Genomic DNA, 49,702 nt, shown 5'->3' on the forward strand with positions numbered 1-49,702 from the left:
GTTCCTTCCCGCACGACGAACTGATCGGCGCACCCGAGGGCAGCGTTGTCCGCACCACCGGGAACGTCGCCTATCTCGCGCTGCGCCCCCTGCTCCCCGACTACGTCCTGTCCATGCCCCGCGGGGCCGCCGTCGTCTACCCCAAGGACGCGGGGCAGATCCTCGCCTTCGCCGACATCTTCCCCGGCGCCCGCGTCGTGGAGGCCGGCGTCGGCTCCGGCTCGCTCAGCAGCTTCCTGCTGCGGGCCATCGGCGACCAGGGCATGCTGCACAGCTACGAGCGCCGTGCCGACTTCGCCGAGATCGCCCAGCAGAACGTGGAACGCTACTTCGGCGGCCCCCACCCCGCCTGGCAGCTCACCGTCGGCGACCTCCAGGACAATCTGAGCGACACCGACGTCGACCGCGTCATCCTCGACATGCTCGCCCCCTGGGAGTGCCTGGAGGCCGTCTCCAAGGCGCTCGTCCCCGGCGGCATCCTGTGCTGCTACGTGGCCACCACCACCCAGCTCGCCCGGACCGTCGAGTCCATCCGCGAGATCGGCTCCTTCAACGAGCCGACCGCCTGGGAGACGATGATCCGCAACTGGCACATCGAAGGCCTGGCCGTCCGCCCGGACCACCGGATGATCGGCCACACCGGCTTCCTCCTCACCGCCCGCCGCCTCGCCGACGGCGTCGAGCCGCCCATGCGGCGCCGCCGCCCCGCCAAGGGCGCCTACGGCGAGGACTACGCCGGCCCCAATGCGGACGGAGGCGCCGGCGGCTGAGCCGGACCCGCACCGCATCCAACGCACGAGCGCCGTTGCCGAGTTCCCGCACCCTTCGCGGAACTCCGCCACGGCGCTCGCCCGTTGAGGCCCCGCGCCCCCGGAACGCCGAACGCCACCGGAAGGGGCACCCGCCGTTTCCCCCGCCCTGTGACGTGTGGCACGATGCGGGGCACCCCCACCGGCACAGCCCTCACAGGAGACACTTCTCTCGTGCAGCACCCCGCCGTTCCGGAACTCGCGCACACCACCAGCCGGCCCATCCACTGGGTCGCCACGGCCGCCGCGCTCTCCGGTGTGATCGCCCTGACCTCCCTGCTGCAACCCGGCTCCGCGACCGCGGCCCAGCCCCAGCCCCAGCCCCGGAGCACAACGGCCCCGGTCACGGCCGCGCCCCCCGACCCCGCCGGGGTCGACTTCCCCCTGGACTGCGGCCCTGCCAAGCTCCTCGTCGTCAAGAAGGCCGTCGGCGACCTCGACGGCGACGGCCGCCCCGAGACCGTGGCCGTCGTCCACTGCGACGCGAGCATGGGCACCCCGCCCGACGGCGCGTACGTCCTCACCCAGGCCGTCGGCGCCACCGAACCCCGCATCGTCGCCACCCTCGTCGATCCCAAGGACCGGCTCACGGTCACCGGCCTCGCCGTCCACGACGCCGCCGTCACCGCGACCCTGCTCGGCTATTCCTCGGCCGCCGTGCCCAGTTGCTGCCCCGATGTGAAGAACGCCGTCGAATGGCGGTGGAGGGGCGGTGCGTTCATCCGCTCCACCCCCTCCGGCGCCCAGGCCGTGTGACGCCGCTCACCGCCCCCGGACCCCACGGCTCTTGCCCCCCGGGGGCGCTCAGGCGTCGGGCGGGCGAACCCGGTGTGAGAAAACAGACATGAATGACATTCCGTGGTCGTGCGATCACTCGGCGTCCGGGCCGTGGACCTCCACCTTGTCCGAAACCCGACGCACGTGGATGCACTCGCCGGGGCACTCCCGCGCGGAGTCGACCACATCCATGAGAAGCGGCAGCGGCACGGGGGTTGTGGCCCCCGTGGCCTGCAGAAGCTCGTCGTCCGGACCCTTCACGTAGGCGAGCCCGTCGATGTCCAGCTCGAAGACCTCGGGCGCGTACTGGGCGCAGATGCCGTCACCGGTACACAGATCCTGGTCGATCCAGACCTCCAGCGCCTCGCTGTCGACTCCGGCCTGCTGCACGGTCATCTCTCCTGCCGTTTTTTCTACGCGGAGCCGCCCCGGGGAATCCGGCCAGCTCTGAGGGGTGTTGAACACCTCGACCCTACCTTCGGCCGCTTTCCAATCATGTTCGCTGGGTATTCCCCTGGCGTGAGGGAGAGCGCAAGGGTGAAGATCGGACACACCTCGACAGTCTTTGTGATCTAGGGGTTTCAATCGACACCCACCCAGGTAGGGTCTGGAAGCGTCCAGCTCCCCTTGGAGGAGGTGAGGACCGTGGCAGCCCACGACGACGACATTAACCGCGGCATCCGCCCGGGACGAGGGTCCGAGGACCCGGCCGGGCAGATCGCCTACCTTGAGCAGGAGATCGCCGTCCTGCGACGCAAGCTCGCCGACTCTCCGCGACACACGAGGATTCTCGAAGAGCGGATCGTCGAGCTGCAGACCAACCTGGCCGGCGTGTCCGCGCAGAACGAGCGGCTCGCCAACACACTCCGTGAGGCCCGCGACCAGATCGTGGCCCTCAAGGAAGAGGTCGACCGGCTCGCCCAGCCGCCGGCCGGCTTCGGTGTCTTCCTGCAGGCGAACGAGGACGGCACGGCCGACATCTTCACCGGGGGCCGCAAGCTCCGGGTGAACGTCAGCCCCAGCGTGGAGCTCGAAGAACTCCGCCGCGGCCAGGAAGTAATGCTCAACGAAGCGCTCAACGTGGTCGAGGCCATGGAGTACGAGCGTGTCGGGGACATCGTCACCCTCAAGGAAGTCCTCGAGGACGGCGAGCGCGCCCTGGTGCTCGGGCACACCGACGAGGAACGGGTGGTGCGGCTCGCCGAGCCGCTGCTGGACGTCACCATCCGCCCCGGCGACGCCCTCCTGCTCGAACCCCGCTCCGGCTACGTCTACGAGGTCGTACCGAAGAGCGAGGTCGAGGAACTCGTCCTCGAAGAGGTCCCCGACATCGGCTACGAGCAGATCGGCGGCCTTGCGGGACAGATCGAAGCCATCCGCGACGCGGTCGAGCTGCCGTACCTCTACCCCGACCTCTTCAAGGAGCACGAACTGCGCCCGCCCAAGGGCGTCCTGCTCTACGGCCCCCCCGGATGCGGCAAGACCCTCATCGCCAAGGCCGTGGCCAACTCCCTGGCCAAGAAGGTCGCCGAGGTGACCGGCCAGGCCGCCGGGAAGAGCTTCTTCCTCAACATCAAGGGCCCCGAGCTGCTGAACAAGTACGTCGGTGAGACCGAGCGGCAGATCCGTCTCGTCTTCCAGCGCGCTCGGGAAAAGGCCAGCGAGGGCACCCCCGTCATCGTCTTCTTCGACGAGATGGAGTCCCTCTTCCGCACCCGCGGCTCCGGCGTCAGCTCTGACGTGGAGAACACCATCGTTCCTCAGCTGCTCGCCGAGATCGACGGTGTGGAGGGCCTGCAGAACGTGGTCGTCATCGGCGCCTCCAACCGTGAGGACATGATCGACCCCGCGATCCTGCGGCCCGGCCGCCTCGACGTCAAGATCAAGATCGAGCGTCCCGACGTCGAAGCGGCCAGGGACATCTTCGGCAAGTACCTCACCGAGAACCTCCCCCTGCACGCCGACGACGTCAGCGAGCACCGGGGCGACAAGGCGGCCACCGTCCAGGGCATGATCCAGACCGCCGTGGAACAGATGTACGCCGAGTCCGACGAGAACCGTTTCCTGGAGGTCACCTACGCCAACGGTGACAAGGAAGTCCTGTACTTCAAGGACTTCAATTCCGGCGCCATGATCGAAAACATTGTCGGACGTGCCAAGAAAATGGCGATCAAGGACTTCCTCGAACACAACCAGAAGGGCCTCCGGGTCTCCCACCTCCTCCAGGCGTGTGTGGACGAGTTCAAGGAGAACGAGGACCTGCCCAACACCACCAACCCCGACGACTGGGCCCGCATCTCCGGAAAGAAGGGCGAGCGGATCGTCTACATCCGTACCCTGATCACCGGAAAGCAGGGCGCGGACACCGGACGCTCCATCGACACGGTGGCGAACACCGGTCAGTACCTGTAGAAGGCAGGACGGCTGCGGGTCCCGTCACCGGGCACCCGCAGCCGACGCTTTTCCGGACACGTCCGGAGCAAGGCAATGCCGCAAATGATCTCCCCACCAGCGCAAAGGCGTTCTAGGCTCTTTCGTACCGCCGCGTCGCGCCGTGCGGGGACGGGCACCGCACGCGCATCGGAACACCAGCGGTACTTGAGCGCCGCCCCCGACCGAGGGCGCCGCCTGGCAAGGAGGGCCGCATGACCGTACGGCGAGTAATGGGCATCGAGACGGAGTACGGCATCTCCGTCCCCGGCCACCCCAATGCCAATGCCATGCTCACCTCATCCCAGATCGTCAACGCCTACGCGGCGGCGATGCACCGGGCCCGCCGGGCCCGCTGGGACTTCGAGGAGGAGAACCCGCTCCGGGACGCGCGAGGCTTCGACCTCGCCCGCGAGGCCGCCGACGCCAGCCAGCTCACCGACGAGGACATCGGCCTGGCCAATGTGATCCTCACCAATGGCGCGCGCCTGTACGTCGACCACGCCCACCCCGAATACAGCGCCCCCGAGGTGACCAACCCCCGCGACGCCGTCCTCTGGGACAAGGCCGGCGAGCGGATCATGGCCGAGGCCGCGGAACGAGCCGCCCAGCTCCCCGGAGCCCAGCCGATCCACCTCTACAAGAACAACACCGACAACAAGGGCGCCTCCTACGGCACGCACGAGAACTACCTGATGAAGCGGGAGACGCCCTTCTCGGACATCGTGCGCCACCTCACGCCCTTCTTCGTCTCCCGCCAGGTGATCGCCGGCGCCGGTCGCGTCGGCATCGGCCAGGACGGCCACGAACACGGCTTCCAGCTCAGCCAGCGCGCCGACTACTTCGAGGTCGAGGTCGGCCTCGAGACGACACTCAAGCGGCCCATCATCAACACACGCGACGAACCGCACGCGGACGCGGAGAAGTACCGCCGCCTCCACGTGATCATCGGCGACGCGAACCTGTCGGAGATCTCGACCTATCTGAAGCTGGGCACGACCGCCCTGGTCCTGTCGATGATCGAGGACGGCTTCATCGCCGTCGACCTCGCCGTCGACCAGCCCGTACGCACCCTCCACCAGGTCTCCCACGACCCCGGACTGAAACGCCTCGTCACGCTCCGCAGCGGCCGGACGCTCACCGCCGTCCAGCTCCAGATGGAGTACTACGAGCTGTCGCGCAAGTACGTCGAGGAGCGCTTCGGGGCCGACGCCGACGACCAGACCAAGGATGTCCTGGCCCGCTGGGAGGACACCCTGAACCGTCTGGAGCGGGACCCCATGAGCCTGGCCGGCGAACTGGACTGGGTCGCCAAGCGGGAGCTGATGGAGGGATACCGGCGCCGTGACGGCCTCGACTGGGACGCCGCCCGGCTCCACCTGGTGGACCTCCAGTACGCCGATGTGCGTGCCGAGAAGGGCCTCTACAACCGCCTGGTGGCCCGTGGCCGCATGAAGCGGCTCCTGGACGAGGCCGAGGTCGAGCGGGCCCGCACAAAGCCGCCGGAGGACACGCGTGCGTACTTCCGCGGCCGCTGCCTGGAGCAGTACGCGGACGACGTCGCGGCGGCCTCCTGGGACTCGGTGATCTTCGATCTCCCGGGCCGGGACTCCCTGCAGCGCGTCCCAACCCTCGAACCGCTTCGCGGAACGCGTAATCACGTCAAGGAGCTGCTGGACCGCTGCCGTACGGCGGAGGACCTGGTCAGGGTGCTCTCCGGCGGCTGAGCGGGCATACGGGCGGCTTCGCCGGGCAGGGTAGTAAATCCCGGCGCCCGGGAATCATCGAGGCGGTCCCCGTACGTTGGAGCAACCACGGGGCCGATGTCAGACCGGGCTTGTAGGGTCTGATCATCACCGATCGGCAGGAATGCCGACCATGTCGGGCGAACTGAGCGGGGTGAGGGTTATGGCGACCAAGGACACCGGCGGCGGACAGCAGAAGGCCACGCGCTCCACGGAGGAGGTCGAGGAGCAGGCGCAGGACGCGCAGGCTTCCGAAGACCTCAAGGAGCGGCACGAGAAGCTGAGTGACGACGTGGACTCGGTTCTGGACGAGATCGACGACGTACTCGAGGAAAATGCCGAGGATTTCGTGCGCTCATTCGTGCAGAAGGGTGGCCAGTAAAGGAATCTGGGCCACTTTTCCTTCGGATCAAAGGTGGGGAGGGGAGTGGTGGGGGAGGCGTCCGCGAAGCGGTGCACGGGCTGCCAGAGGGAATTGCCCCTCACTGCTTTCGCGCGAGACAAGAACCGGCGTGACGGCCTTCAGGTGCGATGCCGGGAGTGCGTGGCGGAGTACAGCGCTGCGCACTACCGGCGCCGCCGGGAGGCCATGGGCAGGCCCGTGCGGGAGAAGGCGGACGTTCCGCCGGGTCACAAGCTGTGTCGCACGTGTGGCGAGGTGAAGTCTCACAGCGAGTGGCATCGCAACACGACCGCATCGGACGGTCTGTCGACGCGCTGCAAGGCGTGCCGGGCCGTCCGGGGGCGGCAGGACCACCTGCTGCGTCAGTACGGCATCACGGAAGACGAGCGTGACGAGTTGATCGCCTCCCAAGGGGGCGTCTGCTGCATCTGTTTGTCGGCCCCTGCGATGCATGTGGATCACTGCCACGGGACGGGTAGGGTCCGTGGCGTACTGTGCTTCAGCTGCAATGCCGCACTGGGGCAGTTCAAGGATCAGCCCGACGTGAAAAGGCGGGCTGCGACATACCTGGAAGGAAACGCGTGGAAGCCAACCCTCGTAGCACCGGGCGTCTACCGGCTGCCTTCCTGACCCCTGGGTCGTCCTCCTTCATGGACTTCCTCTCCGAGCACCAGCCCGAGCTGCTGCCCGGCAAGCGGCAGCTCCCTCCCATCCAGGGCGTCATCGAGGCCCCGCACGGCACCACGATCGTGGCCACGACGTTCCCGGGGGGCGTCGTGCTCGCGGGTGACCGCCGGGCGACCATGGGCAATGTGATCGCCCAGCGGGACATCGAAAAGGTGTTCCCGGCGGACGAGTACTCGGCGGTCGGGATCGCCGGCACGGCGGGTCTCGCCGTGGAGATGGTGAAGCTGTTCCAGCTGGAGCTGGAGCATTTCGAGAAGGTCGAGGGCGTCCAGCTTTCTCTGGAGGGCAAGGCGAACCGCCTGTCGACCATGATCCGTTCCAACCTCGGCATGGCCATGCAGGGCCTGGCCGTGGTCCCGCTCTTCGCCGGGTACGACGTGGACCGGGAGAGGGGGCGCATCTTCTCCTACGACGTGACGGGCGGCCGCTCCGAGGAATACGGCTACGCGGCCACGGGCTCCGGCTCGATCTTCGCGCGTGGCGCCATGAAGAAGCTCTACCGTGATGATCTGACCGAGGAGCAGGCCACCACGCTGGTGGTCCAGGCCCTGTACGACGCGGCAGACGACGACTCCGCGACCGGTGGTCCCGATGTCGCCCGCCGGATCTATCCGATCGTCACCGTGATCACCGAGGACGGTTTCCGCCGGCTCACCGAGGACGAGGCGGGTGACATCGCCCGCACGGTCCTCGAGCACCGCCTGGACCAGCCGGACGGCCCGAGGGCCGCCTTGCTCTGACGCCGGGGCCTGGTTGTTGTGAAGGTGATCGTGTGACTTCGACAGAAAGGGACGGATAACCGGTGTCGACGCCGTTCTATGTCTCCCCCCAGCAGGCCATGGCCGACCGGGCGGAGTACGCCCGCAAGGGCATCGCGCGCGGCCGCAGCCTGGTCGTGATGCAGTATGCCGACGGCATCGTGTTCGTCGGTGAGAACCCGTCCCGTGCGCTGCACAAGTTCAGCGAGATCTATGACCGGATCGGTTTCGCGGCGGCCGGCAAGTACAACGAGTACGAGAACCTCCGCATCGGCGGGGTCCGCTACGCCGACCTGCGGGGCTACACCTATGACCGGGACGATGTGACCGCCCGCGGCCTGGCGAACGTGTACGCCCAGACGCTGGGCACGATCTTCTCGAGTGCGGCCGAGAAGCCGTACGAGGTGGAGCTGGTGGTCGCCGAGGTGGGGGAGACCCCGGAGGGCGACCAGATCTACCGTCTGCCGCACGACGGATCGATCGTGGACGAGCACGGCTCGGTGGCGGTCGGTGGCAACGCGGAGCAGATCGGCAGTTTCCTGGACCAGCGCCATCAGGATGGGATGAGCCTCGCGGAGGCGCTGAAGCTGGCGGTCCAGGCGCTGTCCCGGGACACCAACGGCAGCGAGCGGGAGATCCCCGCCGAGCGCCTGGAGGTCGCGGTGCTGGACCGTACGCGTCCGCAGCAGCGGAAGTTCAAGCGGATCGTGGGCCGTCAGCTCTCCCGGTTGCTCCAGGCGGACGGCGCGAAGACCGTCGCGGAAGCCGAAGCCGAAGCCGAAGCCGAAGCGGAGGCGGAGGCGGAGGCCGAGTCCTCCGAGAACGAGGAGTGATCCCGCGTCACGCTCCGCCAGGGGCGTGACGCCGTAGTGGTGCGGCGCCGCGCGCCCCGGCCCTTTCCGGCCGGGGCGCGCGGCGCTGTGCGTGGGGCGGGTGGCCGTGGTGTCTTCAGGGGCCTGGCAGCGCCGTGGAGCCCCGTACGACGAGTTCGACGGGGATGTCCCCCTGTTCCGGCGCCCGGCCGTCCAGGACGGCGAGGAGGGCCTGCATGCCCCGTTCGCCGAAGAGTTCCGCGTCGAGGCGGACGGTGGTCAGCTCCGGGTCGAGGGCCGTGGCGAGGGCGAGGTCGTCGAGGCCGGTGACGGAGAGCTCCTCGGGGATGCGCAGGCCGAGGCGCCGGGCTGCCTTGTAGGCGCCGGCGGCGAGTTTGTCGTCGTCGCAGACGAGGGCCGTGGGGCGGGGGCCGGGGGCGGCCAGGGCGGCTTCCGCGGCGGCGAGGGCGCCTTCGATGCAGATGGGCGCGCGAGTGGTGCGCAGGGTGGTGCCGGGCGCGCTGGTGAGGCGTGCGGCCAGTTCCCGTGCGCGTATGCGGAAGGTCCAGGACGGGATGTCGGCGGCGAGGTGCAGGAAGCGGCGGTGGCCGAGGGCGAGCAGATGGTCGGCGACCTGGCGTACGCCGTCGGCGATGTCGAGGTTGACGGTGGCGGCGCCGAGACTGCCGTGCGGGTCGCTGTCGAGCATCACGAGGGGGAGCTGGTCGCCGCGGATGACGGAGAGGGCGTCGGCGGCCATGGAGGAGGCGATCACGCCGTCGAGGGCCGCCTGTGCGGAGTGGAAGGGGTCCCTGGCGGGGCCGACGCCTTCGGGGGAGGGGTAGAGGACGACCCCGAAGCCGTGCTGGGCGGCGATGCGTGCGGCTCCGGTGTAGACCCCGGCGAAGAACTCGGTGGTCAGGGCGGGGACGACGAGGAGGACGGTACGGGTGCGGCCGAGGCGGAGGTTGCGCGCGGCGAGGTTGGGCCGGTAGCCGAGTTCCCGGGCGGCCTGGCGCACCCGTTCGGCGGTGGCCGCGGAGACGCGTCCGCGCCATTTGTCGCCGAGGACCAGGGAGACCGCGGCCTGGGAGACGCCGGCGGCCTGGGCGACATCGCGGCTGGTGGGTCGCGTGCTACCTGGTGCCACCGTGGGCCTGCTCTTTCGTCTGGACTCGTGGACAGCGCACATGGTACGTATGGCGAGCGAGGTTATACGTACAACGTCATCCGGGACCGACCCGGAAGCGGCCCCGGAAAGTACCCGAACGGGCTAGGGCAGAGCCCGGAATCGGCGCGGATGCGGCCCGGGGAGTGCCCGGACGGGGCGCGGAGACGGCTCGCGGGAGCGCGCGGAGGCCGTGCGCCGAGGACACGGAGAGAGGGCGGGATGGCCGCGGGTTATCTGGAGATCCTGAGGGCGAAGCACGCCGCGCGTCTGCTCGTCGGGACGCTCGTGGGCCGGCTGCCGAACGCCACCGCGGCGATCGCGGTGGTGCTGTTCGTGCGCGCCGAGGGCGGTACGTACAGCCTCGCGGGCGCTCTCGCGGCGGTGTACGGGGTGGCCAACGCCGCGGGGCAGCCGCTGCTCGGCCGGCTGGTCGACCTGCGCGGTCAGCCGCGCGTCCAGCTCCCCGCCGCGCTCGTCTCGGCCCTCGCCATGACCGCCTTCGCGCTGGCGGGCCTGGAGCCGCGCGTGGTGGCGTACACCGCGATGGCGGTCGCCGGGCTGTTCACGCCCCCTCTGGAGGGCGGTCTGCGGGCCCTGTGGCCGGGGGTGCTGCGCCGGGAGGAGCAGGTGCACACCGCGTACGCGATGGACGCGGTCGCCCAGGAGGTGATGTTCACCGTCGGGCCGCTGCTGGTGACGCTGTGCGCGTCCCTGTGGTCGGCCCGGGTCGCGCTCGTCGTGCTCAGTGCCGTGGGGGTGCTCGGCGCGCTGTCGGTGGTCGTCTCGCCGCCGTCGCGTGCGTGGCGGTCGGCGCCGCGCGCCGCGCACTGGCTGGGCGCCCTGCGCTCGCCGGGGCTGCTGGCGCTCCTCGGGGCGTTCCTGTTCGTCGGGATCGCGCTCGGTTCCATCACGGTGGCGGCGGTGTCGTACGCCGACGGTCACGGCGGGGACGCGGTGTACGGATGGCTGATGGCGGGGCTGGGGCTCGGCGCGCTCGCCGGGGGCACGCTGTACGGGGCGCGGCAGTGGCGCGGCACGCCGGAGCGGCGACTGCGCGTACTGGTGGGTCTCCTGGCGGTGTGTTATCTGCCGCTGGTGTCGGTGCCCGGTCCGGTGGCCATGGTCCTGCTGACGGTGCTGGCGGGGGTCTTCCTCGCACCGTGCCTCGCCTGCGCGTTCATCATCGTGGACCGGCATGCGCCGAGGGGGACGGTCACCGAGGCGTTCTCCTGGCTTGTGACGACTTTCACAGTGGGAGCGTCGGTCGGCACGGGCGTGACCGGGCCGGTGGTGCAGGCGGGCGGGGCCCTGTGGGGGTTCGCGGTGCCGGGTGTCGCGGGGGCGGTGTCGTTGCTGGTCCTGCTGCTCACCGGGCGGGTCCTGGCAGCTCCTGCGGAGGGTGTGGTGGGTGCGGCTTCATCGGAAAATGATCCAAACCGTGTGGTCGAACCCCGTTTCAGTTCGGGGGATCGGGCGTAATGTTCACTCATGGACCGCCGCATTTTCGGGCTGGAGAACGAGTACGGCGTCACGTGCACGTTCAGGGGACAGCGCCGCCTGTCGCCTGACGAGGTGGCGCGGTACCTCTTCCGCCGTGTCGTGTCATGGGGCCGCAGCAGCAATGTCTTTCTGCGCAACGGCGCCCGCCTCTATCTCGACGTGGGTTCACATCCGGAATACGCGACACCCGAATGTGACAACGTGATCGAACTCGTCACCCACGACAAGGCAGGCGAGCGCATTCTCGAGGGTCTGCTGGTCGACGCCGAGCGCCGCCTGCATGAGGAGGGAATCGCGGGTGACGTCTACCTCTTCAAGAACAACACGGACTCGGCGGGCAACTCCTACGGTTGCCACGAGAACTATCTGGTGGCGCGGCACGGGGAGTTCTCCCGGCTCGCGGACATCCTGATTCCGTTCCTGGTCACACGGCAGCTGCTGTGCGGCGCCGGCAAGGTGCTGCAGACCCCGCGGGGCGCGGTCTACTGCGTGAGCCAGCGCGCCGAGCACATCTGGGAGGGCGTCAGCTCGGCGACCACGCGTTCCCGGCCGATCATCAACACGCGGGACGAGCCGCACGCCGACGCCGAGCGCTACCGCCGGCTGCACGTCATCGTCGGCGATTCGAACATGTCCGAGACGACGATGCTGCTCAAGGTCGGCGCCACCGATCTCGTGCTGCGCATGATCGAGGCGGGCACGGTGATGCGCGACCTCACCCTGGAGAACCCGATCCGGGCCATCCGCGAGGTCAGCCATGACATCACGGGCCGCCGCAAGGTGCGCCTGGCGAGCGGCCGCGAGGCCTCCGCGCTGGAGGTCCAGCGCGAGTACTACGAGAAGGCCGTGGACTTCTGCGAGCGCCGCGGCATCCGTACGGGGACGGTCGAGCAGGTCCTGGAGCTGTGGGGCCGTACGCTGGACGCGATCGAGTCGGAGGACCTGGACCGGATCGGTACCGAGATCGACTGGGTGATGAAGTACCAGCTCATCGAGCGGTATCGCGCCAAGCACAACATGACGATGTCGCATCCGCGGGTCGCGCAGATAGACCTCGCCTATCACGACATCCACCGTCGTCGCGGCCTGTACTACCTGCTGGAAAAGAAAGGCCAAGCCGCCCGGATCTGCAATGACTTGAAGATCTTCGAGGGCAAGTCGGTCCCCCCGCAGACCACTCGGGCGCGGCTGCGCGGCGACTTCATCCGGCGTGCGCAGGAACAGCGCCGCGATTTCACGGTCGACTGGGTGCATCTCAAGCTGAACGACCAGGCGCAGCGGACCGTGTTGTGCAAGGACCCGTTCCGTTCGGTCGACGACCGGGTGGAGAAGCTGATCGCCGGAATGTGAGCGACGCGTTCCCGCTGACAGCCGGAACGCAACGCGGGCGCCGTACGTTTGCCGTGCGGCGCCCTTCGCACGCCGTAGAGTTGCGCGCACGCCAACCGTCAAGATCGACCGATACGAGGCCCCATCGTGCGCCGACGCTCGCTGCTTTTTGCCACTCTGCCCGCCGGACTGGTCACGCTCGCCGGATGCGGCGACAGCGGATCCGGAAAGAGCAAGACCGGCACCAGTCCGTCCCCCTCGGCCTCGGCTCCGTCCGCCGCGCCGCCGCCGAAGATCGTCGAAGGGCCGCTGCCGGCGATCACCGCCGGAGCCAAGTTCGACGAGAAGCCGACCGTGGCGAAGGGCTCCGGCTCCCCGTCCAAGGACCTGGCGGTCAAGACGGTGATCGCGGGCGGCGGCACGACGGTCGCGGAGAACGATTACATCCAGGCGAACTACCTGGGCCAGACCTGGGACACGGCGAAGGTCTTCGACAATTCCTACGACCGCAAGACGCCGCTGGTCATCCAGCTCGCCCAGGGCGGCATCATCGACGGCTGGCGGTACGCGCTCCAGGGCAAGAAGGTGGGCAGCCGGGTCCTGATGGCCGTGCCTCCGACCTGGGGCTACGGCGCGCAGGGCAACCCCCAGGCGGGCATCAAGGGCAGCGACACGCTGGTGTTCGTGGTGGACATCAAGAACTCGTTCAACGCGAAGAGCTCCGCCAAGGGCAAGGCCGTGGCGCAGAACGACGCGAACCTGCCGAAGGTCGGCACCAACACCGACGGCAAGGCCCCGTCCATCGACGTCCCCAAGGTGAAGGCTCCCACGGGCCTGGTCGCGAAGTACGTGATCGAGGGGGACGGCGACCAGGTCGCGGCGGACAGCACCGTCCTCGTGCAGTACAAGGGCGTGCTGTGGGACACCGGCAAGGAGTTCGACTCGACGTACGGCCGCGGGCAGCTGACGTCGTTCTCGTTGCAGCAGGTCGTCAAGGGCTGGGCCGAGGGCCTCACCGGCAAGAAGGTGGGCAGCCGGGTCCTGGTCGTCGTCCCGCCGAAGCTGGGATACGGCGACAACCCGCCCCAGGGCAGCGGCATCAAGAAGGACTCCACGCTGGTCTTCTCGGTGGACATCCTGGCGAAGATGTAGCCCGCGCGGTGATGTCAGAATGTCGGTCTTGCCGCAACGGCTTCAACCCCAACCAGCAGGAGTTTTTGACGTGAGCATCGAGAAGCCCGAGATCGACTTCCCGGGCGGCGAGCCGCCGGCCGACCTCGAGATCCAGGACATCTGGGAGGGCGACGGTCCGGAGGCGAAGGCGGGCGACACCGTCTCCGTCCACTACGTGGGCGTGGCCTTCTCCACCGGTGAGGAGTTCGACGCGTCCTGGAACCGCGGCGCCCCGCTGAACTTCCAGCTCGGTGTCGGCCAGGTCATCAAGGGCTGGGACCAGGGCGTGCAGGGCATGAAGGTCGGCGGCCGCCGCCAGCTGATCATCCCTCCGCACCTCGCCTACGGCGACCGGGGCGCCGGCGCCCGCATCAAGCCCGGCGAGACGCTGATCTTCGTCTGCGACCTGGTCGCGGTCTGAGCCGAGCCCTGACCGCGGGCGCCCGCTCGGGTCCGGGACCGGCCGAGCGGTGTTCCGGGCCCGGTCCGGGACGGGCGGCACCGTCACAGGGGGCATGACGTTCGCCGCTCCCGGTGCGCTCCCGCCCGTCAGGGGCGGGCGGGAGCCGGATCCTCGTCTCCGAGGCCCGGAGGGGGTCCCGGACCCACGGCCGGGGAACGGCACCGCGCCAACCCGGACCCGGACGGGTTCCGGGCCCGCCCGGAGCGGTCCGGCACGGGCGCGGCCGAGGCGCCGCGGGCGATCGGAACCGATCAACTTGCGCCCATGCCCGTGCGGGCATGGGCGCTCGGCTTTGCCCTGCCCCGTGCGAGCGGTACGGTCGTTGATCGTAAGCACCATAGGGGAGGCGAAGGGCGTCGATGGCCATTGCCAAGGCCGAGCGGCTGATGAACCTGGCGCTGTGTCTGCTCGGGACGCGGCGGGCGCTCAGCAAGCGTGAGCTGCGCGAGTCCATCGAGGCCTACCTCGAGGCGGGGTCGGACGACTCCTTCAACCGGATGTTCGAGCGCGACAAGGACGATCTGCGCGAGCTGGGCCTGGTCATCGAGACCGTGGAGAACCTGGACGCCGAGATCGGCTATCTCGCCCGCCATGACAGCAACCGGCTCCCGCCCATCACCCTCGACGCCGAGGAGGCCGCCGCTCTCGGGCTCGCCGCCAAGGTGTGGCAGCAGGCCCGGCTGGCCGGTGCGGCGAGTGGCGCGCTGCAGAAGCTGCGCGCCGCGGGCCTGCCCGAGGACGTCGACCCGTACGAGGTCCATGGCGCCCTGGAGCCCCGTATCCCCGTGCACGAGGCCGCCTTCGAGCCGCTGATGCTGGCCTGCCGCGACCGCCGCCCCGTCGTCTTCGAGTACCGCAAGGCCACCGCTGCCCGCCCCGAGCCGCGGCACGTCGAGCCCTGGGCGCTGGAGTGCTGGCGCGGCCACTGGTATCTGGCCGGCTGGGACCGTGACCGGGGCGCGGAGCGTGTCTTCCGGCTGTCCCGGATCACCGGCAAGGTGCGCAGCCGCGGCGGCGGCTTCACCGTACAGATGCCGGACGTGGTCACGGTCCGTGAGACCGTCGCGAGCTGGGCGGGGGAGACCGCGGACCGCTCGGCCCGGATCCGGCTGCGTACGGGCGCCGGGTACCCCCTTCGGGCGAAGGCCACCTCGGTACGGGAACTCGGAGACGGCTGGGACGAGTTGGAGATTCCGTACGGGCACGGCCTCGATGCCTGGCTGGTCGAGTTCGGGCCCGATGTGGTGGTCCTGGAGCCCGCCGAGCTGCGGGCCGACGTGGTGGACCGGCTGCGTGCCGTGGCCAAGGGCTGAGAAGGGACGGAGCACAGTGGCAGCCAAGCCGGCCAGATCCGCGAACGCCATCGACCAGACCCGGCGGATGCTCTCCCTGGTGACCTACCTGCGGGAGCGCCCCGGTGCGCGTATCGAGGACGTCGCCCGGGCCTTCGGGATCACCGAGGACGAGCTGGTCTCGGACCTCGATGTGCTGCCCATGTGCGGCACCAGCTTCCGCGGCGGCGATCTGCTCGACATCGACACCGACGGTGAGCGCATCTGGTGGCACAACCCGGCCGCCCTCGGGGCGGAGGCCGCCGAGCCCCTGCGGCTGGCCGCCGACGAGGCGACCGCGCTGCTCGTCGCCGCGCGGGCGGTGGCCACCCTGCCCGGACTGCGCGAGAGCGACCGGCAGGCACTGCTGCGCGCCACCGCCAAGGTGGAGACCGCCGCCGGTGAGGCCGCGGGCGCCAGTTCACGCCTGTCGGTGACGTTCGAGTCGGAGGGCGGTGTCTTCGCGGACGTCGACCGTGCGATCTCCGAGCGCCGCCGGCTGTGGATCCGCTACTACTCGCCGGCCCGTGACGAGGTCACCGAGCGCGAGATCGACCCGATCCGCCTGGTCAGCGTCGGCCACACCTATGTGGAGGCGTGGTGCCGCCGCTCCGAGGCGCGCCGTACCTTCCGGCTCGACCGGGTCGCCGAGATCAGGATCCTGGACGAGCCGTCGGCGCCGCCGGAGGTGGAGCTGCGGGATCTGTCGGAAGGGCTCGTCCAGCCCGCCGCCGAGGACCCCGAGGTGGTCGTCGAGGTCGGCCCGGGCGGGCGCTGGGTCGCCGAGTACTACCCGCACGACAGCGCGGAGGAGCTGCCGGACGGCGGGCTGCGCATCACCTTGCGGACCCCGGACCCGGCGTCGCTGCGACGGCTGGCGCTGCGGCTCGGGCGGGACGGCCGGATCGTGTCGCCGCCGGACCTCGCGGAGAGCGCCCGCCGGGCGGCCGGTGAGGCGCTCGGGGCGTACGACGGGCCGGACGGAGTTCAGGACGGGCTGTACGACAGGCAGGAGCAGGGGCTGTGACCACGTCGGCGATGTCTGGTGCGTCGGAGCAGTCGGGTGCCTCGGCCGGTGCGCCGCAGGCGCCCGGGGCGGCGGAGATGTCGGTGCGGACGGCGTTCGCCGGCATGCGACGGGTGGCCGACGTGGTGTTCAGAGCCGGGTGCCCGGACTGCCGGGCCCGTTTCGAACTGGGCGCGAGCGCGTTGCGGCTGGCGATCGGCGCCAGCAGCAGGACGACGTTCTACTCCTTCACCTGCCCCGAGTGCGGCGCGTCCGTGCGCAAGCCGGCGGGGGAGCGCATCGTCGAACTCCTCACCGGCGGCGGGGTGCGGACGCTCCGGCTGCACTCGACGGTCTAGGCTCGGGTCCATGTTCTGGCCGATGCTGGCGATCGCCCTGGGGTTCCTGGGGCTCGCGATTCTGGGTGTGCTCGCGGTCCGGGTCTTCCTGGAGGCAGAGCGCCTCGGGCGGCAGGTCGCCGACTCCGCGCGCCGTATCAACCGCGCCGCGGACGAGCTGGAACGGGCGGCGGTGGGCGCCGCGCAGGCCGCGGACCGGATATGAGGCGCCCCAAGGATTACGCAATCAGTCACTTCGCCCTGTCTCGTTGCCACCATGGACCGGTACCCTGCTGATCGCGGCCCGGAGAACGAGGCGCGGTCCGCAGACCGGGAGTACGCACAGGGATTGCCTCGCGTTCACCCCTGAGCGTTACGATCGCTGACACGGAGGTCGGACGCATGTCCGACTGATCGGACAGCACCCCCACCCAAGCCGCCTCGGTGAGAAGGTAAAGACTTATGTTCGGAAGGCTCGGCGCTCCCGAGATCATTCTCATCCTCGTCGTCATCGTCCTGCTGTTCGGCGCGAAGAAGCTTCCGGACATGGCGCGCTCCCTCGGCAAGTCGGCGCGCATCCTGAAGAGCGAGGCGAAGGCGATGAAGGAGGACGGCAAGCCGTCCGCCCCGGCCGGCCCGCCGAACGACGAGCAGCCCTCGGCCCAGCGCACGATCCAGGCCGCGCCCGGCGATGTGACCAGCTCCCGCCCGGTCAACGAGCCGACGGACACGACCCAGCGCTGAGGTGAGGACCGGAGACCTCCGGTCCACTGCATGAGATGAGGATGTGGGTTGCTCACGTCTGCCCGCAAACAGGAGAAGGACGCCGAGGGGCGGATGCCCCTCGCAGACCACTTGCGTGAGCTGCGCAACCGGCTCGCCAAGGCGGTCCTGGCCGTCATCCTGGTCACGATCGTCGCGGCCTTCTTCTACAACGACATCATCAACTTCCTCACCAAGCCGATCCTCGACTCGGTCGGCTGCGGGAAGACCTTCGAGGAACTGGCGAAGTCCTCCGACCACGGCCAGCAGTGCGCGCGGATCACGATCAACGGCCTGCTCGCGCCGTTCACCCTGGCGCTGCAGGTCTCGCTGATGGCCGGCGTGGTGTTCGCCTCGCCGGTCTGGCTGTACCAGCTCTGGGCGTTCGTCGCCCCGGGTCTGCACAAGCACGAGAAGAAGTACGCCTACGGGTTCGTCGGCACCGGCGTCCCGCTCTTCCTCGGCGGTGCCTACTTCGCGTACAAGGTGCTGCCCACCACCGCGAAGGTACTGATCGGCTTCACACCGTCCGGCGTGGACAACCTGCTGCCGCTCGACGAACTGCTCCAGCTCGTCACGCGCATGGTGCTCGTCTTCGGTCTCTCCTTCGAGCTGCCGCTCCTGCTGATCATGCTCAACCTCACAGGTGTGCTCTCCGGCAAGCGCATGCTCGGGTGGTGGCGCGGCATGATCCTCGGCATCACGGTCTTCGCGGCCTTCGCCACCCCCAGCACCGACCCGCCGACGATGCTGGCACTCGCCGTACCGATCTGGGTGCTGTACTTCGGAGCGGTCGTCTTCGCCCTGCTGAACGACCGGCGAAAGTCCCGTGCCGAGGCGGCGGGCCCCAGCCCTGACGAGGCGTCCGACCTGGACCTCACACCGGAGGACATCGACGGGGTCGAGAGCGTCACCGCGAGCCGGGCGCTGCCGGAGTCGTCGAGCACGGACCGGGTCAACGGATACGACGATGTGACGTGACCGCCCGGACGCGGTGCGTGGAGTGCTGACCGAGGCCGTGGGCCCGCCGACGAGACCGGCGGGCCCACGGCCGTCCGCACTCCCGCGGAGTCCGCGATCCGGATAATGATCGTCGTGTTGTCAGTGGTGCCCGGTACGCTCGAAAGCACGATGACACAGGACCTCTCACCGGCCGAGCGGTATGCGGCAGCACGCAGGCGCGCCGCCGAGCAGGCCACCGCGCTCGCCTCCTTCCGCGAGATGTACGACTTCGGCCTCGATCCCTTCCAGATCGAGGCCTGCCAGGCGCTCGAAGCGGGCAAGGGCGTTCTGGTGGCCGCGCCCACCGGCTCCGGCAAGACGATCGTCGGCGAGTTCGCCGTCCACCTGGCCCTGCGCCAGGGCAAGAAGTGCTTCTACACGACACCCATCAAGGCCCTGTCGAACCAGAAGTACTCCGACCTGTGCCGTCGCTACGGCACGGAGAAGGTCGGCCTCCTCACCGGCGACAACAGCGTCAACGCCGACGCCCCGGTGGTCGTGATGACGACAGAGGTCCTGCGGAACATGCTGTACGCGGGCTCCCAGACCCTCCTCGGCCTCGGCTATGTGGTCATGGACGAGGTGCACTACCTCTCCGACCGCTTCCGCGGCGCCGTCTGGGAGGAAGTGATCATCCACCTGCCCGAGTCGGTGACGCTGGTGTCGCTGTCGGCGACCGTCTCCAACGCCGAGGAGTTCGGCGACTGGCTCGACACCGTCCGCGGCGACACCGAGGTGATCGTCTCCGAGCACCGGCCCGTGCCGCTGTTCCAGCACGTGCTGGCCGGCCGCAGGATGTACGACTTGTTCGAGGAGGGCGAGGGCCACAAGAAGGCCGTCAACCCCGACCTCATGCGCCTGGCCAGGATGGAGGCCACCCGCCCGTCGTACCAGGACCGCAGACGCGGCCGGTCGCTGCGCGAGGCCGACCGCGAGCGGGAGCGCAGACAGCGTTCCAGGGTGTGGACGCCGAGCCGGCCCGAGGTGATCGAGCGGCTCGACGCCGAGGGCCTGCTGCCCGCGATCACGTTCATCTTCAGCCGGGCCGCCTGCGAGGCCGCCGTCGAGCAGTGCCTGTACGCGGGCCTCAGGCTCAACGACGAGGAGGCCCGGGAGAAGGTGCGGGCGCTCGTCGAGGAGCGCACCGCCTCCATCCCCGCCGAGGACCTGCACGTGCTCGGCTACTACGAGTGGCTGGAGGGCCTGGAGCGCGGTATCGCCGCCCACCACGCGGGCATGCTGCCGACGTTCAAGGAGGTCGTCGAGGAGCTGTTCGTCCGGGGCCTGGTGAAGGCGGTGTTCGCCACCGAGACCCTCGCGCTCGGCATCAACATGCCCGCCCGCTCCGTGGTGCTGGAGAAGCTCGTCAAGTGGAACGGCGAGCAGCACGCCGACATCACCCCCGGCGAGTACACCCAGCTCACCGGTCGGGCCGGCCGCCGCGGCATCGACATCGAGGGTCACGCGGTCGTGCTGTGGCAGCGCGCCATGAGCCCCGAGCACCTCGCCGGCCTGGCGGGCACGCGGACGTATCCACTGCGCTCCAGCTTCAAGCCGTCGTACAACATGGCCGTGAACCTGGTCGAGCAGTTCGGCCGGCACCGCTCCCGTGAACTGCTGGAGACGTCCTTCGCGCAGTTCCAGGCCGACAAGTCGGTCGTCGGCATCTCGCGCCAGGTGCAGCGCAACGAGGAGGGGCTGACCGGCTACAAGGAGTCCATGACCTGCCACCTCGGCGACTTCGACGAGTACGCGCGGCTGCGCCGCGAACTCAAGGACCGCGAGACGGAGCTGGTCCGGCAGGGCGCGGCCCAGCGGCGCGCCGAGGCCGCCGTCGCCCTGGAGAAACTCAAGCCCGGTGACGTCATCCATGTGCCGACCGGCAAGTACGCGGGCCTGGCTCTGGTGCTGGACCCCGGACTTCCCGCCGGCCGGGCGGGCGGCAACCGCGGCCTGGAGTACCACGACGGCCCGCGCCCGCTGGTCCTCACCGTCGAACGGCAGGTCAAGCGGCTGGCGTCGATGGACTTCCCGGTGCCCGTGGAGGCGCTGGAGCGGATGCGCATCCCGAAGTCGTTCAACCCCCGCTCGCCGCAGTCCCGACGCGACCTCGCCTCCGCCCTGCGCACCAAGGCCGGGCACATCCCGCCGGAGCGGCAGCGCAAGAAGCGCTCCGCGGCCGCCGACGACCGCGAGATCGCCCGGCTGCGCACCGCCCTGCGCTCCCACCCCTGCCACGGGTGCAACGAGCGTGAGGACCACGCCCGTTGGGCCGAGCGCTACCACCGCCTGATGCGCGACACCTCCCAGCTGGAGCGCCGTATCGAGGGCCGGACGAACACCATCGCCCGCACCTTCGACCGCATCGTCGCCCTGCTCACCGAGCTGGACTACCTGCGCGGCGACGAGGTGACCGAACACGGAAAGCGCCTCGCGCGGCTGTACGGCGAACTGGACCTGCTGGCCAGCGAATGCCTGCGCGAGGGCGTCTGGGAGGGGCTCGCCCCGGCCGAACTGGCCGCCTGCGTCTCGGCGTTGGTGTACGAGGCCCGGGTGGGGGACGACGCGATGGCGCCGAAGCTGCCGTCCGGCAGGGCCAAGGCCACACTCGGCGAGATGGTGCGCATCTGGGGCCGGCTCGACGGCCTGGAGGAGGAGTTCCGCATCAACCAGTCCGAGGGGGTGGGCCAGCGCGAGCCCGACCTGGGCTTCGCCTGGGCCGCCTACATGTGGGCGAGCGGCAAGGGCCTCGACGAGGTCCTGCGCGAGGCCGAGATGCCGGCCGGTGACTTCGTGCGCTGGTGCAAGCAGGTCATCGACGTCCTCGGCCAGATCGCGGCGGCTGCGCCCGTCGAGGGCTCCACGGTGGCGAAGAACGCGCGCAGGGCGGTCGACAGCCTCCTGCGCGGTGTCGTCGCCTACTCCTCGGTGGGCTGAGCGGCCACACCCGGCAGGGCAGGCCACCGGCCGGCCCACGCCCTCGGGCGGCGTCCGGACCACCTGAACGAGACGGTCCGGACGCCGCCCGTCGCCTGGGGGAGCCGTCCGGGGTGGTCCGCCGGGGGCCGTGCGGCGTCCGGAAGAGTCGCTCGGGGCGGTTCGGGGGCCGCGTGAGGTCCGGGAGGCCGGCCGGCGTCCGGAAGGGCTGTTCCACGTTCCGGGCAGCCGCTCGGGGTGGCGGTCTGTGGGGCCGCCCGATGCGCGGGGGAGCCGCCCCGGGGTGGTCCGGGAGGCCGGCCGGCGTCCTGAAAGGCTGCCCGTCGCTTCGGACAGCCGCCGGGCAGCCCTTCGGTCAGCGGTCGAGATAGGCCCGCCAGCCCCCGTACGCCGTGATGTCCTCGGCGTCCTTCAGGGCGGCGGGCTCGCACAGGAAGCCCGGGACCCGGCTGCCGTCGGCGAGTTCCACACTGCCCAGGGCCATCGGCCGGGGCAACTCGGCGAGCAGGCGGCCGAGGCCCTCCGCCGGCAGACGCCACACCTCCGTCTCGATCGCGGCACCTCCCGCACCGACCCGGACCAGGCCGGGCTTGGGCGGCGCGGTCGACAGGGCGTGCAGCCGGTAGACGGGTGCGGTCGTCGTCGTACGGTCCCGGCGGGCGCCCAGCGCGAGGAGCTGCGGGTTGAGGGGCTGCCCCGACAGATGGGCGCCGACCACCGCCAGCCGGGTCTCCGCTCGCAGCAGGCCGGCGACCCGGGCCAGCCGCTCGTCCGTGAACGCCGGACCGATCAGCATCACACCGAAGGGCAGCCCGCCCACCTCGCCCGCGGGAACGGCGACCGCGGCCAGGCCGAAGAGATTGGTGGAGTTGGTGAAGCGGCCGAGGCGGGCGTTCACGCCCAGCGGGTCGGCGGCGACCTCGGCGAGGGTCGGGTGGCCCGGGGCGGTGGGCAGCATCAGCGCGTCCGCGTCGCCCAGTTCGGCGAGGGCCCGGGCGCGCAGTGCGGCGAGCCGGTCCAGGTCGGCGAAGAGCCGGTGGGCCGGGATACCGCGGGCGCGGGCGATGATGCCGGCGACGGCCGGATCGAGCCCGCCCCCGCCATCGGCGATCACCTTGTCGACAAAGGCCCCCACGGCCGTGTACCGCTCGGCGACGAACGCGCCCTCGTACAGCAGGGCCGCGGCCTCGGTGAAGGGGGTGAGGTCGAGGACGCGCACCTCGGCGCCCGACGCGAGGAGCTGCCGTACCGCCGCCTCGTACGCCTCGCCCCAGCCGTCGTCCAGCTCGCCGAGCCGCTCGCGGTCCGCGACCGCGACACGCCACGGGCCGGGGGCGCGCCCGGGCGGGGCGGGCAGCTCGTGGGCGGGCGCCGCCGCCATGTGCGCCAGCGCCCGCTCGGCCTCCGGGAGGGTGCGGGCGAACACCGTGACGCAGTCGAGCGAGGCACAGGCCGGGACGACTCCGGTGGTCGGGACCAGGCCGCGGGTGGGCTTCAGCCCGACGATGCCGTTGAACGCGGCCGGAACCCGGCCCGAACCGGCGGTGTCCGTGCCCAGGGCGAAGTCGACGACGCCGAGGGCCACCGCGACGGCCGAGCCGGAGCTGGAACCGCCGCTGATCCGGGCCGGGTCATGGGCGTTGCGGACGGCGCCGTAGGGGGACCGGGTGCCGACCAGACCCGTGGCGAACTGGTCGAGGTTCGTGGTGCCCAGCACGATGGCGCCCGCCGCCCGCAGCCGGGCGACGACCGGGGCGTCGGCCTCGGGCCGGTACGCGTACGCCGGGCAGCCCGCCGTGGTGGGCAGGCCCGCGACGTCGATGTTGCCCTTCACGGCGAAGAGCAGCCCGGCCAGCGGGAGCCGCTCGCCGGCGGCCACCCGCTCGTCGACGGTCCGCGCCTGAGCCTCGACCTCCTCGCGCGGGCGCAGGCCGATCCAGATCTCGGGGCGGTCCACGGCCTCGATCCGGGCATAGGCGTCGCGGATCCGGGACTCGGTGGGGGACATCGGTGCTCCTTGTGTCGCGGCTCAGTGGGCGGCGGGGGCCAGGACGACCAGCGCCGTCCCCGCCTCCACCTGGTCGCCCGGACTCGCCAGGACCTGTGTCACCACGCCGTCCATCGGCGCGTGCACCCTGGACTCCATCTTCATCGCCTCCAGCGCCAGCAGCGGCTGTCCCGACGTCACCCGGTCCCCCGGTGCGACGAGCAGGTGCCACACGGACGCGGCGAACTCGGCCTCGACCAGCCGCCCGCCCGCCGGGAGCGCGACCTCGGTGGGGGCGGGCGCCGGCGCGGCCACCGCCTCGGCCCGGGCGAACTCGCCCGCCGCCTCCCAGGCGTCGCGTTCCGCGGCGAACGCGGCACGCTGGCGGGACCGGAACGCGGCGATCGCCTCGGCGTTCTCCGCGAGGAACGCCCGGTGCCGGGCCAGGGAGAACTCGCCCTCCTCGATCCGCGGGACGAAGCGGCCCGAGGTGATGTCCGCGCGCAGCTCCAGCAGTTCGTCCGCGTCCACCGGGTACCACCGGATGCGGTCGAAGAACCGCAGCAGCCAGGGTGAGCCGGGCTCGAACGCGCCCCGCTGCCGCCATCCCGACCACACCTGTGTCGTACGGCCCACGAACTGGTAGCCGCCGGGGCCCTCCATGCCGTAGACGCACAGGTAGGCCCCGCCGATGCCGACCGAGTTCTCGGCGGTCCAGGTGCGGGCCGGGTTGTACTTCGTCGTGACGAGGCGGTGGCGCGGGTCCAGGGGGGTGGCCACGGGCGCGCCGAGGTACACATCGCCCAGGCCCAGGACCAGGTACTCCGCGTCGAAGACGGTGCGGTACACGTCCTCGACCGAGTCCAGGCCGTTGACCCGGCGGATGAACTCGATGTTCCACGGGCACCAGGGCGCGTCGTCACGGACGCCCGCCATGTAGCGGGCGATGGCCTCGCGGGTGGCCGGGTCGTCCCAGGACAGGGGGAGATGGACCGTCCGGGACGGCACGACCAGGGCGTCGGTGGGCGGCAGGGCCGCGACCAGCTCCCGTACGGCGGCCAGCAGGTCCCGCTGCGGGAGTCGGGCCGGGTCGGTTCGGACCTGGAGGGAGCGGATGCCGGGCGTCAGGTCCGTGACGCCGTCCAGCGAGGCCCCGGACACCGCCTCCATCAGCGCGTGCACCCGCATCCGCAGCGCCAGGTCGAGCTGCATCGGCCCGAACTCGACCAGCAGGTTGTCGTCGCCGCTGCGGCGATAGGTCACATCGCCGTCCCGGGCCAGCACCCCGCCGTCCACGATCGTGGGCCGCGGCCCTCCGTCGTCGGCCAGCGGCGTGAAGCGGACCGTGTCGCCGGGGCGGAGCTGGCCGAGCTTCCAGCGCTCGCCCGTCGCCACCGTCGCCGGGCAGACGAACCCGCCGAGCGAGGGGCCGTCCGGGCCGAGCAGGACCGGCATGTCTCCCGTGTAGTCGACGGCGCCGACCGAGTACGGGGTGTCGTGGATGTTGGAGGGGTGCAGGCCCGCCTCCCCGCCGTCCGGACGGGCCCAGCGCGGCTTGGGACCCACCAGGCGGACGCCGGTGCGCGCCGAGTTGAAGTGGACCTTCCACGGCGCGGCGTAGAAGTCGTGGATGTCGTCCTCGGTGAAGAACTCCGGTGCCGCGTGCGGGCCTTCCAGGGCGCCGAGCAGCCAGGTCGAGCCGAAAACGGGGCGGTTGGCCGGCGGGACCGGGCTGCCCGCGGTCACCGCGCCGCCGTGCAGGACGTCACCCGTGCGCAGCGCCCGGCCGCCGTGGCCGCCGAACCGGCCCAGGGTGAAGGTGCCGGAGCTGCCCAGGAACGTCGGGACGTCCAGGCCGCCGCCCGCGAACAGCACATAGGTCCGCAGGCCGTGCTCGGCGGGTGCCCCGATCTCCAGTACGGCGCCGGCGGGCACGGTCACCGGCTCCCACTGGGGGACCGGTGCGCCGTCGACCGTCACGGATGCCGGGGCGCCCGTGACGCACACGGTCGTGGGGTGGGTGCAGCGCAGCGCCGGCCCCTGGAGCGTGCACTCCAGCCCGGGCGCGCCGGCCGGGTTGCCGAGCGCCTGGTTGCCGAGCCGGAAGGACAGGTCGTCCATCGGGCCACTCGGCGGTACGCCCACCTGCCAGTAGCCGGTGCGGCCCGGCCAGTCCTGGACGGTGGTGAGTGTCCCGGCCGACAGGACCTCGATGCGCGGGGTGGGGTCGGTGACGGCGGCGAGGGTCGCCGTGGAGTGGGCGGCCGTGCGGACGTCCCGGTCGGTGAGGGCCGCCCGCACCAGTCCCAGGTTGGTCTCGATGCCGTCGACCCGGGTCCGGGCCAGGGCCTCGTCCAGCCGTCGGAGCGCCTGCTCCCGGTCCGGTCCGCGGGCGACCACCTTGGCGAGCAGGGGGTCGTAGGCGGTGGTGACCTCGGTGCCCGTCTCCACCCAGCCGTCCACCCGGACGCCGCGGGGGAACTCGACGCGGGTCAGCAGGCCCGCGCTGGGCCGGTGGCCGCGCGAGGGGTCCTCCGCGTACAGACGGGCCTCGACGGCATGGCCGCGGGGCGGCCCCGGGTCCCGTACGACGTCCCGGTCGCCGCGCGCCAGCCGCAGCATCCAGGCGACGAGGTCCACCCCGTAGATCTCCTCGGTGACCGGGTGCTCCACCTGGAGGCGGGTGTTGACCTCCAGGAAGTACGCCTCCTCGCGGGCCGCGTCGTACACGAACTCCACGGTGCCGGCCGAGCGGTAGCCCACCGACGCGCACAGGTCGCGCGCCGCCGCGGCCAGTCGGGCGCGCACCCGCGCGGGCAGCCCGGGCGCCGGTGCCTCCTCCACCACCTTCTGGTTGCGGCGTTGCAGGGAGCAGTCGCGGTCGCCGAGGGTGACGACGCGGCCCCGGCCGTCGCCGAAGACCTGCACCTCGACATGGCGGGCGTGCTCGACGAGCCGTTCCAGGAAGACGCCCGGGGTGGTGAACGAGGCGGCGGCCACCCGCTGCACCCGCTCCCACGCCTCGGTCAGTTCGGCGGCGGAGCGGCAGGCCGACATGCCGATGCCGCCGCCCCCGCCGGTCGCCTTGAGCATCACGGGATAGCCGATCGCGGACGCCTGACGGAGCGCCTCGTCCAGACCGGGGAGCAGGCCCGTGCCCGGCGCCAGCGGGACGCCCGCCGCCTCGGCGGCCGCGCGCGCCGTGTGCTTCGCGCCGAACAGCTCCAACTGCTCGGGTGTGGGCCCGACGAACGCGATCCCCGCGTCCTCGCAGCGACGTGCGAACACCGCGTCCTCGGACAGGAATCCGTACCCGGGGTGGATCGCGCCGGCGCCCGTGTCCTTGGCGGCCTTCAGCACCAGGTCCGCATCGAGGTACGACTCCTTCGCGGGCGCGGGGCCCAGCCGCACGGCCTGGTCGGCGAGGCGGACGTGGGGCGCCGAGCGGTCCGCGTCGGAGTACACCGCGACCGTGCGCAGGCCGAGTTCGCGGGCGGTGCGGATGACGCGGACGGCTATCTCGCCCCGGTTGGCGACCAGCAGGGTCCCAAAGCTCATACGGCGGCCCCGATCGTCATCTCCACCGCGGTCGGCTCGAAGCCGTTGCAGGGGTTGTTGATCTGGGGGCAGTTGGAGACCAGGACCAGCACGTCGCGTTCGGCGCGCAGGGTCAGGGACAGCCCCGGGGCCGAGATGCCGTCGACGATGCCGAGGGTTCCGTCCTTCTCCACGGGCACGTTCATGTACCAGTTGACGTTGGAGACCAGATCGCGCTTGCCGAGGCCGTACCGGGCGCCCTCCGCGAGGAAGTTGTCCACGCAGGCGTGCTGCGACCAGGTGTGGTGCCCGTACCGCAGGGTGTTGGACTCCTTGGAGCAGGCACCGCCGACCGTGTCGTGCCGGCCCACTTCGTCGGCGACGACGGTCATCAGGGCGGTGTGCTCGTTGGAGAGCAGCACGCTGCCGGTGGTCAGGAAGATGTTCCCCTGCGCGTGGATCGTGTCGGGGGCGCTGTAGCGGACGGCGGTGTCATGGGCGTCGTACACGAGGAAGTCGACGGCCTGGTTGCCGTGCAGGTCGGTGATGGTCAGTGTCTCGCCGGTGCGGACGACGGCCGACCAGGCGGCGCGGGCAGGGACGACGGTCTTCATGCGAGCCCCCTCGCGGTGAGGAATTCGGCGGTGTTGAGGAAGGCGCGGCGGCCCTCCGGGGTGGCCTCCCACAGCGGGTCGCCGGGGCGTGTCGCCGCCGAGCGCCAGGCGAGGACCTCCAGGGGGGTGCAGACGTAGTCGGGGCGCGGGTCGGCCGGGTGCGGGACATTGGCGAGGAGCACCGTGACGTCCTGCTCGGCGCGCAGGGTGACGCTGCCGCCCGGTCCGCTGGAGCCCGTGAAGTCGAGGGCGCCGTCGGCCCGGACCGCCACGCCCTGGAAGAACGACAGCGAGGGCGGCAGATCACGGGGTTCCAGGCCGTTCTTGGCGGCGGCCAGCTTGAACAGCTCGCGTCCGGCGGGGGACGCGGACTGCGGGGCGCCGTCGCCGTAGCGCTGTGTGGTGCGTACGAGGGTGGAGGTGCCGCACAGCGCGTCGTGCCGGCCGGAGGTGTCGGTGACCACCGAGGCGAGCACCCGGCCCTGGTCGGACAGCAGCAGCTTTCCCTCGCCGAGGTAGGCGTTCCACTGCACCTTGACCGTGTCGGCGACGTTCAGCCGCTCCCAGGGGCGGTCGGCGGCGTACAGCAGGAGGTGGGCGCAGGCGTCACCGTGCGAGTCGGTCAGACGCAGCTCGGTGCCGCGGGCCAGGACCCGGTGGGTGTAGTTGCCGCCGGCGACGGTCTCCGCCCACACCAGGTGGCCCGCCGCGCAGGGCGGTGCCGGCCAGGCGCTCGCGGGTACGACGGGCATGGACTCGGCTCGGGTGCCCTCCTGCGCCCGCGCGTGATCGCGGGCTCCGTAGGTGGTCGCTGTCGCCATCGCGGGACCTCCGGGTGATCCGGTGACTGGGGGATCCGGTGACTGCTCCGGGTTATTTCTGTCGCGCGACAGAAATTAGGGGCGGGACGGGTCATGCCCGTGTCCCGGCTGTTGCCGGCCGGTTACCGACCCCTCACCGGCGGGGCCGTACGGCTGGGGCCCGCGCTCTGGCCCCTCGTCGGGATCGCCGGGTGTCTTCCTGTGCGAGGATCGAGCGCATGGGAACGGGTGGCGGGCGGCGGGTCGGCAGGCCGCGGGTGGCGCGGCGGCCCGACAGCGGGCTCTCGCCGCGCGATGAACTCCTCGCCGCAGCCGCCGAGTTGTTCACCACGCGCGGGTACGCGGCCACCACCACCCGGGCCGTCGCCGAACGGGCCGGGATGCGGCAGGCGTCCATGTACCACTACGTCTCCGGCAAGGAGGAGCTGCTCGCCGAGCTGCTGGAGTCGACGGTCACGCCCTCACTGGCCCGTGCGCGCGAGCTGCTCGCCGACGGCGCCGCTTCGGCCGAGGGCCGTCTGCGGGAGCTGTGCCGCACCGATGTGGAGCTGCTCTGCGGCGGCCCGCACAACCTCGGCGGCCTCTACCTGCTGCCCGAGGTCCGCACCGAACGGTTCGCCGGCTTCCACGCCGTCCGGGCCGAACTCAAGGACGCCTACCGGCAGTTGATCGCCGCTACCGCGGCGGGCGGCGCCCTCCCGAAAAGCGGGCTGGACCTGCGGACGGATCTGGTCTTCGGTCTGATCGAGGGGGTCATCCTCGTCCACCGCTCCGACCCCGAGCGCCCGGTCTCGGCGTTCGCGGAGGCCACCGCGGACGCCGCACTGCGCATCGTCGGGGTGTGAGGCGCCGGCCCTGAGGGGCCCTCACGTCATGCGTGACGGAGGACTGTCACCCATCAGGGTGAACCGCTCCCGAGGCCCGTTCATCGTGACGCACCGCGCGTGAACAGATGCCCAGCGGACGAAGGGGGGCGAGCGTACTCCCGCTCCGAAAGGCATGTCAGGTGCTTGCCGAATATGACATGGCGATGATCCGGTCGGACTAAGCTCGCCCGTAGCGCATCGAGTTGAGGCGTATGCGTGCGCTTGTTCTCCCGTATGCGGAAGATCCGCCGATGCCGGGTTCCGTTCCGGTGTCCACCCCCTTCCGCACGGCGAGCACCTTCGCCGAGCAAGCTCCCGATCCAGCCGATTCGTCTCACGAGGGGGACCGCAAGTGATCCAGCAGCGAGGCGGCGTCGACCGGTTGCTGAAGGAACTCGCCGACGGCGTACCGGGCATCCACCAGGTCGTGGTGCTCTCCGCCGACGGTCTGCGCATCGCCCGCTACGGCGGCGACCCGGACACGGCCGACCGAATCGCCGCGGCCTGCGCCGGACTGCGGAGCCTGGCGGCAGCGGTCGCGGCCGAGATGCCGCACAGCGGCGGCCGGACGCGCAGGGTCGTCATCGAGATCGACGGCGGCTGCTTCGCCATGATGGCGGCGGGCCCCCACGCCTACCTCGCGGTCCTCGCCGACGCGGACGCCGAGGCCGGCCTGATGAGCAACCGCGTGCGCGACCTCGTCCTGCGCATCGGCTCCCGTCTGACGAGCCCGCCGCGGCGCGACGGGCAGACCGTATGACTCCTCCGTGCCGCCGCCGGCGTCAGCCCGGGCGGCAGCCCCCTGACACCGTCCCCGGCCCACGGGCCGGGGACCCTCTCGTTACCGGGCCCAGGCCTCGTACGCCGACCAGGCCTCGAGCACCCGACCGCTGACGAATCGGTGGGCGTGCCCCGTGACCGGATCGGTGAACTCAAGGACCCGCGCCAGCAGTTGGAGCGGACGCCGGAAGTCACCGGCCGGCCGGGGGCCGGCCACCACCGGGTAGAGCGGATCGCCGAGGATCGGCAGCCCCGACGCGGCCATGTGCACCCGGAGCTGATGGGTCTGCCCGGTGGCGGGGAGCAGTCGGTAGCGTCCGCGGCCGGCCCGGTGTTCCAGCAGTTCGATCCGGCTGACCGCGTTGGGTTCACCGGGCACCTCGCGGGCCGCGAGGACCCCGCGCTCCTTCACGATCCGGCTGCGCACGGTGCGCGGCAGGGCCACCCCCGGGTCGTACGGGGCGACGGCCTCGTACTCCTTGATGATCCGTCGGTCGCGGAACAGCGACTGATAGGCGCCGCGGTCCTCGGGCCGCACGGTGAACAGCACCAGGCCCGCGGTGAGCAGGTCCAGCCGGTGCGCGGCGGTCAGCGTGGGGATGCCGAGGTCGCGCCGGAGCCGGGCGAGGGCGGTCTCGGCGACATGACTGCCGCGCGGGGTGGTGGCGAGGAAGTGCGGCTTGTCGGCGACGACGATGCGCTCGTCGCGGTACACCACCTCGACCGGGAACGGCACGCGCACCTCGTCGGGCAGGGCACGGTGGAACCACACGTACATGCCGGGCACATAGGCCGTGTCGCGCGCGACGGCCCGCCCGTCCGCGCCGACGATCAGCCCTGCCTCGAGCATCCCGTCGATCACCCCGTCCCCGGCCGCGAGCCGCGCGACGAGGTGGTCCCGCACCGTCGCCCACTCCTGCCCGAACGGCAGGCGCACCCGCACCGGATCGACCCCGTCGCGCTGGGGGAGGGGAGAGGGCGGGATCGGGGTCTTGCGTCGCATCACGGCCCAGCGTACGAGGTGCCCCGGCGGCCGAGGGCACGAGGCGGAGTACTCCCGGGGGCGTCGGTGCTCCCTCGGTTGACGGGATCCCTTCGCCTACGACGGTCGCCGCCGCCGTTCTCGACGGCCTCGGCCCGGCCGGTCGAGCCGCGCGGCGGCGCTGGACCGGCCGGGACGCACCGGCGGGAGGGGCGCGGGCCGGGAGGGCCGAAAACCACTGGGCCCCACCGCGCCCCGCTGGCAGGATGCCGGGCATGCCCTACCTCGTCGGCGACGTCCTGCCTCCCGGAACCCTCGCCCGCGCCCCTCAGCCCACCGTCGCCGGCGACGGTCTGGTTCTGCGTCCCTGGGCGGTCGCGGACGCGCCGGTCGTGTACCAGGCGTTCCAGGACCCGGCCATGCACCGGTGGCACCTGCACGCCGCCGACTCCGAGGACGAGGTCCGCGGCTGGATCGACGGGTGGGTGAGGTCCTGGGAGGGCGAGCGGAACGCCCAGTGGGCGGTGGTGGATGCCGGCACCGGTCGGCTGCTCGGCCGTATGGCGCTGCGCAACATGGAGCTTGCTGACGGCGTGGCCGAGGTGGCGTACTGGACGGTCCCGGCCGCCCGCGGCCGGGGCGTGGCACCGCGCGCGGTGACCGCTCTCACCCGCTGGGCCTTCGACGTCATCGGCTTCCACCGTCTCGAACTGACGCATGCCCTCGGCAACGAGGCGTCCTGCACGGTGGCGACGAAGACGGGCTTCGCCCTGGAGGGCACCAAGCGCAGTGCCCTCCTCCATCCGGACGGCTGGCACGACATGCATCTGCACGCGCGGGTCCAGGGCGACACGGTTGAGGGGGTCCGAGGGGTTTAGGAGGCCTGGGTGGCCGCTTCCGGGAGGGCCGGCTCCGGCAGGGGAGCCGGGGCGGCGGCCCGCTTCCGGTACGCCCGGTAGGCCGCACCAGCCGACACCGTCGCCCCAAGGAACAGCACCGTGAACCACCGGAAGTACCAGTGCCCGCCCGCCGGGTCGTACACCGCCGCACGCGGCCAGGCCAGGTTGACCGTCATCAGCAGGCCGTAGAGCAGGGCGAGCGTGTTGACGAGGACGCCCCAGCGGCCGAGGGAGAAGAGAGGGGCGCCGCGCTCGTCGGTGCCTGTCGTCGGGAACTCGCCGCGCAGGCGCCGCAGCAGCAGGGGGCCCGTCACCATCGCGTAGGCGAGGTACAGCATCACGATGCAGGTCGTGCCGATGGCCAGGAACGCCTCCGGCGACACGAGGTCGAGCAGCAGGAGGGCGGCGGCGAGGATGCCGACCACGAGGGCGGGGGCGCCGGGCATGCCCGTGCGCGGGTCGACGCGGGCGAGCCGCCCGGCGAACGGCAGCCGCCCGTCGCGGGCCATGGAGAAGACCATCCGGCAGGCCGCCGTCTGGATCGCGAGGGTCGCGACCGCGATCGCCACCACCACGTCGGCGAGCAGTACCCGGCCGACGCCGTCGCCGAGGCTGCTGGTGAGGACGTAGGAAAGGCCGTCGGTGCCGAGGCGCCCGTCCGTCAGGCTGGGCGCGGCGAGGATGCCGCCGAGGACGATCAGCCCGCCGAGCAGGCCCGCCGCGCCGAGCGCGGTGAGGAGGGTGCGGGGAGCGGTGCGGCGCGGGTCGCGGGTCTCCTCGCTCATCTCGCCCGCGCTGTCGAAGCCGATCATCACGTACGCCGCCGTGAACGAGCCCACGAGCAGGGCGCCGGCGAGGCCGCCGGTCCCGGAACCGGTGTGGAAGGTGATGCCGGGGGAGCGCCGGGAGTGGGTGAGCAGCAGGACGACGATCAGGCACGCGCCGATGATCTCGGCGGTGACCCCGACCCGGTTGATCGCGGACATCACACGGTTGTCGACGACGTTCACGAGCGTGGTGAGGACCAGCAGGAGGATGCCGAGGACCGCCGCGTTCGCCGCACCGGTGGGAGAGGTGGGTGCGGGATCGCCGCCCACGAGCTGGAAGCCGGACCACAGCGCCGGCATCACCATCTGCAGGGCGAGTGCCGCCGCGGCGACCACCACGACCTGCCCGATCACCATGATCCAGCCGGCGAACCAGCCGAACGCGGGGTTCGACAGCCGTGAGGACCACTGGTAGACGGCTCCCGAGATCGGGTAGCGCGCGGCCAGCTCCGCGAAGCACGCGGCCACCAGCAGCTGGCCCACCAGGACCGCCGGCCACGTCCAGAAGAAGACGGGGCCGCCGAACGCGTATCCGAACGCGAAGAACTGGAAGACGGTCGTCAGTACGGAGATGAAGGAGAACCCGGCGGCGAAGGACGCGTACCGGCCGAGGCTGCGGTGCAGTTCCTGGCGGTAGCCGAACTCTGCGAGGGAACGGTCATCGGTCGTCGTCACGACGGCACCTGCCTTCGGTGCAGGGGGTGGAATTCCTGTCAGGCGACAGAAATTAGGGAGGGGCTGTTTCGCCCGCGTCACGCCGCCGTGTCCGGGGCGGGCCCAAGTCCTCACGCCCTTGCGTGGGTCCCCTGTTCGCGATATGTCGTGTCTATTGCGTAGCCCGGTGAGTCGCGATATGTTCGGTCGCGGATATTCGGAAGCGAGGTGGGGGTCCATGGCGGCGAAGCGTCGAAAGCTCGGCAATCCGCTCGCGCTCGCGGTGATGGTGCTGCTCACCGAGCGGCCGATGCACCCGTACGAGATCGCCCGGACCCTGCGCCGCCGTGGTAAGGACGCCAGCCTGAAGATCAACTACGGCTCGCTGTACACCGTCGTCCAGAACCTCCAGAAACACGGTTTCGTCGAGGTCGCCGAGGTGCAGCGGCAGGGCAACCGCCCCGAGCGCACGCTCTACGGCATCACGGACGCCGGACGGGAAGAGGCCACCGAGTGGCTGTCGGACCTGCTGGCCGTCCCGGTGGCGGAGTTCCCCGTCTTCGAGGCGGCGCTCTCACTCCTGGGCGCGCTCCACCCCGGGGAGGTGACCCGTCTGCTCGCGGAGCGGCTGGTCAGCCTGGACGTGCGGGCCGCGAGCCTGCGGGGGGTGCTGGACAAGCTCCACGAGACACTGCCCCGGCTCTTCCTGATCGAGAGCGAGTACGCGCTCCACATGGTCGAGGCGGAGGCCGCGTGGGTGCGCGGCCTCCTCGCGGAGCTTCAGGCCGGCACGTTTCCCGGCGTACGGGAGTGGCGGACCTTCCACGAGACGGGAGAGGTTCCCGAGGAGTACCGGAGACTGGAGGGCGGCGACGTGAACGGACCGTAGCCGCCGTGACGGCGAAGACCCCGGCCGGGCTGTTGCAGCAGCCCCGCCGGGGTCTCGAACCCCGAGCTGAATCCGCCGTGAGGCACATCCAGGCGATCGAGGTGCGGCACACCCAGGATAGCCCGGCCCTCCTCACGCGGATCAGTCGTCCTTCCGCGCCCAGCGGATCCCGATACCTCCGCTCATGCAGCATCGAGGAGAGCAGTCGCCATGAACACCCGTGCGCCCGCAGTGCAGGCGCGTCAACTCGTCAAGACCTATCCCCGTGACGTCACCGCGTTGAACGGCCTGGACGTCACCGTCGAGCCCGGCACCGTCTTCGGGCTCCTCGGCCCGAACGGCGCCGGCAAGTCCACCACCGTCAAGATCCTCACCACCCTGGCCCGCCCCGACTCGGGCTCGGCCACCGTCGCCGGGCACGATGTGCTGCGCCACCCGGACCGGGTCCGCCGCGCGATCGGGGTGGTCGCGCAGAACTCGGGGGCCGACCCCGTCGCCACGGGCCGCGAGAACCTCGAACTCCAGGGCCGGCTCTACGGGGTGAGGGGCCGCCCGCTCACCGCGCGCGTGGACGAACTCCTGGAGCGCTTCACCCTCACCGAGGCCGCCCGGCGCCAGGTCAAGGGTTACTCCGGCGGCATGCGGCGGCGTCTCGACGTGGCGATCGGCCTCGTCCACCGCCCCGACGTGCTCTTCCTCGACGAACCCACCACCGGTCTCGACCCGGAGGCGCGCACCGCGATGTGGGACGAGATCGCCCGTCTCGCCGGCGACGACGGTCTGACCATCCTGCTCACCACGCACTACCTGGAGGAGGCCGACCGGCTCGCCGACCGCATCGCGATCGTCGACCACGGCCGGGTCGTGGTCGAGGGCACCCCCGACGCCCTCAAGGGCGAACTGCGCGGCGACGCCGTCCATGTGGAACTGCGCGAGCCGCTCGACGACGGCGGGCGGGCACTGCTGCGGGACGCCCTCGCGGCGGTCCCGGGTGTCCACGAGGTCCTGCCCGACGGGCGCCGCGTCAGCGTCCGCGCCGACGACGGGGCGGCAGCCGTGCCCGCGCTGCTCGGCGTGCTGGAGCGCGCCGGGGCCGGCGTGGCCTCCGTGACCGTCGCCCGTCCCTCGCTCGACGACGTCTACCTCCGCTACGCGGGCCGCCGTTACTCCGAGACGGAAGCCCCCGGCAGCGACGCCCTCGTCCTCGCGGGAGGTGCCCGATGAGCACCGCGCTCCTTCAGACCTGGTACATGACCAGGCGTCAGCTGATGGTCTTCGCCCGGCAGCCCGCGTACGCGGTCATCACCCTGATCCAGCCGGTGATCTGGCTGTTCCTCTTCGGCAGCCTCTTCAAGAAGGTCGTCGAACTCGGCGGCTTCGGCACCACCTCGTACCTGGACTACCTGGTCCCGGGCGTGGTGGTGATGAGCGCCCTCAGCTCCAACATGTGGGCGGGCATGGGAACCCTGGAGGAGATCCAGCGGGGCACGCTCAACCGCTTTCTGACCACCCCGGCCAGCCGGGCCGCGCTGATGAACGGGAACGTCGTCAACAACGGCCTGGTCACCGCACTGCAGTCGGTCGTCATCGTGCTGCTCGGTCTGCTGGGCGGCGCCGACTACCCGGGCGGCATCGGCGGCGTCGCCGTGCTGGTCGTCGCCTCGGTGCTGCTCGGCACCGTCTTCGGGGCGCTGTCCAACGCGCTCGGGATGCTGGTGCGGGAGAGGGAGTCGATCATCGGGATCAACACCTTCCTGCTGCTCCCGCTGACCTTCCTGTCCTCCGCCTTCATGGCACCGTCCCAGATGCCCGCCTGGATCCGGCACGTCGCCGACTTCAACCCGCTCGACTGGGCGATGGTCGCGGGCCGTTCGGCGATGTCCGCGCACCCCGACTGGGGTGATGTGCTCGGCCGCGGCGGGGCGCTGCTGGCGCTCGCGATCGCCGCGGTGTGGCTGTCGATCCGGACGTTCCGGTCCTACCAGCGGTCGGTCTGATCGCCGTACGACGCGGGGGTGGCACCACGCCGGTGCCGCCCCCGTCCGCCGTGCCGCCGCTCTCAGGCGGCGGACACGTCCTCCTGCTCCGCCTCGATGCGCGCGTTCCACTCCCGCTTGGACGCCTGCCAGCCGTCCTCGTCGTGGCCGAGGCGCCAGTAGCCGGAGATCGAGAGGTCCTCGCGCGGGATGCGGTACTCGACGCGCAGCAGCCGGCGCAGCTCCTTCACGAAGCCGGCCTCGCCGTGGACGAACGCGTGCAGCCGGCCCTCGGGGAACGGAAGCGCCCGCACGGCCTCGACCAGGGCCGCGCCGACCGGGCGCTCGCCGCGGTGCAGCCAGACGACCTCCACATCGGAGTCGATCTTCTGCTCCTCCTCGGGGCCCGCGACCTCCACGAAGGCGACTGCCTCGGCGCCTTCGGGCAGCGCCTCCAGAGCGGCCGCGATCGCCGGCAGCGCGCTCTCGTCCCCGGCGAGCAGATGCCAGTCCGCGCTCGCGTCCGGGGCGTAGGCGCCGCCGGGCCCCATGAACCGCACGGTCTCGCCCGGCTGCACGCGCACCGCCCAGGGACCGGCCAGGCCCTCGTCGCCGTGGATGACGAAGTCCAGGGTCAGTTCCCGGTGTTCGGGGTCCCAGCCGCGCACCGTGTACGTCCGCGTCACCGGCCACTGGTCGCGCGGGAACTCCTCGCGGATGCGCTGCATGTCGAAGGGCTCGGGATAGGTGACGCCCTCGGCCGGGAAGAGCAGCTTCACATAGTGGTCCGTGCAGGTGCCCGCGGCGAACTCGGCGAGCCCCTCGCCGCCCAGCACCACCCGCTGCATATGCGGGGTCAGCCGCTGCGTGCGGACGACCTGCGCCTCGTGGGCCTTCCGTGCTCTGCCTGCCGGGCGCTCTGCCATGACGGCCTCCCCATTCATTGCTTAGGGTTACCTAAGTTAGCATCTCATCCCAGTGAACACCGCGCTCATGAAGCGCCGGTGAGCGCGTCTTTCCTAAACCGTCACCTCAGGTGCCGAGCGTGGTGAGCAGCCGCTGCAGCGAGCCGCCGAGGCCCCAGCGGGCGGCCAGAGCGTCCAGGGGGCCGGGGTGGCGCGGCGCGTGCGGCAGGGCCGTGTCGACCTCGGGCAGGGGGATGTCGCCGGCGACCCGTACGACCTTCGGCGCGACCGCCAGATACGGCCGCGCGTCGTCGAGCCGCTTGCGCTGGGCCGGGGTGAGCCCGGACGCCGGGTTGTCCACCGCGGCCATGATCCCCGCCAGGTCCCCGAACTGGGCGAGCAGCTTCGCCGCGGTCTTCTCGCCGATGCCCGGCACCCCCGGCAGCCCGTCGCTCGGGTCGCCGCGCAACAGCGCCAGATCCGCGTAACCGGGGCCGTCGACGCCGTACTTCTCGCGCAGTACCGCCTCGTCGGTGATCTGGAGCGTGCCGACGCCCTTGAGCGGATACAGCACGCGCACCCCACGCGCGTCGTCGACCAACTGGTACAGATCGCGGTCGCCGGTCACGATGTCCACCGGGCCCTGGGCGCGGGCCGTGAAGGTGCCGATCACGTCGTCCGCCTCGTACCCCGCCACGCCGACGCGCGCGATGCCCAGCGCGTCCAGCACCTCCTCGATGACCGGCACCTGCGGGGAGAGCGTGTCCGGCACCTCCTCCTCGTCCGGGCCCGCCGTGCGCTCCTCGGCCACCCGGTGCGCCTTGTACGACGGGATCAGCTCGACCCGCCAGTGCGGGCGCCAGTCCGCGTCCATGCATGCGACGAGGTCGTCCGGACGGTGGTCCCGGACCAGGCGGTCGATGAAGTCGAGCAGCCCGCGCACGGCGTTCACGGGTGAGCCGTCCGGGGCCTTCACGGACTCCGGGACGCCGAAGTAGGCGCGGAAGTAGAGCGACGGAGTGTCTAGCAACAGGCACTTTCTGGTGGTCATGCGGTCAGGATCGCACTGCCGGGCACCGGGGTCGCGACCAGTACGACGAGCGCCGTGGCGTCGGCGGCCAGGACGGCCGCCGACGCCACGGATGTCCTGGTCGATCAGTCTTTTCCGGCAGTGGCGATCCGGCCGGCGTACCGCTGCGTCCAGGTGGTGTCGGTGTCCACGGTGATGACCACGTCGTAGTAGCCCCGCTGGGTCGGCCACATGACGACGTTCGTCCTGCCGCCGTCCACCGTGACGCTCCGGGTACGGCCGAGGTGGTCGTGAGCGGTGAGGGTGTAGCGCACCGGCTCGGTGCCGTCGTTGTGCAGCGTGAGCTTCACCTGAGCCCCGTGCTTGGTGCCCTCGCCCTTCAGCAGGTCGACCTCCACGCGCGGGAGGCCACCGTCCCCGTGTCCGGGGGGCGCGACCTGGCCGGCGAAGGAGCGCACGAAGCCGTCGTTGGAGTAGATCGAGAACGCGTACCTGCCGTCGGTGCCCTTGGTGTCCCAGGTGTACTCGCGCGGCTTGCCCGCGGCGACGGTGAACGGCGTGCTGGAGAACGCCTGGTACTTGTCGGGGAAGACCTGGAAGCTCAAGGCCTTGTCCTTCGGGCCGCCGGTGAGGGTCATCCTGGCGGTGACCGTCCCCGACGCGCTGTCCTGCGAGATCGTCGCGTGCGGATGGAAGCTCAGCGGGCGCGGCTTCATGTGGTCGGCGGCGATCGACACCGGCTGCTCGGTGCGCGGGTCCGGGAGGGCGGCCGGCCCCGGTTGCGGGTGGGCGAAGTCGACCGCACTGGTCAGGTCACCCGCGATCGAGCGCCGCCAGTCGCTGATGTTGGGGCAACGGAACGGCTTGCCGAGGTGGGCCGCCCAGGTCTCGAGAAACGTGATCGTCGAGGTGTGGTCGAAGACCTCCGAGGCGACGTACCCGCCGCGGGTCCACGGCGAGACCAGCAGCATCGGCACCCGCGGACCGAAGCCGAGCGGGTAGTCACCGGCGTACTCGCGCGCCGTGCCCGGCTCGGGCCACGGCGGCAGCACGTGGTCGAACTTGCCGTCGTTCTCGTCGTAGTTGAGGATGAACAGGGTGTGGTTCCAGATATCGGCGTTGCTCTGCAGGATGTCGAGCACCTTCTTGACGTAGCGCTCGCCGTGCAGGGTGTCCGCGCCCGGGTGCTCGGACCAGCCGTACGGTGCCACGATCCAGGAGACTGCCGGCAGCGGGTGTTCCGCGCCCGGCCGGCAGGCGTCACGGAGGTTTTCGAGGACCGCGTCGAGGTTCTCGTCGGAGTCGTCGTTCGGCGAGGTCATGCCGGAGTAGTACGTGGCGTTGCCGCGCCAGATCAGCCCGGTGCCGGGCCGCAGCTTCGGGTCGTCGGCGCTCAGCCCCTCCGGGTCGAACCCCTTGAAGTACTTCAGCTCGTTGTCGCCGTAGTCGCCGACCCAGGTGCTGATGTAACCCTGCCGCCCGTTGCCGCTGTTGTCGGAGTAGAGCCGCCAGTCGATGCCGGCCTGCTGGAGCTGCTCGGCCACCGTGATCCAGGGACGGGAGTAGTTGGACTCGTCGGTGTTGCCCGTCTCGCTGTTGGCGGTACCGCTCCACAGGTACTTGCGGTTGGGGTCGGTCGGCCCGAACTCGGAGCAGAAGTTCTGGTCGGCGATGGTGTACTGGGCGGCCAGCGAGTGGTAGAAGCCCATGTAGGCGTCGCTGTGGTGGTTCATGCAGCTGGCGCCGTTGTGCTGCACCCACAGATCCCACTTGCGGTGCTCGACGTCGCCCCAGGCTCCGTGGTCGTTGCCCCAGGCTCCGTCGTCGACCTGCGGGGTGACGATGTTGCCCTTGCGGTCCTTCTGCTGGAAGACGGTGGTGCCGTCCTGGAACCGCAGTGCCTGCTTGTCGTCGAAGCCGCGTACGCCGGGAAACGTGCCGAAGTAGTGGTCGAGGGACCGGTTCTCCTGCATCAGGATCACGACATGCTTCAGGTCGGACATGGTGCCCTTGAAGCCCTTCGGCAGGACGTACCCGGGCTTCGGAGCGGCGTACGCGCCGCCCGCCCCGGCGGTCGCGCCCAGCACCAGCGCCCCGGCGGCGACCCCCGTGCCCTGGAGGAACCGACGGCGGGTGGTACCAGTCGTCGTCTCGGGTCCGTCGCCGAGTTCGGACTCTGACATCGGAAGAAGTTGTTCAGACATGTTGAGGACGGTGCCGGAGCACCATGAAAGCAACAGCAACCCGAGATCTGCTGCGGTATGGCCGTGTGGAGAACACTTGGGGTGGGTGCGAGCCATGGGGCGTCGGGTGCGGCCATCGGCTCCCCGGGCCCGCCGTACCGCCTCCCGGCCGCCCCGGGTCCGCCGCACCGTCTCCCGGCCGCGCCGGGCGCACGGCGCATCGCTCCGGCGCCGCCCTCCCGCTCGTGCCGCTCCGGCCCGGCGGACGGCACCGCACCCCCCCGACCGGCGGGACGGCCCGCTCCGGCCTCCGGAATCCGGCCGACCGCTCTGGGCCCCTCACCTCGGCGGAGCCCTCGCGGAGGCGCCGGCAACGCCTCTGATCAGCTCTTTCGCCCGGTGCCGGACTGCGTGCGCGGGACGGCGGAACGGCTCGGCCGGTGGCGCGAACCGGGACCCTCGGCACTCTTGCACGGGACACCGATGTGACGGGCGCATGAAACGGTTTGCCGAACATGCGTAGGGTGCAGACAACTCAACAGAAGCAGTGCACCGATGACATCATCGGACCCCGGCGGTGCGTCTGCCGGGCAGGACAGGCGGACCGACGGAGCGAGGGAGGGACCGGAGCGATGGGCGACCACAAAGAACAGCCCCTTCGGGTGGGCGCTGCCGTCCGGCGGCGGCGCCGGGCGCTCGAGCTCACCCTCGCCGTCGTGGCCCAGCGCAGCGGCCTGTCCGTCCCCTTCCTGAGCCAGGTCGAGAACGAGCGGGCGCGCCCCAGCCGTCCCTCCCTGGAGCGGATCGCCGACGCGCTCGGCACCACCGCCGTCGAACTGCTCGCGGCGGCCGACCCGGCATGCAGCGTGGACGTCCTGCGCGCCGACGACGAGGCCGTCGAGCCCGGCCGGGCGCGGGTGCGCCCGCTGGTGCGCGGCCACCACCAGCTCCATGCGATGGAGTTCATCGGGGACCATGACGAGGGCCGTGAGTTCCAGCACCGCAACGACGAGTTGATGTACGTCGTCGAGGGCGCCGTCGAGGTGGAGGCGGAGGGCCGGGCGCACCGCCTCGGGCGCGGCGACACCCTGTATCTGAGCGGGGGAGTGCGCCACCGCTGGCGGGCGACCGTGCCGGACACCCGGGTGATCGTCGTCGCGGTCTCGGACCACGTCGAGGCGGTCGAGGACCCCTCCCGCCGGCGCCGCTGACCCGGCCGGGTCCCCGCCACCGCCCCCGAGGAGGCCTTGATGCGTGTCGTCTCGCTGGTGCCGTCGCTGACCGAGGCCGTGGCCGCCACCGTGCCCCACGCGCTGGTCGGCGCGACCGACTGGTGCACCCACCCCCCGGACCTCGACGTCGTCCGGATCGGCGGCACCAAGAACCCCGAGGTCGAGCGGATCGTCCGGCTCGCCCCGGACCTGGTGCTCGCCAACGAGGAGGAGAACCGCGCGCCGGACCTCGCCGCCCTGCGCGCGGCGGGACTCACGATCCTCGTCACCGAGGTGCGGGACGTGCCGGGGGCCTTCCGCGAGCTGGAGCGGGTCGTGGCCGCCTGCGGGGTGCCCCGGCCGCGCTGGCTGGACGAGGCCCGTGCCGCATGGGCGCGGCTGCCGGTGCCGGAGCGCCGTACGAGCGCCGTGGTGCCCGTCTGGCGGCGGCCCTGGATGGTGCTCGGCCGCGACACCTTCGCCGGGGACGTGCTGGCCCGGCTCGGCGTGGACAACGTGTACGCGGCGCACCCGGAGCGCTATCCGCGGATCCCCCTGGAGGAACTGCGCGCCGCGGCCCCCTTTGTGGTGCTGCCCGACGAGCCGTACCGCTTCACGGCCGAGGACGGCCCGGAGGCGTTCCGGGGATTGTCGTGCGCACTGGTCGACGGGCGTCGCCTCACCTGGTACGGCCCCTCCCTGACCGGGGCACCGCGCGTCCTCACCGAGGCGCTGCGAGCAGCCGGCCGCTGACGACTCCCCGGCCCGTACGGCAGGCGGCGACGGCCCAGGCGGCGACGAGCAGCACGTACAGTCCGGTCGCGAGGACGTCGAAGACGGCGAGCCCGGTGCGCCGGGCCAGCGCCTCGGCGCCGGTGACACAGGTGCCGACCGGGAACGTGAACGCCCACCATGTCATCGTGAACCCCATGCCCTGCCGCCACGCGCGCACCGTCAGGGTGCCGGCGAGGGCCAGCCACAGCAGGGCGAAGCCCAGTACCGGAACGCCGTAGAGCACGGCGAGGACCTCGAAGCCGCGGGCGTACGGCGGCGGCACGACCCCCGGTGCGACGGCCGCGAACGCGCCGGCGGCGGTGACGGACTGGCCGAGCGGACCGAGGACCAGGAACAGGGTCGGTGTCAGCGCGAGCGGCAGCGGGCCCCTGGTGATGAGCCGGGCGAGGATGAGCGGCAGCATCACCAAGGTGGCCAGGAGGCTCAGCCCGGACATCGCCAGGCAGCCCAGCAGCAGCGTCTCCCGCGCCGGCCCCGCGGGCAGATGCGGGATCAGCAGCGGCCCCTGGGCCGCGGAGACCATGGGGGGGACCAGGCACAGCAGCCAGACCGGGGCGGCCTGGTCCGGTTCGATGCGGTGCCGGGCGACCATCAGATACGGCACGGTCACGGCGACGACCAGCCCGACGGCGCTGCCGGCGGTGAACAGGACGGTGTCCAGGACGACGGCGGGACCGGGCCCGATCCAGTCCCGGCCCACCACCATGGCACCGCCGCCCACGGCGAGCAGGGCCATGGCGAGGCAGCCGTAGAAGGGGGCCATGGCGGGGTCGAGGAGATGGGCGCGGGCCTGGTCGCGGTGGTGGATCCAGTGCAGGGCGCGGGCGCCGAGGAGGAGCACGAGCAGGGCCAGGGACAGTGCCCACACGGCCGCACAGGCGGCCCGCAGCCCGGGCGGCTGCGCGGCACCAGGCAGGCCCGCACCGGCCGTCGCCACGATCGCGGTGCCCATGACGGACGCGTACCAGTTGGGGCCGAGGTACCGGACGGCGGCGGCGCGCCGCCGGGGGGCGCCGGGGAGGACAAGGGGCTGGGCTGCGGTGACCATGACGGCACGATCTCCCAGGACCGACGCGCCGACCAGGGAGTATGCCTCTATGAGGGCATAAGCTGTCCTTATGAGCATGGTGGACGGCGAGGGGACCCCGGTGGCCGGTCTGGCGCGCCGGGTGCCGGATCTGGGCGCCCTGGAGCTGCTGCTCGCGGTCGCCCGGCTGGGCAGCCTCGGGCGTGCGGCGCGGGAGCTGGGGATCAGCCAGCCCGCGGCCAGCAGCCGGGTCCGGTCGATGGAGCGGCAACTGGGCGTGGCCCTGGTGGACCGCTCGCCGCGCGGCTCACGGCTGACCGACGCCGGGGCGCTGGTCACCGACTGGGCGCGGCGGATCGTGGAGGCCGCGGAGGCGTTCGACGCGGGGGCACAGGCGCTGCGGGGCCGCCGGGACTCACGGCTGCGGGTGGCCGCGAGCATGACGATCGCGGAGTATCTGCTGCCCGGCTGGCTGATCGCGCTGCGGGCGCAGCGGCCGGAGACGGCGGTGTCGCTGCTGGCCGGGAACTCGGCGGCGGTCGCCGGACGGCTGCTCGCGGACGAGGCGGACCTGGGCTTCGTGGAGGGCCTCACGGTGCCGGCGGGCCTGGACGGCGTGGTCGTCGCCCACGACCGCCTCATCGTGGTGACGGCACCGGGGCACCCGTGGGCGCGCCGCCCGGCGCCCGTCTCCGCCGGGGAACTGGCCTCGACCCCGCTGATCCTCCGGGAGGAGGGCTCGGGCACCCGCCAGGTCCTCCAGGCGGCTCTGGGGGGCCTGGCCCGGCCCCTGCTGGAACTGTCCTCGACGACGGCGGTCAAGGCGGCCGCGGTCAGCGGGGCGGGCCCGGCGGTGCTGAGCGAACTCGTCGTCGGGGAGGAACTCTCGGCCCGCCGCCTGGTGAGCGTCCCCGTCGAGGGCGTACGACTGGACCGGGCGCTGCGGGCCGTGTGGCGCACGGGCCACCGGCCGACGGGCCCGGGGCGGGATCTGCTGGGGCTGACGCGCGGGTAGGGCCGCGGCGGGGGTCAGGCGGCCGACGCGGCCCGCACCAGCGCCCCCATCACCCGTATGTCCCCGCCCATCTCCGGATGCCACTGGACACCCAGCACCCAGTCGGCCCCGGGCCGTTCCACCGCCTCGACCGTGCCGTCCTCGGCATATGCCGACACCACCAGTCCCGACCCGAGCCGGTCCACCGCCTGATGATGGTGCGTCGGCACGGCCACCGCCTCCGGTGCCGCCTGCGCGTACCGTGTGCCCGGCACCGGCTTGATCATGTGCCGTCCGAACACCCCCGCCCGCTCGGTGTGCCCGTCGATGTGCTGCACGAGCGTGCCGCCCAGGGCGACGTTCAGCAGTTGCATCCCGCGGCAGATGCCGAGCAGGGGAGTGCCGGACGCCACGGCCGCCTCGATCAGGGCGAGTTCCCAGGCGTCCCGCTCGGGGGCCGGCGGGCCGGTCCGGGGGGAGCGCTCGGCGCCGTAGCGGGACGGGTCGACGTCCGGGCCGCCCGCGATCACCACACCGTCCAGCCGGGCCACCGTCGCCACCGCGTGCGCCGGGTCGTCCGGCGGCAGCATCGCGGCCAGTCCGCCGGCCCGCTGCACCAGCAGCGGATAGCCCGCGGGCAGCAGCGCCGCGTCCAGCTCCCAGGGGCCCCAGCGGGTGCGGGCCTCCAGATATGTGCTCACACCGATCAGCGGCCGTCCGGTCACCTCGGGCTCCCCTGGCTCCAATGGAATGGATTCATACCTTTACCCAGATGTGTGGGTCTCACGCCCTGTGCTCACGCCAGGAACCCCCGCAGCAGCGCCGCCGTCCCCGCGCAGTGCTCCCGCATCATCTCCCGCGCGCCGTCCGCGTCCCCGTCGAGCACCGCCTCCACCAGCGCCTCGTGCTGGCGCTGCGAGTGCTCCAGGTTGCGCACCAGCAGCGGGATGCAGTCCAGCAGGTCGTTGACCGTCGCCCGGACGGCCGCGTACTGCGCCGCCAGCGACGGCGAGCCGCACAGCTCCGCCAGCGTCAGATGCAGCAGCGTGTCCCGCCGCCGGTATTCCGCGAGCGGCGCGTCCTGCGTGCCCGCCAGCGCCTGACGCAGCCGCGCGCCCTGCTCCGGGGCGAGGCCGTGGGCCGCGCACAGGCCCGCCGCCCCCACCTCCAGCACCTCGCGGAACCGCAGCACGTCCTCGATGTCGGTGTCCCCCAGACGCCGACGCAGCTCGTCCTCGCCGCCCGCGTCGGCGCGCGGCCGTACGAACGTGCCGCCGTGGCGCCCGCGCCGCGACTCCACCAGGCCCTGGTCCTGGAGCACCTTCAGCACCTCGCGCAGCGTCACCCGGCTGATCCCGAGGCGCTCGGCCAACTCCCGCTCGGCGGGCAGCCGTTCGCCCCCGGGCACCAGTCCGAGGCGGACGACCTGGAGGATCTGCTCCAGCGCCTCCTCGAAGCCGTTGCCCGCCCGCACGGGCCGCAGCACCGGGGTCAGCCGGTCCCGCGGGCCGCCGCCGGACCCCGCCTGCGACATCTGGCCGCGCCCCCTTCCCAAGAAATGGTTCCCGGAAATACCTTATGGCTCTCGGCGGACCGAAGGAGAGCTCCCGTGGTACACCGCACATCCCCGCTCGGCGTCGAGGAACTCCACGCCCTCGTCGCGGGCGGCGAGATCGACACCGTCGTCCTCGCCTTCCCCGACATGCAAGGGCGCCTCCAGGGCAAGCGGTTCGCCGCCCGCTTCTTCCTCGACGAGGTACTGGAGCACGGCACGGAGGGCTGCGCCTACCTCCTCGCCGTCGACACCGAGATGAACACCGTCGACGGCTATGCGATGTCCTCCTGGGACCGCGGCTACGGCGACTTCGCCCTCCACCCCGACCTGAGCACCCTGCGCCGGGTGCCCTGGCACGAGGGAACGGCCCTGGTCGTCGCCGACCTCGCCTGGAGCGACGGATCCCCCGTCGCCGCCGCGCCCCGCCGGATCCTGCGCCGGCAGCTGGAGCGCCTCGCCGCCCTGGGACTCACCGCCCAGGTGGGCACCGAGCTGGAGTTCATCGTCTTCAAGGACACCTACGAACAGGCCTGGGACGCGAACTACCGGGCGCTGACCCCCGCCAACCGGTACAACATCGACTACTCCGTGCTCGGCACGGGCCGCATCGAGCCCCTGCTGCGCCGCATCCGCAACGAGATGGCGGCGGCCGGCCTCGTCGTCGAGTCCGCCAAAGGCGAGTGCAACCCCGGACAGCACGAGATCGCGTTCCGGTACGACGAGGCCCTGGTCACCTGTGACCAGCACGCCGTCTACAAGACCGGCGCCAAGGAGATCGCGGCCCAGGAGGGCGTCTCGCTCACCTTCATGGCCAAGTACAACGAGCGGGAGGGCAACTCCTGCCACATCCACCTCTCGCTCACGGACCAGCACGGACGCACCGTCATGCCCGGCGCGCCGGACGACCCCGGCGGGATGTCGGAGGTGATGCGGCACTTCCTCGCGGGACAGCTCGCCGCCCTGCGCGAGTTCTCGCTCCTGTACGCGCCGGGCATCAACTCCTACAAGCGCTTCCAGCCCGGCTCCTTCGCCCCGACCGCGGTCGCCTGGGGGCACGACAACCGCACCTGCGCCCTCCGGGTGGTCGGGCACGGCCGTTCGCTGCGCTTCGAGAACCGGGTGCCCGGCGGCGACGTCAACCCGCACCTCGCGGTCGCCGGAATGGTCGCGGCCGGCCTGTACGGCGTCGAGCAGAAGCTGGAGCTTCCCGACCCCTGCCCCGGCAACGCCTACACCGCCGAGTACGAGCACGTGCCCGCCACCCTGCGCGAGGCCGCCGAACTCTGGGAGAACAGCGCCCTCGCCAAGGCCGCCTTCGGCGACGAGGTGGTCGCGCACTACGGCAACATGGCCCGCGTCGAGCTGGCCGCCTTCGACGCCGCGGTGACCGACTGGGAGCTGCGCCGCTCCTTCGAACGCATGTGAGAGGCCCTTTCGTGTCGAACGAGCATGAGCTGCAGGTACTCAACCCGGCCACCGAGGAGGTCGTCGCCACCGTCCCCGCCGCCACCGCTGCCGACGTGGACGCCGCCGTCGCACGCGCCGCGCGGGCCCAGTCCCGGTGGGCGGCGCTCCCGCCCGCCGACCGCGCCCGGCTGCTGCGCCGGTTCGCCGTGACGGTCGACGACCACCTGGAAGAACTCGCGCGGCTGGAGGTCCGCGAGGCGGGACACACGATCGGCAACGCCCGCTGGGAGGCGGGCAACGTCCGCGACCTGCTCGACTACGCGGCCGGGGGAGTGGAGCGGCTCACCGGCCGTCAGATCCCGGTCCCCGGCGGCCTGGACGTCACGATCCTCGAACCGCTCGGCGTCGTGGGCGTCATCGCACCCTGGAACTTTCCCCTGCCGATCGCCGCGTGGGGCACCGCCCCGGCGCTCGCGGCCGGCAACGCGGTGCTCCTCAAACCCGCCGAGACGACACCGCTCACGGCCCTGCGCCTGGCCGAACTGGCCCTTGCGGCGGGCCTGCCGGACGGCCTGTTCCAGGTCCTGCCCGGCCACGGCCCCGTCGCGGGCAGCGCTCTCGTCGAACACCCGGACGTGGCGAAGATCGTCTTCACCGGATCGACGGCCGTGGGCAGGGGGGTGCTGGCCAAGGGCTCCGCGCTCCTCAAGCGCGTCACCCTCGAACTCGGCGGCAAGAGCCCCAACATCGTCTTCGCCGACGCCGACCTCGACGCCGCCGCTGCCACCGCCCCGATGTCCTTCCTCGACAACTCCGGCCAGGACTGCTGCGCCCGCACCCGCATCCTCGTCCAGCGCTCCGCCTACGACCGCTTCCTCGACCTGCTCGCCCCCGCGATCGAGGCGGTCGTGGTCGGCGACCCGGCCGAGGAGCGCACCCAGATGGGCCCGCTGATCTCCAGGACCCAGCTGGAACGCGTCCGCGGCTACGTCGACGTCGACGCCCCCGGCATCCGCGGCAAGGCCCCACAAGGCCCCGGCTTCTGGTTCCCGCCCACCGTCCTCACCGAGGTCGAACCGCACGCGCGCGTGGCCGTCGAGGAGGTCTTCGGGCCGGTCGCCGTCGTCCTGCCCTTCGAGGACGAGGCCGACGCGATCCGCCTCGCCAACGACACCCCGTACGGCCTCTCGGGCTCCATCTGGACCCGGGACGTCGGCCGCGCGCTGCGGGTCTCCGGGGCCGTCCGCGCGGGCAACCTGTCCGTCAACTCCCACTCCAGCGTCCGCTACTGGACCCCCTTCGGCGGCTTCAAGCAGTCGGGGATCGGCCGTGAACTGGGCCCGGACGCCCTGACCGCCTTCACCGAGACCAAGAACGTCTTCATCAGCACGGAGGGCCCCGCACAGTGACCTCGCAGACAACCGACTTCATCTGCCGCCGCCTGGCCGGCCGGACCGCCGTCGTCACCGGAGCCGGCAGCGGCATCGGCCTCGCCACCGTGCGCCGGCTCGCCGCCGAGGGCGCCCACGTCGTCTGCGGCGACATCGACGAGACCCGCGGCAAGGCCGCCGCCGACGAGGTCGACGGGCTGTTCGTGAAGGTCGACGTCACCGACGCCGAGCAGGTCGAGGCGCTCTTCAAGGCGGCGTACGACACCTACGGCAGCGTCGACATCGCCTTCAACAACGCCGGCATCTCACCGCCCGACGACGACTCCATCCTGGAGACGGGCCTGGAGGCCTGGAAGCGGGTCCAGGAGGTCAACCTGACCTCCGTCTATCTCTGCTGCAAGGCCGCGATCCCCTACATGCGGCGCCAGGGCAAGGGGTCCGTCATCAACACGGCGTCGTTCGTGGCCCGCATGGGCGCGGCCACCTCGCAGATCTCGTACACCGCCTCCAAGGGCGGCGTGCTCGCCATGTCCCGCGAACTGGGCGTGCAGTTCGCCCGCGAGGGCATCCGGGTCAACGCCCTGTGCCCCGGGCCGGTCAACACCCCGCTGCTGCGGGAGCTGTTCGCCAAGGATCCCGAGCGAGCCGCACGCCGTCTGGTCCACATCCCGGTCGGCCGGTTCGCGGAGGCCGAGGAGATCGCCGCGGCCGTCGCGTTCCTCGCCAGCGACGACTCCTCCTTCGTCAACGCCACCGACTTCCTGGTGGACGGCGGCATCTCGGGGGCGTACGTCACTCCCCTGTAGGGGGCGAAGAGGTGCGGTCCGGGCCCCGGAAGGCGGACGGCTCTTCGCGGGGCCCCGGTCGCGGCCGCCTCCCCGGCGGCCGGGTGACCGTCACCCCGCTCTCCCGCTCCGGCGTCACCCTGCCCGACCCTGA

General features: G+C 71.7%; 45 protein-coding genes (1 of these 45 only partly in view). 31 read left to right on the top strand and 14 right to left on the bottom strand.

Annotation, left to right across the window (positions count from 1 at the left end; all coding sequences use genetic code 11):
- Window positions 1–770, top strand: the 3' portion of a protein-coding gene (locus tag ACWD5Q_RS17070) for a tRNA (adenine-N1)-methyltransferase (RefSeq protein ID WP_451427800.1). The gene continues 133 nt to the left of window position 1, outside the view; only the last 770 of its 903 coding nucleotides appear in the window; the start codon falls outside the window, past its left edge; its stop codon occupies window positions 768–770.
- 213 nt (window positions 771–983) lie between these two features.
- Window positions 984–1,565 carry a hypothetical protein gene (locus ACWD5Q_RS17075; RefSeq protein WP_451427801.1) on the top strand — a complete coding sequence of 194 codons (582 nt, stop codon included), beginning with the start codon at window positions 984–986 and terminating at the stop codon, window positions 1,563–1,565.
- Window positions 1,566–1,679: 114 nt separating this feature from the next.
- Here ACWD5Q_RS17075 and ACWD5Q_RS17080 read toward each other — a convergent pair whose 3' ends face one another.
- Window positions 1,680–1,982 (bottom strand): ferredoxin, encoded by a 303-nt coding sequence (locus tag ACWD5Q_RS17080; RefSeq protein ID WP_451427802.1) that lies wholly within the window; start codon window positions 1,980–1,982, stop codon window positions 1,680–1,682.
- A gap of 249 nt (window positions 1,983–2,231) precedes the next feature.
- Between ACWD5Q_RS17080 and arc the strand changes: the two genes are divergently transcribed.
- From arc to prcA, 6 genes are all read left to right on the top strand, one after another.
- Window positions 2,232–3,998 (top strand): proteasome ATPase, encoded by a 1,767-nt coding sequence (gene arc / locus ACWD5Q_RS17085; RefSeq protein ID WP_451427803.1) that lies wholly within the window; start codon window positions 2,232–2,234, stop codon window positions 3,996–3,998.
- 233 nt (window positions 3,999–4,231) lie between these two features.
- A complete protein-coding gene (gene dop, locus ACWD5Q_RS17090; RefSeq protein ID WP_451427804.1) occupies window positions 4,232–5,743 on the top strand; it encodes a depupylase/deamidase Dop in 1,512 nt (503 codons plus the stop codon).
- Window positions 5,744–5,924: 181 nt separating this feature from the next.
- Window positions 5,925–6,143 carry a ubiquitin-like protein Pup gene (locus ACWD5Q_RS17095; protein WP_030608326.1) on the top strand — a complete coding sequence of 73 codons (219 nt, stop codon included), beginning with the start codon at window positions 5,925–5,927 and terminating at the stop codon, window positions 6,141–6,143.
- A 45-nt stretch (window positions 6,144–6,188) separates the two neighbouring features.
- Entirely contained in the window at window positions 6,189–6,794 is a 606-nt protein-coding gene (locus tag ACWD5Q_RS17100) for an endonuclease VII domain-containing protein (RefSeq protein WP_451427805.1), read from the top strand.
- Window positions 6,746–7,591, top strand: a complete 846-nt coding sequence (prcB, locus tag ACWD5Q_RS17105) for a proteasome subunit beta (RefSeq protein WP_451427806.1) — start codon at window positions 6,746–6,748, stop codon at window positions 7,589–7,591. Before ACWD5Q_RS17100 ends, prcB begins: the two co-directional genes overlap by 49 nt.
- 62 nt (window positions 7,592–7,653) lie before the next feature.
- Entirely contained in the window at window positions 7,654–8,442 is a 789-nt protein-coding gene (prcA, locus tag ACWD5Q_RS17110) for a proteasome subunit alpha (RefSeq protein ID WP_451427807.1), read from the top strand.
- A gap of 115 nt (window positions 8,443–8,557) precedes the next feature.
- On the opposite strand, the gene ACWD5Q_RS17115 is transcribed toward prcA, so the two are convergent.
- Window positions 8,558–9,571: a LacI family DNA-binding transcriptional regulator gene (locus ACWD5Q_RS17115; RefSeq protein ID WP_451427808.1), complete on the bottom strand. Its 1,014-nt coding sequence runs from the start codon at window positions 9,569–9,571 to the stop codon at window positions 8,558–8,560.
- A 240-nt stretch (window positions 9,572–9,811) separates the two neighbouring features.
- Here ACWD5Q_RS17115 and ACWD5Q_RS17120 point away from each other — a divergent pair, with 240 nt between their 5' ends.
- From ACWD5Q_RS17120 to ACWD5Q_RS17170, 11 genes are all read left to right on the top strand, one after another.
- Entirely contained in the window at window positions 9,812–11,071 is a 1,260-nt protein-coding gene (locus ACWD5Q_RS17120; RefSeq protein ID WP_451427809.1) for an MFS transporter, read from the top strand.
- Between the two features lie 9 nt (window positions 11,072–11,080).
- On the top strand, window positions 11,081–12,442 hold the full coding sequence (gene pafA / locus ACWD5Q_RS17125; protein ID WP_451427810.1) for a Pup--protein ligase: 1,362 nt from the start codon (window positions 11,081–11,083) through the stop codon (window positions 12,440–12,442).
- Between the two features lie 126 nt (window positions 12,443–12,568).
- Entirely contained in the window at window positions 12,569–13,573 is a 1,005-nt protein-coding gene (locus tag ACWD5Q_RS17130) for an FKBP-type peptidyl-prolyl cis-trans isomerase (RefSeq protein ID WP_451427811.1), read from the top strand.
- A 70-nt stretch (window positions 13,574–13,643) separates the two neighbouring features.
- A complete protein-coding gene (locus tag ACWD5Q_RS17135; RefSeq protein ID WP_451427812.1) occupies window positions 13,644–14,015 on the top strand; it encodes an FKBP-type peptidyl-prolyl cis-trans isomerase in 372 nt (123 codons plus the stop codon).
- Between the two features lie 401 nt (window positions 14,016–14,416).
- Window positions 14,417–15,370 carry a helix-turn-helix transcriptional regulator gene (locus ACWD5Q_RS17140; RefSeq protein ID WP_451427813.1) on the top strand — a complete coding sequence of 318 codons (954 nt, stop codon included), beginning with the start codon at window positions 14,417–14,419 and terminating at the stop codon, window positions 15,368–15,370.
- Window positions 15,371–15,386: 16 nt separating this feature from the next.
- Window positions 15,387–16,415 (top strand): helix-turn-helix transcriptional regulator, encoded by a 1,029-nt coding sequence (locus tag ACWD5Q_RS17145; protein ID WP_451427814.1) that lies wholly within the window; start codon window positions 15,387–15,389, stop codon window positions 16,413–16,415.
- Window positions 16,416–16,426: 11 nt separating this feature from the next.
- Window positions 16,427–16,753 (top strand): hypothetical protein, encoded by a 327-nt coding sequence (locus ACWD5Q_RS17150; protein WP_451427815.1) that lies wholly within the window; start codon window positions 16,427–16,429, stop codon window positions 16,751–16,753.
- 10 nt (window positions 16,754–16,763) lie between these two features.
- The gene (locus ACWD5Q_RS17155) at window positions 16,764–16,958 is read left to right on the top strand and encodes a hypothetical protein (protein WP_451427816.1); all 195 of its coding nucleotides are present in this window, start codon (window positions 16,764–16,766) and stop codon (window positions 16,956–16,958) included.
- Between the two features lie 236 nt (window positions 16,959–17,194).
- A complete protein-coding gene (tatA, locus tag ACWD5Q_RS17160) occupies window positions 17,195–17,476 on the top strand; it encodes a Sec-independent protein translocase subunit TatA (RefSeq protein ID WP_451427817.1) in 282 nt (93 codons plus the stop codon).
- Between the two features lie 48 nt (window positions 17,477–17,524).
- Window positions 17,525–18,475 carry a twin-arginine translocase subunit TatC gene (gene tatC, locus ACWD5Q_RS17165; protein WP_451427818.1) on the top strand — a complete coding sequence of 317 codons (951 nt, stop codon included), beginning with the start codon at window positions 17,525–17,527 and terminating at the stop codon, window positions 18,473–18,475.
- Between the two features lie 105 nt (window positions 18,476–18,580).
- A complete protein-coding gene (locus ACWD5Q_RS17170; RefSeq protein ID WP_451427819.1) occupies window positions 18,581–21,433 on the top strand; it encodes a DEAD/DEAH box helicase in 2,853 nt (950 codons plus the stop codon).
- Window positions 21,434–21,788: 355 nt separating this feature from the next.
- On the opposite strand, the gene atzF is transcribed toward ACWD5Q_RS17170, so the two are convergent.
- From atzF to ACWD5Q_RS17190, 4 genes are read right to left on the bottom strand one after another with little or no spacing between them, the layout of a single operon-like run.
- On the bottom strand, window positions 21,789–23,441 hold the full coding sequence (gene atzF, locus ACWD5Q_RS17175; RefSeq protein WP_451427820.1) for an allophanate hydrolase: 1,653 nt from the start codon (window positions 23,439–23,441) through the stop codon (window positions 21,789–21,791).
- Window positions 23,442–23,462: 21 nt separating this feature from the next.
- Window positions 23,463–26,978, bottom strand: a complete 3,516-nt coding sequence (locus ACWD5Q_RS17180; RefSeq protein ID WP_451427821.1) for a 5-oxoprolinase/urea amidolyase family protein — start codon at window positions 26,976–26,978, stop codon at window positions 23,463–23,465.
- Window positions 26,975–27,571 (bottom strand): urea amidolyase associated protein UAAP2, encoded by a 597-nt coding sequence (locus ACWD5Q_RS17185; protein ID WP_451427822.1) that lies wholly within the window; start codon window positions 27,569–27,571, stop codon window positions 26,975–26,977. Before ACWD5Q_RS17185 ends, ACWD5Q_RS17180 begins: the two co-directional genes overlap by 4 nt.
- Window positions 27,568–28,392, bottom strand: coding sequence for an urea amidolyase associated protein UAAP1 (locus ACWD5Q_RS17190; protein ID WP_451427823.1), 825 nt, complete (start codon window positions 28,390–28,392; stop codon window positions 27,568–27,570). Before ACWD5Q_RS17190 ends, ACWD5Q_RS17185 begins: the two co-directional genes overlap by 4 nt.
- Window positions 28,393–28,610: 218 nt before the next feature.
- Between ACWD5Q_RS17190 and ACWD5Q_RS17195 the strand changes: the two genes are divergently transcribed.
- The gene (locus tag ACWD5Q_RS17195; protein WP_451427824.1) at window positions 28,611–29,237 is read left to right on the top strand and encodes a TetR/AcrR family transcriptional regulator; all 627 of its coding nucleotides are present in this window, start codon (window positions 28,611–28,613) and stop codon (window positions 29,235–29,237) included.
- 373 nt (window positions 29,238–29,610) lie between these two features.
- Entirely contained in the window at window positions 29,611–30,018 is a 408-nt protein-coding gene (locus ACWD5Q_RS17200) for a roadblock/LC7 domain-containing protein (protein WP_451427825.1), read from the top strand.
- Between the two features lie 81 nt (window positions 30,019–30,099).
- Here the strand turns inward: ACWD5Q_RS17200 and ACWD5Q_RS17205 are convergent, their stop codons facing one another.
- Window positions 30,100–31,041, bottom strand: coding sequence for an RluA family pseudouridine synthase (locus ACWD5Q_RS17205; RefSeq protein WP_451427826.1), 942 nt, complete (start codon window positions 31,039–31,041; stop codon window positions 30,100–30,102).
- A 254-nt stretch (window positions 31,042–31,295) separates the two neighbouring features.
- Between ACWD5Q_RS17205 and ACWD5Q_RS17210 the strand changes: the two genes are divergently transcribed.
- A complete protein-coding gene (locus ACWD5Q_RS17210) occupies window positions 31,296–31,898 on the top strand; it encodes a GNAT family N-acetyltransferase (RefSeq protein ID WP_451427827.1) in 603 nt (200 codons plus the stop codon).
- On the opposite strand, the gene ACWD5Q_RS17215 is transcribed toward ACWD5Q_RS17210, so the two are convergent.
- Entirely contained in the window at window positions 31,895–33,421 is a 1,527-nt protein-coding gene (locus tag ACWD5Q_RS17215) for an amino acid permease (RefSeq protein WP_451427828.1), read from the bottom strand. The genes ACWD5Q_RS17210 and ACWD5Q_RS17215 overlap by 4 nt on opposite strands.
- Window positions 33,422–33,638: 217 nt before the next feature.
- Between ACWD5Q_RS17215 and ACWD5Q_RS17220 the strand changes: the two genes are divergently transcribed.
- The 3 genes from ACWD5Q_RS17220 (at window position 33,639) to ACWD5Q_RS17230 (ending at window position 36,286) form a co-directional block, all read left to right on the top strand.
- Window positions 33,639–34,289: a PadR family transcriptional regulator gene (locus ACWD5Q_RS17220; RefSeq protein WP_451427829.1), complete on the top strand. Its 651-nt coding sequence runs from the start codon at window positions 33,639–33,641 to the stop codon at window positions 34,287–34,289.
- Window positions 34,290–34,499: 210 nt separating this feature from the next.
- Window positions 34,500–35,513 carry an ATP-binding cassette domain-containing protein gene (locus ACWD5Q_RS17225; RefSeq protein ID WP_451427830.1) on the top strand — a complete coding sequence of 338 codons (1,014 nt, stop codon included), beginning with the start codon at window positions 34,500–34,502 and terminating at the stop codon, window positions 35,511–35,513.
- A complete protein-coding gene (locus ACWD5Q_RS17230) occupies window positions 35,510–36,286 on the top strand; it encodes an ABC transporter permease (protein ID WP_451427831.1) in 777 nt (258 codons plus the stop codon). Before ACWD5Q_RS17225 ends, ACWD5Q_RS17230 begins: the two co-directional genes overlap by 4 nt.
- Before the next feature lie 62 nt (window positions 36,287–36,348).
- Here the strand turns inward: ACWD5Q_RS17230 and ACWD5Q_RS17235 are convergent, their stop codons facing one another.
- The 3 genes from ACWD5Q_RS17235 to ACWD5Q_RS17245 all read right to left on the bottom strand — a co-directional run bounded on the left by ACWD5Q_RS17235 (window position 36,349) and on the right by ACWD5Q_RS17245 (window position 40,383).
- Window positions 36,349–37,191, bottom strand: a complete 843-nt coding sequence (locus ACWD5Q_RS17235; protein ID WP_451427832.1) for a siderophore-interacting protein — start codon at window positions 37,189–37,191, stop codon at window positions 36,349–36,351.
- A 106-nt stretch (window positions 37,192–37,297) separates the two neighbouring features.
- Window positions 37,298–38,221: a 5'-3' exonuclease gene (locus ACWD5Q_RS17240; RefSeq protein WP_451427833.1), complete on the bottom strand. Its 924-nt coding sequence runs from the start codon at window positions 38,219–38,221 to the stop codon at window positions 37,298–37,300.
- A gap of 104 nt (window positions 38,222–38,325) precedes the next feature.
- Window positions 38,326–40,383 carry an alkaline phosphatase family protein gene (locus ACWD5Q_RS17245; RefSeq protein WP_451427834.1) on the bottom strand — a complete coding sequence of 686 codons (2,058 nt, stop codon included), beginning with the start codon at window positions 40,381–40,383 and terminating at the stop codon, window positions 38,326–38,328.
- Window positions 40,384–41,015: 632 nt separating this feature from the next.
- On the opposite strand from ACWD5Q_RS17245, the gene ACWD5Q_RS17250 reads away from it, so the two are divergent.
- Window positions 41,016–41,594, top strand: coding sequence for a helix-turn-helix domain-containing protein (locus ACWD5Q_RS17250; protein WP_451427835.1), 579 nt, complete (start codon window positions 41,016–41,018; stop codon window positions 41,592–41,594).
- A 39-nt stretch (window positions 41,595–41,633) separates the two neighbouring features.
- Entirely contained in the window at window positions 41,634–42,347 is a 714-nt protein-coding gene (locus ACWD5Q_RS17255) for a helical backbone metal receptor (RefSeq protein WP_451427836.1), read from the top strand.
- On the opposite strand, the gene ACWD5Q_RS17260 is transcribed toward ACWD5Q_RS17255, so the two are convergent.
- Window positions 42,316–43,437 carry a TDT family transporter gene (locus ACWD5Q_RS17260; RefSeq protein WP_451427837.1) on the bottom strand — a complete coding sequence of 374 codons (1,122 nt, stop codon included), beginning with the start codon at window positions 43,435–43,437 and terminating at the stop codon, window positions 42,316–42,318. The genes ACWD5Q_RS17255 and ACWD5Q_RS17260 overlap by 32 nt on opposite strands.
- 76 nt (window positions 43,438–43,513) lie before the next feature.
- Between ACWD5Q_RS17260 and ACWD5Q_RS17265 the strand changes: the two genes are divergently transcribed.
- Window positions 43,514–44,431, top strand: a complete 918-nt coding sequence (locus ACWD5Q_RS17265; RefSeq protein WP_451427844.1) for a LysR family transcriptional regulator — start codon at window positions 43,514–43,516, stop codon at window positions 44,429–44,431.
- A gap of 14 nt (window positions 44,432–44,445) precedes the next feature.
- Here the strand turns inward: ACWD5Q_RS17265 and ACWD5Q_RS17270 are convergent, their stop codons facing one another.
- Window positions 44,446–45,135 (bottom strand): gamma-glutamyl-gamma-aminobutyrate hydrolase family protein, encoded by a 690-nt coding sequence (locus tag ACWD5Q_RS17270; RefSeq protein ID WP_451427838.1) that lies wholly within the window; start codon window positions 45,133–45,135, stop codon window positions 44,446–44,448.
- Between the two features lie 71 nt (window positions 45,136–45,206).
- Entirely contained in the window at window positions 45,207–45,944 is a 738-nt protein-coding gene (locus ACWD5Q_RS17275; RefSeq protein ID WP_451427839.1) for a FadR/GntR family transcriptional regulator, read from the bottom strand.
- A gap of 75 nt (window positions 45,945–46,019) precedes the next feature.
- Between ACWD5Q_RS17275 and ACWD5Q_RS17280 the strand changes: the two genes are divergently transcribed.
- The 3 genes from ACWD5Q_RS17280 to ACWD5Q_RS17290 are packed head-to-tail and all read left to right on the top strand — an operon-like array spanning window position 46,020 to window position 49,569.
- Window positions 46,020–47,390, top strand: a complete 1,371-nt coding sequence (locus ACWD5Q_RS17280) for a glutamine synthetase family protein (RefSeq protein WP_451427840.1) — start codon at window positions 46,020–46,022, stop codon at window positions 47,388–47,390.
- Between the two features lie 11 nt (window positions 47,391–47,401).
- The gene (locus ACWD5Q_RS17285; protein WP_451427841.1) at window positions 47,402–48,781 is read left to right on the top strand and encodes an aldehyde dehydrogenase family protein; all 1,380 of its coding nucleotides are present in this window, start codon (window positions 47,402–47,404) and stop codon (window positions 48,779–48,781) included.
- Window positions 48,778–49,569: a 3-oxoacyl-ACP reductase gene (locus ACWD5Q_RS17290; protein ID WP_451427842.1), complete on the top strand. Its 792-nt coding sequence runs from the start codon at window positions 48,778–48,780 to the stop codon at window positions 49,567–49,569. Before ACWD5Q_RS17285 ends, ACWD5Q_RS17290 begins: the two co-directional genes overlap by 4 nt.
- Window positions 49,570–49,702: the final 133 nt, after the last annotated feature.

This window comes from Streptomyces sp. NPDC002513 (assembly GCF_053595355.1).

Excerpts from the sequence above, each read along its gene's own strand:
- ACWD5Q_RS17120 (WP_451427809.1), top strand. The coding sequence starts at position 9,812 with ATGGCCGCGGGTTATCTGGAGATCCTGAGGGCGAAGCACGCCGCGCGT.
- ACWD5Q_RS17080 (WP_451427802.1), bottom strand. The coding sequence starts at position 1,982 with ATGACCGTGCAGCAGGCCGGAGTCGACAGCGAGGCGCTGGAGGTCTGG.
- ACWD5Q_RS17220 (WP_451427829.1), top strand. The coding sequence starts at position 33,639 with ATGGCGGCGAAGCGTCGAAAGCTCGGCAATCCGCTCGCGCTCGCGGTG.
- ACWD5Q_RS17245 (WP_451427834.1), bottom strand. The coding sequence starts at position 40,383 with ATGTCAGAGTCCGAACTCGGCGACGGACCCGAGACGACGACTGGTACC.
- ACWD5Q_RS17155 (WP_451427816.1), top strand. The coding sequence starts at position 16,764 with ATGTTCTGGCCGATGCTGGCGATCGCCCTGGGGTTCCTGGGGCTCGCG.
- ACWD5Q_RS17255 (WP_451427836.1), top strand. The coding sequence starts at position 41,634 with ATGCGTGTCGTCTCGCTGGTGCCGTCGCTGACCGAGGCCGTGGCCGCC.
- ACWD5Q_RS17095 (WP_030608326.1), top strand. The coding sequence starts at position 5,925 with ATGGCGACCAAGGACACCGGCGGCGGACAGCAGAAGGCCACGCGCTCC.
- ACWD5Q_RS17205 (WP_451427826.1), bottom strand. The coding sequence starts at position 31,041 with ATGCGACGCAAGACCCCGATCCCGCCCTCTCCCCTCCCCCAGCGCGAC.
- ACWD5Q_RS17240 (WP_451427833.1), bottom strand. The coding sequence starts at position 38,221 with ATGACCACCAGAAAGTGCCTGTTGCTAGACACTCCGTCGCTCTACTTC.
- ACWD5Q_RS17250 (WP_451427835.1), top strand. The coding sequence starts at position 41,016 with ATGGGCGACCACAAAGAACAGCCCCTTCGGGTGGGCGCTGCCGTCCGG.
- ACWD5Q_RS17230 (WP_451427831.1), top strand. The coding sequence starts at position 35,510 with ATGAGCACCGCGCTCCTTCAGACCTGGTACATGACCAGGCGTCAGCTG.
- ACWD5Q_RS17150 (WP_451427815.1), top strand. The coding sequence starts at position 16,427 with ATGTCTGGTGCGTCGGAGCAGTCGGGTGCCTCGGCCGGTGCGCCGCAG.
- ACWD5Q_RS17140 (WP_451427813.1), top strand. The coding sequence starts at position 14,417 with ATGGCCATTGCCAAGGCCGAGCGGCTGATGAACCTGGCGCTGTGTCTG.
- ACWD5Q_RS17225 (WP_451427830.1), top strand. The coding sequence starts at position 34,500 with ATGAACACCCGTGCGCCCGCAGTGCAGGCGCGTCAACTCGTCAAGACC.
- ACWD5Q_RS17275 (WP_451427839.1), bottom strand. The coding sequence starts at position 45,944 with ATGTCGCAGGCGGGGTCCGGCGGCGGCCCGCGGGACCGGCTGACCCCG.
- ACWD5Q_RS17265 (WP_451427844.1), top strand. The coding sequence starts at position 43,514 with ATGGTGGACGGCGAGGGGACCCCGGTGGCCGGTCTGGCGCGCCGGGTG.
- ACWD5Q_RS17185 (WP_451427822.1), bottom strand. The coding sequence starts at position 27,571 with ATGAAGACCGTCGTCCCTGCCCGCGCCGCCTGGTCGGCCGTCGTCCGC.
- ACWD5Q_RS17195 (WP_451427824.1), top strand. The coding sequence starts at position 28,611 with ATGGGAACGGGTGGCGGGCGGCGGGTCGGCAGGCCGCGGGTGGCGCGG.
- dop (WP_451427804.1), top strand. The coding sequence starts at position 4,232 with ATGACCGTACGGCGAGTAATGGGCATCGAGACGGAGTACGGCATCTCC.
- atzF (WP_451427820.1), bottom strand. The coding sequence starts at position 23,441 with ATGTCCCCCACCGAGTCCCGGATCCGCGACGCCTATGCCCGGATCGAG.
- ACWD5Q_RS17260 (WP_451427837.1), bottom strand. The coding sequence starts at position 43,437 with ATGGTCACCGCAGCCCAGCCCCTTGTCCTCCCCGGCGCCCCCCGGCGG.
- ACWD5Q_RS17190 (WP_451427823.1), bottom strand. The coding sequence starts at position 28,392 with ATGGCGACAGCGACCACCTACGGAGCCCGCGATCACGCGCGGGCGCAG.
- tatA (WP_451427817.1), top strand. The coding sequence starts at position 17,195 with ATGTTCGGAAGGCTCGGCGCTCCCGAGATCATTCTCATCCTCGTCGTC.
- ACWD5Q_RS17210 (WP_451427827.1), top strand. The coding sequence starts at position 31,296 with ATGCCCTACCTCGTCGGCGACGTCCTGCCTCCCGGAACCCTCGCCCGC.
- ACWD5Q_RS17170 (WP_451427819.1), top strand. The coding sequence starts at position 18,581 with ATGATCGTCGTGTTGTCAGTGGTGCCCGGTACGCTCGAAAGCACGATG.
- pafA (WP_451427810.1), top strand. The coding sequence starts at position 11,081 with ATGGACCGCCGCATTTTCGGGCTGGAGAACGAGTACGGCGTCACGTGC.
- ACWD5Q_RS17235 (WP_451427832.1), bottom strand. The coding sequence starts at position 37,191 with ATGGCAGAGCGCCCGGCAGGCAGAGCACGGAAGGCCCACGAGGCGCAG.
- ACWD5Q_RS17180 (WP_451427821.1), bottom strand. The coding sequence starts at position 26,978 with ATGAGCTTTGGGACCCTGCTGGTCGCCAACCGGGGCGAGATAGCCGTC.